Below are 55,422 nucleotides of genomic sequence, written 5' to 3'. Positions count from 1 at the left end.
TTTTCGGGCCAACCCACATCGCGTTCCTCGGCGGAAAGGGCGGGGCCCAGATCGGGGTTCAGGCGGCAGCGGATGGCGATATAGATGATGAACATCGTGGCCATCATCAGCCCCGGGATCGCGCCAGCCAGCCACAGCTGCCCCACTGGTTGCCGCGCAATCATCGCATAGAGCACCAGCACGACCGACGGCGGCACAAGGATGCCAAGGCTGGACCCCGCCTGAATGACCCCTGTCACCATCAGCTTGTCATAATTGCGTTTCAAAAGCTCGGGCAGCGCAATCGTGGCCCCAATCGCCATGCCCGCCACCGACAGGCCGTTCATGGCAGAGATCAGCACCATCAGCCCGATCGTCCCGATGGCCAGCCCGCCGCGCAAACCGCCCATCCACACGTGAAACATTTTATATAGATCGTCGGCAATTTTACTTTCCGACAGCACGTACCCCATGAAGATGAACATCGGCAGGGTCAGCAGCGGATACCAACGCATCAGCTTGATCGCGGCAGAGAACCCGATGTCATAGCCGCCGCGATCCCCCCAAAGAAACAGCGCCGCAATCACCGCGACAAAGCCGATGGCCCCGAACACGCGCTGTCCGGTCAGCAGCATCAGCATCATGGTCGAAAACATCAGGATGGCGATCAACTCATAGGGCATCGCGGGTCTCCTCTGCCGATTTGAGGAAAAGGATGTCCTTGAACAGTTCAGAGACAGCTTGAAGCAGCATCAGGGTGATGCCGATGCACATGGTCACTTTGACCGGCCACATATAGGGGCGCCACGCGGTCGGGCTGCGCTCCCCCCCGTATTTGAACGAATACATCGTGGATTCGATACCGCCCCATAGCAGGATCACCAGATATATCAGGAGGAAAAAGACGGTGATACAGTCCGTCCAAGCCTTCTTGCGCGGGGTCAATTCGGCATAGAACAGGTCCATCCGCACGTTCGCGCCCATCTGCAAAGCATAAGGCCCGCCAAGGATGTAGTAGCCCACCATCACGAACTGCGCCATTTCCAGCGTCCAGATCTGCGGCGAGGCGAATGTCTTGTTATAGGACGACCACAGCAGGATCCCCATGAGCACGAAAATCCCGTACATCATGATCCGGCCAAGGCCATAGTTAAAGCCGTCGACCACCCGGATATATCTGCGCATCGCGTTCATTCTGCGGCCTCGCTGTCGGGGATGGGAAAGGCTTGGGTCAGGCTTTCGGCCAGATGCCGCGCCATGGACTGCGCTTTTTCGGGTGTATCGATCAGATCATTGCGAATCTCGATCATCACGGCGGGCAGCGCCTGCGCGTCGCCATGTTTTTCAAGCGTATAGGTCACGCCATCCGTCGCGGCATAGGGTTCGTTCAACGCCGACGCATAGCGCCCCCGCGCCTGTTCAACCGCCAGCAAGGCCTGCGCGGCGGCGGGCTGCGCGTGGTAGAGAAAGCCGAGTTCAACCGCGCGGGTCGCCCCGTTATAGACAGGCGTAAAGCTGTGGATCGTGACCAGCACCGGTGCGGCTTTGGTGGGCTGCCAGCTTTCGCGAAGACGGGCGACCGCATCGTGAAATGGCGTATGCACCTGATCAAAACGCTGCTGCCGTCCGGCATCGTCCAAAGCGGCATTTCCGGGGATGTCATAAATCTCGCTGCGCGCCGGAATACAGTCCGGGGCCGCAAGCGGGCGGTTACAATCATAGACCAGACGGGAGATGTCACCGGCCACCAAAGGCGCGTCCAGAGCATCTGACAGCGCGTGCGCCACATCCAGCGCGCCGATGTCCCACGCGGCGTGCGAACAGCTTGCCGCAGGGGACAACCCCAACCCGTCCAGCGCATCGGGTATCCGGCGCGAGGCGTGTTCACACACCAACAGCCAGCCCCCCTGCCCCTGCGGGTTCACGATGTTTACGGCATTCCAGTCGGTATTGGTCACGGTGCCCCTATCGTCTTGTTGCCTCACAATCACTACAGAATTTTCTAGCCTGTCAAGATTTTTTCTGTAATCTTTGCTTCACACTGATCTGCGCTGTACCGAAAGGAACATGAGTTGCACAAAAAAGCACTGGTCCGCGATCTGCTGAAAGAAAAGCAGACCGAGCTAACGGCGGCAGAGCGTAAACTGTCGGCTGTTCTGCTGGACGACCAGTTGCTCACGGGGCTGCAATCCATCACACGGCTGGCCGAGCTGGCCGAAGTCTCATCGCCCACCATCATCCGGCTGGCGCGCAAGCTGGGGTTCGACGGTTTCTCGGATATGCAGGACGCCATCCGCGACGAAATCGGCGCACGGATGAAAAAGCCGCTGGCCAAGCTCGACACCCCCGGTGACAGCAGCGATCACGTGGTATCGCGCTTTATTCAGGCGGTATCGGGCAATGTAAACCGCACGCTTGAACGGCTTGATCTGGCTGAATTCGACGAGGTTGCGGCGCTGCTTTCCGATCCGTCGCACAGGCTCTATCTGCTGGGCGGGCGGATCACGCGGTCCAACGCGCATTACTTTTTCAACCACCTGCAGATCATCCGGCCGCAGGTCACCCTGCTCGATTCCTCCCCCAGTGCATGGCCGCAATCCTTGCTGGATATGGACGCGGGTTCAGTGTTGATCGTCTTTGACATCCGCCGCTACGAAAAAGAGCTGGAAAAGCTCGCCGATCTTGCGGTCAAGCAAGGCGCGACCATCGTGCTGTTCACCGATGCTTGGGGGTCGCCTATCGAAAAACACGCCCGCCACTGTTTCCGCGCCATGGTCGAGGTGCCGTCGAGCTGGGATTCAACGCTGGCGATTAACTTTCTGATCGAAGCGCTGGTCGCCGACGTGCAATCGCGCAGCTCCGACCAGAGTGCCGAAAGGATCGCGGCGCTGGAACAGATGATCGGCGAGTCACGCATTTTTCGCAGTAACTAAGCACCAGCCGCATCCCCGCACGCCGCCGCTGCGTCCTCCGTTCGTGGCACATCAGAGTTTGCGTTGAACGGCAACATCCCCTAATCGGAACGCGCACCGCGTCTGCGTCGTTTTGTAAAGGATCTGCCATGAAGACCCCGTATTATCTGATCGACAAATCTCGCCTTCAGGCAAACATGGAAAAGATCGCCTGGTTGCGCGAGGCATCCGGCGCGAAATCCTTGCTGGCGTTGAAATGCTTTGCCACATGGTCGGTCTTTGACTTCATGGCGCAGTATATGGATGGGTCCACTTCCTCCTCGCTCTATGAGGTCAAACTGGGGTACGAGAAATTCGGCGGCGAAACCCAAGCCTATTCAGTGGCCTACGACGATGACGAGATCGCCGAGGTGCTGGCCAATAGCGACAAGATCATCTTCAACTCCATCGGGCAGCTGGACCGTTTCGATGTGGCATCGGCAGGGCATACGCGCGGGCTGCGGGTGAACCCCGGTGTATCGACATCGGAATTCGATCTGGCCGACCCCGCCCGCCCCTTCAGCCGTTTGGGGGAACATGATCCGGCGCAGATCGCTGCCGTAGCCGATCGCATCACCGGGCTGATGTTCCACAACAACTGCGAGAATGACGATTTTGACCGTTTCGCTGACATGCTGACGTTGATCGAGGACCGCTTTGGCGACACGATCCACCGGATGGACTGGATCAGCCTTGGTGGTGGCATCCATTTTACCGGCGAAGACTACCCGCTGGACCGTCTGGCCGCGCGGTTGAAAACCCTGTCGGATACCTATGGCGTGCAGGTCTACCTCGAACCGGGCGAAGCCGCGATTACCGGTGCCGCCACGCTAGAGACGACCGTGCTCGACACGCTGCACAACGGCAAGAACCTTGCCATCGTCGACAGCTCCATCGAGGCGCATATGCTTGATTTGCTGATCTACCGCGAGCCCGCCAAAGTGGCCCCGAACACCGGCGACCACGACTGGATGATCTGCGGCAAATCCTGCCTTGCAGGCGACATCTTTGGCGAGTTCAAGTTCGACGCCCCGCTTAAACCCGGCGACCGCATTTCGTTTCAGGACGCTGCGGGCTATACTATGGTCAAGAAGAACTGGTTCAACGGCGTCAAGATGCCCGGCATCGCCATTCGTGAACTTGATGGAACGATCACATCGGTCCGGTCATTCGATTACGAGGATTTCAAATCCGCCCTCTCCTAACCCTTCTCTTACAAGAGGTGTACTGAATACATGAAACGTAACGTTCTTATCATCGGCGCCGGTGGCGTGGCTCAGGTCGTGGCGCATAAATGCGCGCAAAATAATGACGTGTTGGGCGATCTGCATATCGCCAGCCGCACCGTGTCAAAATGCGAAGCGATCATTGAAAGCGTGCATGCCAAAGGCGCGATGAAACAGGACGGCGTATTCAAGGCCCATGCGGTCGACGGGATGGACAGCGACGCGGTAGAGGCGCTGATCAACGACCTCGGCGTGCAAATTGTGATCAATGTCGGTTCGCCCTTCGTGAACATGACCGTGCTCGAAGCCTGCATCCGCACCGGTGTCGCCTATATCGACACGGCCATTCACGAAGATCCGACCAAAATCTGTGAAACACCACCGTGGTACGGCAACTACGAATGGAAACGCCGCGAGGATTGCGCCAAGGCCAACACCACCGCCATTCTGGGGGCAGGCTTCGATCCCGGTATGGTTAACGCCTTCGCCCGTTTCGCCGTGGACGAATTCATGGACGACGTGAAATCCATCGACATCGTCGACATCAACGCAGGCAATCACGGCAAGTATTTCTCGACCAACTTCGACCCCGAGATCAACTTCCGCGAATTCACCGGCACGGTCTACAGCTGGCAGGAAGGCGCGTGGCAAGAGAACAAGATGTTCGAGGTCGGCCGCGAATGGGATCTGCCCGTCGTTGGCAAGCAAAAGGCCTATATGTCCGGCCATGACGAGGTGCATTCGCTTGCCGCGAACTATCCGGAGGCCGACGTGCGCTTCTGGATGGGCTTTGGTGATCACTACATCAATGTCTTCACCGTGCTGCAGAACCTTGGCCTGCTGTCTGAACAGCCCGTTGTGACCGCCGAAGGGCTCGAGGTCGTGCCGCTGAAGGTGGTCAAAGCCGTGCTACCCGACCCATCGACCCTTGCCCCGAACTATACTGGCAAGACCTGCATTGGCGATCTGGTCAAAGGCACCAAGGACGGCAAGGATGTAGAGGTGTTTGTCTACAACGTCGCCGACCACAAGGACGCCTATAACGAGGTCGGCAGCCAGGGCATTTCCTATACCGCTGGCGTGCCCCCCGTGGCGATGGCGATGCTGATTGCCGATGGCACCTATGACACCGGCACGATGGTGAACGTCGAAGAGCTGGACCCAAAGCCGCTGTTCGCCCTGCTCGACACCATCGGTCTGCCGACCCGTGTCAAACTGGCGGATCAGGACACCGGCTGGGACGAGGCCATCGCCTAAGCCTGCCGCATGAGGCACCCACACCAACAACCCGCGCGCCCTTGCACCCGCGCGGGTTACCTCGCCCCCAGGGGCCATACCCCCATAAAACCAAACGATTAAACACAAACAGCCCAGCGCGCGATCATGCGTGCAGGGTGATCAATTATATTATGAACAAATGCGGACGGTTATGCCGCCAAGTTCAAAATCTAACGATGTTTGAAAGTGGCGGACCGAGGAGGATTCGAACCCCCGACCCCCTGATTCGTAGTCAGGTACTCTATCCAGCTGAGCTATCGGTCCGTTAAGGCGGGGTTTAGTTCTGGGCGCGGGGGTTTGCAACCCCTTCTTTTGCCTAACGTGAATTTTCTTCAAACAAATTAGAAAGACCCGTCGCCCTTGGGCAATGTCACAATGAAAACCGTGCCCGACGCGCTTGTCTCTGACAGTTTGAGCGTCCCACCGTGACCGCGCACCAGCTCTGCCGCGATGGCAAGGCCCAGACCGGAGCCCCCCTTGCGCGCACCGCCCTTGAACGCAGTAAACAGATGCTCCCGCGCCTTTGGGGGAAGGCCGGGGCCGTTGTCGCTGACGCGGATCACCCAGTCGCCGGCCTGTTCACTGGCAGCAACGATGATTTCGCCGGATTTACCCGTGGCGATGATCGCCTGTCGGGCGTTGCGCACAAGATTCGCCAAGACCCTGAACAAATGCTCCGGATCGGCGCGCACGTGCAAATCTTGCGGCACGTCGCAGGTGAACGTAAGGTCCGCCCCGTTGATCGCCAGCCGCTCGCTATCAACGACGTCATCGACGATGCGCAACAGTGGCGTGACCGTCAGCGTCGGACTTGGCTCTTCTGCGCGGCCAAAGGCCAGCGTGGATTCGCACAGGTGCACGGCGCGGGTGATTGAGCTGACCAGCTTGGGGGCCATGCGTTTGACCGTCGGATCCTCGGACATTTCGATCCGGTCGGTAAACAGTTGTGCCGATGTCAGTATGTTACGCAGATCGTGGCTGATCTTGCTCACCGCCTGCCCCAGCTGCGCCAGACGCTCTTTCTGGCGCAGGGCTTGGGTCAGTTCGGTTTCAAGCTTCATCAATGCTTCCTCGGCCTCGCGCACCTCTGTCACACCAGCAGAAGGCGAAATGATTCGTCGCGCATCCTCGGGGGCAAGAGCGTAGTTCTGCATATGCCCGACCACACCCTTGATCGGCTTAAGCAAAAACGCCCGCATGGTCAGAAACAGCAAAAACGCCGTGATCATCGAGATGGCGGCAGAAAGCACCAGAATGCGAATACCATAGTCGATCATGGCCGTCCGTAAGGAGCCCGCCTCCATCGTGATTTCGATCAGCAGGCCCGCATCCTGTACCGGGGCACCGATCACGCGGATCACCCCCGGCTCTGTTTCGGCGAGCTGATGGAACGCATCGCGAATCAACACCCATGCGGAGGCATCGCGCAGATCGTATGTCTCTTTGATCGTCTGCGACATCGGGGAGGACAGTGCCAATTGCCGTATGCGGTCCCGCCGCAGCACCACATTAAACACCTGCGCAGTGCGCAACAGCTCTGCCTCAAGCTCGGGGTCGATCATATCGCTTGCGAGCAGGGTCAGCGACGCAATCTGCGCCCTCTCTAGCCGGTTCATCATGTATTCTTCGCGAAACCGTGCGATAGAGGGCACAAAGATCAACACTTCTGCCAGCATCACAAAGATGGTGGTCAGAATAAGAAGCCTGCCAGAGAGGGATTTGAGCATAGGCGCGCGCTTTATGGGATGAACCGCTGCACCAGTCGAACGACAGTCTTGACCAAATCGCTTTCGAACAGACGCGGGCTGAAATACGCCCCCGCCGCACGTTTGTTGATTTCGCCGATGGTAGGGTAAGGTGCAACCATAGACGCAATCTGGCTCATTTTCATGTTATTTGCCAGCGCCAAAGCCCACAGGTTGATCAACTCTCCTGCTTGGTAACCGACGATGCTTGCGCCCACGGGGCACCCCTTGACCACCATGACCTTGATCAAACCTTTGGTTTTCCGCTCCGCGATGGCGCGATCATTGTGGTTATAGTGAAAGCGCACGACCTCCAGCTTGTCACCGTGTTTCTCTTTGGCTTGCGCCTCGGTCAGGCCGACTTGCGACAGTTCTGGGTCGGTGTAGGTGGCCCAAGGGATATGCGCCGTCTTCGCCTTGGCAGGCAGGGCGAACATCAGCGACCGGATCACGACGCCGCCGTGATAGCCCGCAACATGGGTAAATTGCATCCCGCCTGCGACGTCGCCAATGGCATAGACCTTGCGGTTGGTGGTGCGCAGGGAATCGTCAACCTTGATCCCGTTCTTGATCGGTTCGATCCCCGCCTTTTCCAGGTCCAGACGATCCGTATTTGCCTTGCGGCCGACGGCCACCAGAAGATGCGAGCCTTTGAACACGCGCCCGTCTTTTGCCTCCACCTCTATCGCCCCGACATCCCCGCGGATTTCAGCAGCTTGCGCGCCTTCTGCAATCTCGATGCCTTCGTCCTTGAGCGTTTGCAAAACGATGGCGGCAAGTTCGGGGTCGTCCTTTGAAAGCGCTTTATCTCCCTCGATCACGGTAACCTTGCACCCCATGCGTATATGGGCCTGCGCCATTTCCATCCCGATCGGCCCGCCACCGATGATCAGCAGATGCTCGGGCTTCTCGCGCAGATTGAACAACGTCTCGTTCGTCTCGTATGGCGTTTTATCCAGACCTGTAATCGGGGGCACCAGCGGCGATGATCCCGTCGCGATGACGATGCGCCGCGCCTTGATCACCGTATCTCCGGCCTGCACTTCGTCTTCGGAGATGAAGCGCCCGTACTCCCGGATCACGTTAACCCCGAAGCCTTCGAAGCGTTCCTGACTATCGACGGGCGCGATCTGCGCAATCACGTCCGCCACATGATCTTTTGCAGCGGCGTAATCCACCTCGCCCGCCGCATTGGCCACGCCATATTCCGCGCTGTGCCGCTGCCCATAGGCCGCTTTGCCCGTAGCAATCAGCGCCTTCGACGGCACGCAACCAAAGTTCAGGCAGTCGCCGCCCATCTTGTGCCCTTCAAGCAGCACAACATCCGCCCCCATTTGTGACGCCCCCGCCGCGACGGACAACCCGCCGGAGCCTGCGCCAATGATCAACAGGTCGGTTTTAATGCGGTTCATTTCAAAAGTTCCTTTTTGCCGGTGACAGCTTTCAACACGACGGGCAGCACCGACAAAGCGCAAAGCCCCAGAATAGGAAGCAGGATGTGAGGTTCGAATATAATGCCGAAGTCTGGCGTTTCACCCCGTGCAAAAACGGAACCCAGCCCAGCACCGATTGAGGTGAACACAAGCGACCCGGGAATGATCCCTAGAAAGGTAGAGATCACAAAGCGATAAAGAGGCACGCCCAGAAAGGCAGGAATAAGGTTCGCCACAAAGAAGGGCACCACGGGCACCAATCGTATGAAGAAAAGCATCGACCACTGGTTTTCGTCAATGCCCGCTTTGACCTTCCGCACAAGCCCCTCCGACGCGTCCATGCGCGCCTTCAATGTCTCTCCGAGACCCATACGCGCGGCAAGAAAGATCACGACCGCCCCCAGTGTCGCGCCGGTGACATTTGCCAGAACGCCGAACACTGTCCCGAATAGAAAACCGCCAGTGATTGTTGCCACACTCGCCCCTGGAAGGGAAAACCCCACAATCATGATATAAATGCCCAGAAAAACGAGGATCGTCAGCGCGTAGTGCTGGTCACGAAAAGCGATCAGCGCCTCGCGGTTGTCGCGCAGCGTCTCGAAGGTAAGGTAATCGCGCAGGGCGAAATAGCCGATCACCGCGACCGCCAAGATGGCCACAAAGGGCAAGTAGCGAAACCACGAAGGCTTTTCAGAGGCTTGTGCGGACATATTGTCGGGTCACTTTCAAAAGGGTATAAGTTGCTCCTTATTAGATGGGTCAAATATCGCCAGTCAGATAGGGTGCTCACGTGTGGTTGATGTGAAGGCGGCTTTTATGACGATGTCACGGCAATTCCCAAGAAAACTGTAACATTGCGCAGATAAGCTGGCTTAATTTGTTGCAAAGGCCGAAATAACGGCACCAAGGGTTTGACTTGCCCGTGCTGCAGCTTTAGGAGCAGGGCTTGAAATGACAGTGACGCGCCGAATCTGGTCGCGTGCTAAAGTATAAAGTGGAGTCGGAGCGATGAAACGCACCTATCAACCTTCAAACCTTGTGCGCAAACGGCGCCACGGTTTCCGCGCACGCATGGCAACCAAAGCGGGTCGCAAGATCATCAACGCGCGCCGTGCACAAGGCCGGAAGGAACTGAGCGCGTAATACGCGACCTCGGTTTCAAAAAGATATGACACCGTCGGAGGCACCTATGGATGGCAGCATCGCCACACCAGAGGAAACCCTTCCGGCGGTTTCTTTACGTGTGCAAACGCTCAAAAATCGCCCCGACTTTCAACGGGCGTCCCGCGCCCCTCGGGTCGCCATGCCCGGTTTCATCCTGCAGATGCGTAAACGCGCAGCGGGCGAAGCCGATGGCATACGGGTTGGGTTCACCTGCTCTAAAAAAGTGGGCAACGCCGTCGCGCGCAATCGGGCCAAACGACGTCTACGCGAAGTCGCACGCCTGACGCTCCCTCACGAGGGACGCGACGGTATGGATTATGTCCTCGTAGGTCGCAGCGATGCCACGGCTTCCCTCCCCTTTGACAAACTGCAGTCGGATTTCACCAAAGCCTTGGGGATCCTCCACGGCAAGCAACACTCTGGTTCAAAAAAGTGACCCCTTTGGCGCGCGTTTTGGCGCTGCCCGTGAAAGGGTATCGCCTCGTCTTCAGCCCCTGGGTTGGCCACAACTGCCGATACCACCCGACATGCAGCGCATATGCGCTGGAAGCACTTGCTAAACATGGCGGCATCAAGGGCGGCTGGCTCACCCTGCAGCGCATCGCTCGCTGCCACCCTTGGGGCGATAGCGGCATCGACAACGTACCGGACTAGCCCTTCCTCTTCACTCCTTTTCCCTACATCACCAATCGCCGCCATACACATGCACTGGCGCTTGATCGGCAAACCCAGTTGCACTAAGCCAAGCCCATGCTTGATCAACCCGAAGATATTCACCCGCTCTTCAACGGTGCCCCCCAAAGCACCGAGTTTCGCAAACTGCGCAAACGTCTTGTGCGACAAACGCGCGAGGCGATTGAGCAATACGGGATGATCGAACCCGGCGGCAAATGGCTGGTTTGCATGTCCGGGGGCAAAGATAGCTACACCCTGCTGGCCATCTTGCACGAGCTCCAATGGCGCGGTCTTCTGCCCGTCGAACTGGTCGCCTGCAACCTCGATCAAGGTCAGCCCAATTTCCCCGCCACGGTCTTGCCCGCGTTTCTTGAAAAGATGGGTGTCAAACACCGCATCGAATACCAAGATACCTATTCCATCGTCATGGATAAAATACCCGCGGGCCGCACATTCTGTGCGTTGTGCAGTAGGCTTCGTCGGGGGCACCTCTATCGCATCGCACGCGAAGAAGGATGTACCGCTGTTGTCCTAGGCCACCACCGTGATGATATTCTAGAGACGTTTTTCATGAACCTGTTTCATGGCGGGCGCTTGGCGACCATGCCGCCAAAACTCGTGAACGAAGAAGGCGATCTGTTCCTATACCGCCCCCTCGCCCATGTTGCGGAGGTCGATTGCGAAAAATTCTCTACTGCCATGAATTATCCAATCATTCCGTGTGATTTGTGCGGCTCGCAAGACGGTCTGCAACGCCAGCAGGTAAAATCGATTCTAGACGGCTGGGAGGCGAATAGCCCCGGACGCCGTCAGGTGATGTTCCGCGCGCTGATGAACGCACGCCCTTCGCATCTGTTGGATCCGAACCTGTTTGATTTTGCAGGACTCAGTCGAGACAAGTAAACCCTCGAAAAGCTGAGGGTTTAATTCAAATCCTTTAGATCAAAGGCAGAACATTAATCTTTTGGTCAGAGGCAAGGGCTATCGGTATGGCGGTAACACTGTCAGCCGAGGCTTCATTTGCAACACGATCTTAAACCCAATCTTTCGAGGCGCGGCACAACCCGCCGCCATCTACCCGCTGGTCTCTTGCTCTTGCTTGGGTTTGCGCTGTCCGTATTTTGGTTCGGCTGGCAGGGGTTGATTATCATCGGCTTTGTCGCCCCCCCTTTGCTGTATTTGGCTTCAGATAGCTGGCGTAATACACCATCAGAACCAACGCACCCGCGCCCCCTGGATAGGACGGCCACTGCCCGACCAAGCGGCGGCACCGATCCTACACCTCGGGAACCGAGGCAGCACGCTCGAACTCTATTTCAGCCTCAGATATCCACCCATTCCGGCATGATCACCGGATTTTCTGCAGTTCCGGCCTGCCACACCAGCATGAACACCGACATGACCGCGCCGGTCAGCACCTCGGAAATTGCAGAGGATGAAACCCTTTTCAGTCACTTCAGCAGTCTGACCCACGCGCTGCACAGGGCCAAAACCCTGCAACGAGCGCCTCACTTTCCTATTCTCATCACATGCAGCCTTTCTACCGAGCAAGTGGATGACGTGCAGCTGGCGGCAAAACTGGAATGGGAACTTGATCGTCTTGACGTCAAACCCGGTACTTTGCGACTAGCCCTACCGCAACACCTTTGCCAGCATACGCCTTCTCACCCACTGATTTCCACATGCCGTGACCTTCGCACACTAGGATGCAGTATCGCGCTTCACGGTTTTGGCAGCGGCCCACATTGCGTTGAGACCATTCAGAAATGCGGCGTTGACCTAGCTATTATCGACCCGTCTCTCACTAATGACGTTGATAACCACCCCAACCGTCGCCGCATCCTGTCAGCGGTAGTTGCGATGGCTCATGATTTAGGCGTCGAAACTCTGGCCTGTGATATACGAACCGCCGGAGAGCATAGCTTATTGTCTCAACTGGGCTGCGACCATGTTCAAGGCGACGGCATCGCGCCGCCCATGCAGATACACGAAGCGACCACTTGGATGCATACACATAGCCAAAAACTGACACGTCTGCCCGGTGTGGTAGGTGGCATTCGTTGATGTTTGGCTTCGGCAGATCAGTGTGCACCAAAGGGGAAAAGGCGAATCTACTTGACCTTTGGTGCCTTACTCTGTTGAACCCACGCTGATATTACAGGCATCAGGTGACGGTCACATGGACGATCAAAACAAGAATCTCATTTTCGCGACGGTTCTAAGTTTCATAGTCATCCTAGGATGGTTCGTGTTGTTTCCGCCTCCGGAAACCGAAACCGTCACTGACCCGGCTGCCACACAGCAAGTGACGGACGCGACCTCGACAGAAGCTGTTGTCCCTTCAAGTGCCGGCGCAGCCGACAATGTTACCGACGCGTCGGACGAAGCAACGGCAGCTCTCGAAGAAGCGCCGCGTATCCCCGTTGAAACGGCGCGCATTTCCGGCTCAATCTCGCTGCTAGGGGGGCGGGTCGATGACCTTCATTTGAAGGATTACAACACAACTATCGAAGACGATGCTCCCATCGTAAGCTTGCTATCACCTGCAGGCACACCCGACGCCTACTATGCGCTTTACGGCTGGGCTCCAGGTGCGGGGATTGCCCCTGAACAGGTTCCAGGACCAAACACCCTTTGGACACTTAGCCAAGGTGAAACGCTGTCAGTCGAAACCCCTGTCACGCTCACTTGGGATAACGAAGCCGGTCAGCTTTTCTCACGCACCATCTCAATCGACGAAAACTATATGTTCAAGATCGAACAGAAGGTTGAGAACACTTCCGAAAACTCGGTTTCACTTGCACCTTACGGGCTAATTGCACGCCACGGTATTCCAAGCGACGCGCAGAATTTCTTCATTCTTCACGAGGGTCTTGTCGCCATGAACAATGGTGAACTGCTTGAGACCGCTTGGGATGACATTCCCGAGCTGGATGTCGTGAACGGCGTGTCATCCAAACGTATTGACGGTGTAACCAACGGCTGGATCGGCTTCACCGGGCACTATTTCATGACCAACCTGATCCCGGATCCGGCACAGCCAACGCGCTTATCAGTCAAGTACCTGCCACGCACTGAGATTTTTCAAACCGAATCCGTGATGCCGACGCAAACTGTCGCAAGCGGGCAGACAGCAACGGTCACCACACAGTTGTTCGCCGGTGCCAAAGAATGGGAAATTTTGCGCGACTATGAGGCGCAAGGCGTGTACAAATTCATCGACTCCATCGATTGGGGCTGGTTCTTTTTCCTGACCAAACCGATCTTTTGGGTACTTCACCATCTAAACCTGCTGATCGGCAACATGGGTGTCGCGATCATCGGCCTGACGTTGCTGATCAAAGCTCTGCTCTTCCCACTTGCGTATAAATCCTACGTTTCGATGGCGAAGATGAAAGAGCTTCAGCCACAGATGGAGAAGCTGAAAAAGGATGCAGGCGACGACCGTCAAAAGCTTCAACAGGGCATGATGGAGCTATATAAACGCGAGAAAGTGAACCCAGCCGCCGGCTGTCTGCCGATTTTGATGCAGATCCCGATTTTCTTTTCCCTCTACAAAGTGATCTTCGTCACGTTGGAGCTGCGCCACGCACCCTTCTTTGGCCCGTTTCAGGATTTGAGCGCCCCAGACCCGACATCTATCTTCAACTTCTATGGACTGCTGCCATGGGCTGCGCCCGAAGCAGGGACCGTTCTTGCATTGGTCTTTATCGGGATCCTACCGCTGCTGCTGGGTATTTCGATGTTCCTGCAGCAGAAACTGAACCCGGCCCCTACGGACCCCACGCAGCAGATGATCTTTGCATGGATGCCATGGGTCTTTATGTTCATGCTTGGCGGTTTCGCATCTGGCCTCGTCGTCTACTGGATCGCAAACAACACGATTACCTTTACGCAGCAGTACCTGATCATGCGCAGCCAGGGCTATAAGCCTGATATCCTAGGGAATATTAAAGGCAGCATGAAATTCGGACGGAAGGGTGATCCGAAATAATGACAACGGTGACCCAGCTCTATCGCCACCCGCTCAAAAGCCACGGTCGCGAAGAGCTGGATCATACAGCGCCCTCCACGGGGCAGTCGATGCCGTGGAACCAGACCTGGGCGGTGGCGCATGGCGCGGCGCGTCTAGATGGGAACGAATGGTCGCATTGTGCAAATTTGAGCACCGGGTCAAAAGCACCATTTGGTTTGATACCGCAACACCATGGAGCGAGCTTGATTGGGTCGGGAACGACGTGTCACGTGGCGAAACTGTCCTACGTGTACGGGACCCCACCAAGCGGTGCCAAGCGACCACCGCGAATCGACACAACGGCGAGCGCGACATCGACATATTGCGCGTATTGAGCACTTGGGGTCACCAAGATTTCCGCGTATACGCTAAGGTCATTCACACAGGCTCCGTCGCACTTAGCGACCAGGTAAAGGTACTTTAACTCATGCAAGTCCAATTTAGCATCGCCGAAGAGCCTGATGCCTATGCAGCCGAAAAAGGCCGCATGCTATTTGCAGGCGAAACGCTGTTTGTGAAAGGCGTTGTCGCGATGGACGGCCTGCCACCCGCCGACCGGATGGAGGTGTGTTTCGCAGGGCGATCAAACGTTGGTAAATCGACTTTGATCAATGCCTTGACGGGCACAAAAGCGCTGGCAAGGGCGTCCAACACGCCGGGGCGCACGCAAGAGATCAACTATTTTACCGCGGCCGACGATCACTACCTCGTCGATTTGCCCGGGTATGGCTATGCAAACGCTCCTCTACCCGTCGTCGAAAAATGGCAACGGTTGCTGAAACAGTACCTTTCAGGTCGGCAAACGCTCCGCCGGGCGTTTGTGCTGATCGACGCGCGGCATGGCGTTAAGAAGGTCGATGACGAAATCATGTCCTTGCTGGATAGCTCAGCCGTGACTTTTCAATGTGTCCTCACGAAAGCCGACAAGGTTAAAGAAGCTGAGCGTCAGAAGGTTCTGGATCAGGTCCGCGGTGCGCTTGCCAAGCACCCAGCCGCCTACCCCGAAATCGTGGTTACGTCTTCTGAAAAGGGCTGGGGCATCCCTACGCTCCGTGCCATTATCGCGACGTTGGAGTGACGAGCACTTCGGCGTTTACCGAGGCAGAGAATGAGAAAACAAGACATGAATCGCGACTGGATCGCCACCGCACGCACCCTGAGCCAAGCGCTCCCCTACTTGCAGCGTTACGCTGACGCGACCGTTGTTATCAAGCTAGGCGGTCACGCCATGGGCAGCGACGATGCGATGGAAGAGTTCGCGCGCGACGTAGCACTTATGCGCCAGGTCGGCGTGAACCCCGTCATCATTCACGGCGGCGGCCCGATGATCAATGACATGCTCGGCCGGCTGAACATCAAGTCCGAATTCGTAAACGGCAAACGGGTGACCGACGCTGCCACGATGGAAATCGTTGAGATGGTTCTGTCGGGCCTTGTGAACGCCCGCATTGTGCAAGCGATCACGGCACAGGGTGGGCGTTGCGTCGGTGTGTCTGGCAAGGACAGCGGCCTTATTATCTGTGACCAAGAGGACCCAGAGCTGGGGTTGGTTGGCGCACCGACCGAAGTAAACCCCCGTTTGCTACGCGATCTAGCCGACAAAGGGATTATCCCGGTGATTGCGCCCCTTGGCATGGGCCGCAACGGCGAAACATTTAACATCAACGGCGATACTGCGGCGGGCGCGATTGCAGCTGCGCTGAAGGCAGACCGCTTGCTGCTGCTCACCGACGTTGCAGGCGTGAAGAATGCCGAAGGCGACGTACTGACGGAGCTAACAGCGAGCCAGATACGCGAGATGGTGGCAGACGGAACGATTGCCGGTGGTATGATACCCAAAACGCAAACTGCGCTTGATGCGATCGACGGTGGCGTGCGCGCAGCGGTGATTTTGGACGGGAGAGCCCCTAACGCCTGCTTGTTGGAGCTTTTCACCGAACATGGTGCAGGCAGCATTATCCGCGGCCAGTAACAACCACTTTATAAATTACTGCATATTGCACCCTCCCCTGTTTCCGGCTGTCTGAGCTTCTCGTTTATGCGGCCGATACATTAAGGAAACGTTGATGAGACGCCTTATTCTGATGCGCCATGCAAAAGCAGGTTGGCCGGCGGGGATCGCAACGGACTTTGACCGGCCTTTGGATGACAAAGGTCGGCAAGACGCACATGCAATCGGGCAATGGCTCGACGCCGAAGACTACAGACCTGATCTTGTGCTATGCTCTGCATCTCGGCGAACGTCGGAAACGCTCGAATTTTTGGAAATTCCCTCCGCTGTTAAACGAATCTTCACAGACCGTCTTTATCTAGCAGATACAGAACGGCTGATGGCGGCCATACAGGGCGCTGAAGGGTCCACAGTTTTAGTTCTTGCGCATAACCCCGGCGTGGCAGAGATGGCGCACCTCCTGCCCCGTGTGGGTGCCACAGCTCATCTTGCAGCCGGAACCCCACCGGGTGCGACAATGGTGATGTCATTCGAAGTGGACGACTGGAGGGGCGTGCACTGGCACAGCGGCGACGTACAGGCGTACATGACGCCACGGATACTTGCCCAATAGAAAAGGGCGGGGAAATCCCCGCCCTTGAAACTTAGTGGCCCAAAATTTGGCTGAGGAAGAGCTTGGTCCTCGGGCTTTGGGGGTTGTTGAAGAACTCCTCAGGTTCGTTCTGTTCGACGATCTGGCCTTCATCCATAAAGATGACGCGGTTTGCCACCTGACGGGCAAAGCCCATCTCGTGCGTCACGCAGAGCATCGTCATGCCTTCCTCAGCCAGTTCGACCATCGTGTCCAGGACCTCTTTGATCATCTCCGGGTCCAAGGCAGACGTTGGTTCGTCAAACAACATGATACGCGGACGCATACACAGGCTGCGCGCGATCGCCACGCGTTGCTGCTGACCACCAGAAAGCTGACCTGGGTACTTGTCCGCCTGATCCGGGATCTTAACCTTCTCAAGGAAATGCATCGCGATTTCTTCGGCTTCCTTCTTAGGTGTTTTTCGCACCCAGATCGGAGCAAGCGTGCAGTTTTCGAGGATCGTCAAGTGCGGGAAAAGGTTGAAGTGCTGGAAACACATCCCGACTTCGGAGCGGATCTTGTCGATGTTTTTAACGTCCGAAGACAGCACCGTACCGTCGACTTCGATCCGGCCTTTCTGGTGCTCTTCCAAGGCATTGATACAGCGGATCAGAGTTGACTTCCCCGAGCCCGACGGTCCGGCAATAACGATACGTTCACCACGGTAAACGGTCAGATCAATATCCCGCAGCACGTGAAACGTGCCGTACCACTTGTTCATGTTCTCGATGCTGATCGCGACCTCGTTCGAGACTTTCAGCGCTTGTGCTTGTTCAGCCATAATTACAGCCTTTCCTTAATGGTGGTCGGTCTGGAGTTGACGTTCCAGCCATTGTGAATATTGCGAGATGCCGTAGCAGACGACGAAGAAGAGCAAGGCGGCAAAGCCCCAAAGTTCCCAGTAAACGCCGTTCCAGTCAGTCGACGCTAGGATCGGCCCGCGGATCATCCCAACCAGGTCGAACATCGAAATAATCGACACCAGCGTAGTATCCTTGAACAGCCCGACGGCCACGTTAACGATTCCTGGGATCGAGATTTTCAAGGCTTGGGGCAAAATAATCAGGCGCATGGCCTGCGCATAATCTAGGCCCAAGCTGTCTGCAGCCTCGTATTGACCACGTGGCAAGGCTGCCAACCCGCCCCGGATCACCTCGGCGATATAGGCCGACGCGAACATGGTGATCATGATAATAACACGTAGGATCAGGTCGAAGTTTGTGCCCGGTGGCAGGAAGTAAGCCAGGACCACGTTGGCAACAAAAAGCAACGTAATCAGAGGCACCCCTCGGATAAACTCAATAAAAACAACGCAGATCAGTTTGATGATCGGCAAGCTCGATTGACGACCCAGCGCAAGCAGAATGCCCATCGGCAGGGACAAAGACACACAGATCACGCCCAAGATCATGTTGAGCATAAAGCCCCCCATGTTCCGCGAGGCGACCGGTTCCAGCGCGAGCACGCCCGATAGGCTTGGCGTAATGAAGCCGCAGATAAACCACGTCACGATGCCTGCGATGAGACCCGCAAAAAGTCCGCCTGCAAAGCTTGTCTTAACGATTCTGCTGTAGACCACATAGCCAACCACAACGGCCAGCAACGCCGACAATGGCACCAAAAGGGAACCGCCCCAGATCAACCAGAAGGCGATGAAAGGGTAGATGACGGTAAAAAGGATGAGCCCACGTGGCAGATTGCTAAACAGCACCGGTGACACGGCGACGAACAAGAGCACGAATGCAAATGTCGGGCGCCAATAGCCGTCCTGTGGATAGGCGATACCAAACAACAGCTGGTTCCAGCGTTCTGTCAGCACCGAGAAACAGCCAGCTTGGACGCCGTCCAATACTTCGCGACACTCGCGAATGTTGGATGTCGTCCAAACCCCGCCCAGCAACCAAGGAAGGAAGCCGGAAAGGATCAGGTAGATAACGTAAAGCGCTGCGAGCGTGAGAATGGTGTAAGGGATCGACGAAAACAGGCTTTCGCGGACCCATTTTACGGGCCCTTGCGCGGTTGGCGGGGGCGCGTGCTGTGGCAACATGGTGTCCCGCACATAAGGGACGGAGGCGGCGTGTGTATCTGACATCTTACCGCTCCTTCAAGCTGACAGAGTTGTTGTAAACGTTCATGATCGCAGAGATCGACAGCGAGATCGTGAGATAGAACAGCATCAGCAAAAGCACGCATTCGATCGCGCGGCCGGTTTGGTTCAATGTGATCCCCCCCAGTGTCGCAGTGATATCGGCATACCCGACGGCAATCGCGAGCGACGAGTTCTTGGTGATGTTGAGGTATTGCGAAATCAGCGGCGGAATGATCACACGCAACGCCTGCGGCAGAACCACAAGGTTCATGACCCGCTTCGGGCGCAAGCCCAGCGACGATGCAGCTTCGGTCTGCCCTTTTGAGATCGCCTGAATACCTGCACGCACGTTTTCGGCGATGAAGGCACCGGTGTATACGGACAAAGCCAACCACAATGCGATCAGCGGCGCGCCGATCTGCAGACCACCACGGAAGTTAAAGCCCTTAAGCTCGGGGTAATCCAATGCGATGGGGCTGCCCATGATGAAGAACATCACAATCGTCGGCACCAGCAAGATCGCGACAGTGGGCCATCCCATAGGCAGCAGCTTGCCCGTACGGAACAGAAGGCTAACCGCATACCGGCGATAGATAATCGCGGCGATGATCGACAGCACAAAGGTCGCAACCACGATCATAGACCCCGGGCCCCAAACCGGTGCGGGAATGTAGATGCCGCGGTTGGTGAAGGCGAAGGCGTCGAAAAGCATGCTCGACGTGGCATTGTCACCGCGGAACTTGTTGGGCGCGGGCAATACGGCCGTCATCAAGGTGTAGATCATCAGGATCCAGATCAGCACCGGAATATTCCGGAAAATCTCGACGTAGACCGACATCAGTTTGGACACGAGCCAGTTCTTGGACAGGCGCGCCACACCGGCGATCACACCCAGAATTGTCGCAGTGACACAGGCCAGAAACGCAACAAGAAGCGTGTTGATGATACCAACCATTGCGGCACGCAGGTTCGATGACTGACTGTTATAATCGATTAAGGATTGGTTGATATCGTAGCCGGCTGGCACGTTCAAAAACCCGTAAGAGATGTTCAATCCGGCCTCTGCCAGATTTCGTACCAGGTTAATGCCCAGAAACGACATCAATGCGATAAGCAGTATCAGCGCGATAAACTGGAAAGTGTAGGATCTATAGCGGGTGTCGTTAAGCAACATCGACAGCCGGAACGAGCCCTGTTGAGGGTCGGACATTGTCGTCATCAGATTTTCCCTGTGTGCCGGACCTGTTTTTCACGCACCATTCGGTGTCGCGGGCCGGGTTTTATTTTTGCGTCGTATAGGCGCAAAGGGCGCGGAATTGCTCCGCGCCCCTCGACGGATGTGTTTAGCGGAAAGGAGGCGCGTACATCAGGCCGCCGTCTGTCCACTGAGCGTTCAGGCCACGGGCCAGACCGATTGGTGTTTCTTCACCGATGTTCTTGGCAAAGATTTCGCCGTAGTTACCTTGCGACGCGATGGCTTTTTTCGCCCAGTCAGCTTCCAGACCCAGCATTTCACCCAAAGTACCTTCGGTGCCAAGCAGACGGGCAACTTCTGGGTTTGTGGTGTTTGTTGTCATCTCTTCGACGTTTGCCGATGTGACACCCAGCTCTTCAGCTGCGATCAGAGCGTAGAGAACCCAGCGGGTTACGTCGCCCCAGTCGTTGTCGCCATGGCGAACAAGCGGGCCCAGAGGCTCTTTGGAGATGATTTCGGGCAGGATGATGTGCTCACCTGGGTTTTCAAAGGTCGCGCGTGTCGCGGCCAGACCGGATGCGTCGGTAGTATAGGTGTCGCACGCACCGGCCAGATACTGCTGTTGGCCTTCGGCGTTTGTTTCAACAGGGACGGGCTCGTAGCTGATGTTGTTGTTGCGGAAGAAGTCCGCGAGGTTCAGCTCGGTCGTGGTGCCGGTTTGGATGCAGACAGTCGCGCCATCCAGATCCTTGGCAGAGGAAACGCCAAGTTCTTTCGGAACCATGAAGCCCTGACCGTCATAGTAGTTCACGCCGATGAAGTCGAACTTGAGGTCGACATCGCGGCTGAAGGTCCATGTGGTGTTACGTGCAAGGAAATCGATCTCGCCCGATGCCAGCGCGGTAAAGCGTGTTTTGCCGGTTGTGGGGATGAATTCGACAGCTGCGGGGTCGCCCAGTACAGCAGCGGCAACGGCGCGGCATACCGCCACGTCAAAGCCTTCCCATTCACCATTGGCGTTAGGGGCCGCAAAGCCAGCCAGACCGGTGGTAACGCCGCAGTTCAGCTTGCCGCGCGCTTTGACATCGTCAAGCGTGGACGCAGCAGCTGCGCCAGCCGCAAGGCCGGCTACTGTTAGCGCACCAAAAAATACGGATTTGTTCATTTTAACCTCTTCCTGATTTTCCGCCACGTTTTAGGGCGGTTCACCCGGCACCTTTTCGGACCGGAGATGTTTTGGCGGGGTTATCCCCGTCAGTGGAAGGGAGTTTGGGCGAATTTACGCCGGAACGTCAAGTCAGTGTGCTTAAAAAATGCCCTCAATCCTATGTATTGGGGTCACCGTGAAACCTATTCGGGCACGCTCAGGTCAAACATCAACTTAGCGTGTAAGAAACTAGTCTTTTTCACTGCGGCCAAGGCGTCTGCCTCGTCATCATTGCCCCACTGCTCGGCCTGCCAAACCTCGTCCAGACGGGAAATTTCCCAAATCGATTCCGCTTCCTTTGCGTCAAGCGCCGCCGCAAAGCCCAAGATTAGTGAGCCAGACAGGCTCACAAGGTCGTGGAAGGCAGCGAGTTGAAAGTTGCTTAACGCATGGGTGCGCGCCGACAGGCGTGCGACATCCGCAGGTGACTGGGGTTCGTGCATGATCCCCACTCGGGTCTGCAAGCTCACGCCCAAAGCCTCCCGGGCCCACTCCAGCGTGGGGTCCCATTGTTCGGCTTGCCGCGCGACCAGCTCAGCCGGGCTATCCGCGCGATAGCACAGCAAATCACAGTCGCCGTAGGCCGCCAACATATCCGCAACCTCGGCATGTTGCAGCGCAACCTTGTCGATCGCGGCATTGGCGGTTTTGGTAGCGGGCATGGTGTCGGGGTTGATCACCCCGTCCTGTGCCTGCCACTCAGCGGCGATTTTCTGCGCCATAGCGCGGGTTGGCACCACCAGCGCACGTTTGGCCGGCGTCTTGATCCCGCGCCCGTCAAGCTCGACAGTATAGCCACCCTCCGCCTCGACAACGGCCGCCTCTTTCCAGAAACGTTTCGCTTTCCAATCGCTCACCCCCAATCCTCCTCGAACGGGTCAGCAGGCACGTCGGAGGGTGCCCACTGGAACGTGTCCCAGGTGCGCGCCATATGGTCCGGCAGCGGGGCCGTGAGGTTCAGTCGCGCCTTGGTTACAGGGTGCTCCAGCGTCAGGGATCGCGCATGCAGGTGCAGCTTCTTAGAGATATCGCCCCCCAGTTGCGCGCCCCATCCGTCGCCCATGTTTTCCTGACCTGAACCGCCATATTTTCCATCTCCGACAATGGGATGCCCGATTTCAGCCATATGCGCACGCAGCTGGTGCGTCCGGCCCGTCACAGGGATCAGCGCCATCCAGCAGGTCCGCTTACCGGCTTGTGCGAGGGTCGCATAATCGGTGGTCGCGCGCTTGGCGCCTTCGGTTGTTTCCATGTCTTTCGGGTGGACGCAGTACATCTTTTCGCCCTCACCGCGGGCCCCGTGACCGAAGGCTTTGACCAGCCCGAATTTGATCGTCCCGTTGCGCGGATGCGGGACGCCCGCGACCGCAGCCCAGTAAATCTTGCGGGTTTCGCGATGGCGGAACGACGCTGTCAGCGCGGCGGCAATTGACCGTGTCCGCGCCATGATCAGCACGCCAGAGGTGTCTTTATCCAAGCGGTGCACAAGGCGCGGCTTTTCATCAAGCTCGAACATCAAAGCATCGGCAAGCGCGTCGACATGGCGGTCCGATTGACCAGACCCGCCCTGCACCGGCAGCCCCGGCGGTTTGTTCAGCGCGATGATGTGATCGTCGCGATAGATCACACAAGACCGGATAAACTTGGTATCCGCCTCTGATATCCGCGTGCGCTTGGGCGGCGGCGGAGCCTTTTCATCAGGCAGCGGCGGGATACGCACGGTCTGCCCGACCTCAAGCCGAGTAGAGGCTTTTACCCGCCCCCCATCAACTCGGATGTCACCTTTACGGCACATCTTTTCGATCAGCCCTTGGCCAATCAGCGGAAAGGTCCGTTTGAACCAACGGTCCAACCGTTGATCCCCGTCGCCTTCTTCTACGACCAGATGTTGAACCCGGCTCATGCAAATACCCCTCTGGCCACGAAAAGGCCCAGCATTAATCCTAGCACCGAAAGCCCGACGGACAGTGCCACATATATCCCTGCCGCCCCGATCTGGCCGCGCTCCATCAACGTGACCGTCTCGAGCGAGAAGGACGAGAACGTTGTAAAGCCGCCAAGCACGCCGGTCATCACGAACGGGCTGATCTGCGTCAGCCCTTTTTGTGCGGCACACACCACAAAGAGGCCCATCAAGAACGACCCGATGATGTTGACCGTCAGGACCGCGACCGGAAAATCCGACAGCCCGACCAGCCGCGTCACGGCGACACCAAACAGATACCGCAAGGAGGCACCGATCGCGCCGCCCATAGCGACAAGGGACAGGGTTGAAATCATCTGCGGTCTCTCACGGTTCACGCCCCGAATGTCAAGTTTTCCGCGTTGCCCGCAGCTTTTCGAAATAATCGACGCGTTTTTTCAGGTCACGTTCAAAGCCTCGTTCGACAGGTTGATAGAATTGCGGTCGCTCCATCCCGTCGGGAAAGTAGTTCTGGCCGGAAAACCCGTCTTCGGCATCATGGTCATAGGCATACCCCACGCCGTAGCCCTGTTCTTTCATCATCTTGGTGGGCGCGTTCATGATGTGCTTGGGTGGCAAAGAGGACCCGGTTTGCTTGGCCGCACGCCGCGCAGCCTTATAGGCCACGTAGGCCGCGTTCGACTTCGGGGCCAGCGCGAGATAGGTCAACGCCTGGGCAATCGCCAGTTCCCCTTCAGGCGAGCCGAGCCGCTCGTAGGTCTCCCACGATTGCAGGCAAACAGACTGCGCCTGCGGATCGGCAAGCCCGATATCCTCGACCGCCATGCGCGTGATCCGGCGCATCAGATACCGCGGGTCTTCGCCTCCCTCCAGCATCCGCGCCAGCCAGTACAGCGCCGCGTCAGGGTCAGAGCCGCGCACGGATTTATGCAGCGCTGAGATGAGGTTATAATGCGCGTCCCCCCCTTTATCGTATTGCGCCGCGCGCCGCATCAACCGCGCCGACAGGGCCTTGCCGTCCAGCTTGCCCTCGACCTTCCAAGCGGCGACTTGCTCTATCAGGTTGAGCAACGCACGCCCGTCGCCATCGGCCATCTCAAGCAGGTTTTCGCGCGCAGGCCCGTCCAGTGGCAGGCCACGACCCAGTTCCTTTTCGGCCCTTTGGGCCAGCCGTTCCAGATCAGACAGCGGCAAGCGCTCCAACACCAGAACCTGCGACCGGCTCAGCACAGCGGCGTTCAGCTCGAACGATGGATTCTCGGTCGTGGCCCCGACCAGCAGGATCGTTCCATCCTCCATATGAGGCAGGAAGCCGTCCTGCTGCGCCTTGTTAAAGCGGTGGATCTCGTCGACGAACAGCAGTGTCCCCTGCCCGTTCTGTCGCCGGATTTTCGCCGCATCAAAGACCTTGCGGAGCTCAGGCACACCGCTGAAAATCGCGCTGATCTGCACGAAATGCAGGTCCGTCTCATCTGCCAGCAGTCGCGCGATCGTCGTTTTGCCAACGCCGGGCGGCCCCCAGAAAATCAGCGACCCCAGCGACCCCGACTGCAGCATGACCGTCAGCGGCGCGTCCGGCCCCAACACTTGTGACTGGCCGATGACCTCGCCCAAGCTTCGCGGGCGCAGCCGGTCCGCCAACGGGCGGTGCCCGCTTTCCACAGCCGGCGCGTCCGATCCAAATAGGTCCGCCATCGCGCTAGACCCGGAATTGCAGCGACAGACGCTGCACGCCACGCTGCACCACCATCGACACCTGACGGCTGCCCGCCATCTGGTCGCTGACGTCCGACGGTGCTTGCACCTCGGCCCCGTTCACGGCCAAGATCACATCCCCCTGCCGCAACCCCACGCGCGCACCATAGGGCCCGGTATCCATCACCGCCACACCCGCTACCTCAAGCGGGAGGTTCAATTCAGCCATCACAGCAGGATTGATCCGCGCCAACGCCAACCCCGGTAGCAAGCTGCTTTCATCCAGCGTGAGCGCGGCACGCGATGGCTCTTCCGGTGCGGCGATCAACGCGACCTCAACCTCTTCCACCTTGCCATCGCGCAGCCGCGTGATCCGCGCTTGCGCCCCCATCCCGGCCACGCTCATGCGGTAGATCATCTCGGCGGGTGTATGTACCTCTTGCCCATCGACCGCTGTGATCACATCGCCGACAGCCACACCGGCCTTCAGAAACGGGCTGGCAGGGTGCATCCCAGACACGATGATCCCGCCAGGCCGGTCCAGCCCAAGCGGGCCCGCCATATCCGCGTCCACCGGCTGCCCGCTCATCCCCGCCCAAGGTCGGGTAAATTCAACGGCCCCGTCGCGCGCCTGCGCCATGAACGCCGCGATCAAATTGGCAGGTATCGCAAAGCCAATCCCGTTTGAACCGCCAGAGCGTGTCAAGATCGAGGTGTTGATCCCGATCAACCGCCCCTCTACATCGATCAACGCACCACCAGAGTTGCCCGGGTTGATCGGTGCATCCGTCTGGATGAAGTATCCCTGCCCGCCACCGTTCATCCCGCCAGACCGCGCAAGCCCTGAAACGATCCCGCTGCTCACCGTTTGCCCGACCCCAAAGGGGTTGCCGATGGCCAGCGTCAACTCTCCGACCTCGACGGTGTCGCTATCGCGCAAGGACAAAGGGGTAAGCCCGTCGACGTCATCGATTTTCAGGATAGCCAGATCGCTCTCTGCATCGCTCAGCAGCACACGGGCGGAAAACTCGCGACGGTCCGACAGGACGATCCGAATGTCCGTCGACATCCCGACCACATGATAATTCGACACGACGATCCCGTCCTCCGACAGAATCACGCCGGACCCGAGCGAGTTCTGAACCCGTGGGCGACCGGCGTCTGGCCGCCGGAAGAAACGTTCGAAGAAGGGATCAGCCTGCAGCGGCGTGCGGCTTTGCTCGACGATGGTGCGGGCGTAGATGTTCACCACGGCGGGCGCGGCCTCGCGGACCAGCGGCGCAAAGCTCAACTGGATCTGCGCGGCAGAGCTTGGCACAGTTTGCGCAGCGACGGGGAAACACAGAACGGTCAGCAGGATCAGAAGTATTCTCATGCCCCCAGATATGCGCAGCCATAGGCCCTTGCGCAACACCCGAGTTCCAAATGGATTTAAATCCTCGCCGAAGGCATAAAAGCAAAAAGCCCCTGCGGTGGCAGGGGCTTTCAGAATTCTTAACAAAAGCAGGTCGCTTTAGTCTTCGGCAACCTCATAGGCCGCTACGCGCGCCTTGTCGTTTGCACCCTTCGCGTCGCGGTCGCGATCTACGAATTCGATGATGGCCATAGGTGCCATGTCGCCATACCGGAAGCCCGCTTTCAGAACGCGGACATAGCCACCCTGACGGTCTTTGTAACGTGGGCCCAGGATGTCGAACAGTTTCGCAACATACTGGTCTTGCTTCAGCTTGCTTGCAGCCTGACGACGCGCGTGCAGGTCGCCGCGCTTTGCCAGTGTGATCATCTTTTCGATGATTGGCTTCAATTCTTTGGCTTTTGGCAATGTTGTTTTGATTTGCTCATGTTCGATGAGCGAGCCTGCCATGTTCGAGAACAACGCCTTGCGGTGCTCATGTGTACGGTTCAGGCGGCGGTAACCACGTGCGTGACGCATTTTCTAGTCTCCAATTTAATGCCCTCTACGGGCGGTTTTGCTTTGTCTGGTTGGCGTGCGTAGCGCCAACTCTCCTTGGGGCCGATGCCCGGTCGTATTGTCGGGCGGGGAAACCCCACCCGACAAATCTCTTAGAACGAATCCTCGAACTTTTTCGCGAGGTCTTCGATGTTGTCTGGTGGCCAGTCCTCGACGTCCATACCAAGGTGCAGGCCCATGCCCGACAGCACTTCCTTGATCTCGTTCAAGGACTTGCGGCCAAAGTTCGGCGTGCGCAGCATTTCGGCTTCGGTCTTCTGGATCAGATCGCCGATGTAGACGATGTTGTCGTTCTTCAGGCAGTTTGCCGAACGGACGGACAGTTCCAGCTCGTCTACTTTCTTCAGCAGCAGCGGGTTGAATTCCAGACCGTCGTCGTCGTCCTGACGCGATGCGGATTCAGGCTCGTCGAAGTTGACGAAGATACCCAGCTGATCCTGCAGAATACGCGCAGCAAAAGCCACGGCATCGTCAGGAGAGATGGAGCCGTCTGTTTCGACTTTCATCGTCAGCTTATCATAATCCAGCACCTGACCTTCGCGGGTCGGCTGCACGTCATAGGACACTTTCTTGACCGGCGAATAGATCGCGTCGATCGGGATAAGACCGATAGGCGCATCTTCTGGCTTGTTCTTGTCTGCCGCCACATAGCCCTTACCGGTGTTGACCGTCAGTTCCATGTAAACGTCAGCATTGTCATCCAGGTGGCAGATCACGTGATCGCGGTTCAGAATTTCGATACCAGCGCTTTCGGAGATGTCACCAGCTGTGACAACACCCGGCCCCTTGGCAGAGATCGACAGGCGCTTGGGCCCTTCGACTTCCATGCGCAGGGAAACGCCTTTGAGGTTCAGAACGATGTCGGTGACATCTTCGCGAACACCCGCAACGCTCGAAAATTCGTGCAAAACATTATCAATTTGTACAGATGTGATGGCGGCACCTTGCAGCGACGACATCAGAACGCGGCGCAGCGCGTTGCCCATTGTCAAACCAAAGCCACGCTCGAGCGGCTCGGCGATGACAGTAGCCTGACGTGCAGGGTCATTACCCGGCTTGACGTCCAACTGCTGTGGCTTGATCAATTCAGCCCAATTTTTGTGGATCATACGTCCCTCCATTCCTGTTCTGCGCCCCATGTCCAAATGGCGAAGAACTCCCGAGGTTTCAACAAAGCAGTAAGAGGCCGTGCGCAAAGGCGCGGCCCCTTTTGTAACTTATACTCTTAGACGCGGCGGCGTTTCGGAGGGCGGCAGCCGTTGTGCGCCATTGGGGTCACGTCACGGATCGATGTGATGTTGAACCCGGCAGCTGCCAGCGCGCGCAGGGCGCTTTCACGGCCGGAGCCGGGGCCTTGCACTTCGACTTCCAGCGTTTTCACGCCGTGGTCCTGGGCTTTTTTACCTGCATCTTCAGCAGCCATCTGAGCCGCGTAAGGTGTCGATTTACGCGACCCTTTAAAGCCCATGGTACCTGCGGAGGACCAGGAAATTGCGTTACCCTGAACGTCAGAGATCAGGATCTTTGTGTTGTTGAAGCTGGAGTTAACATGCGCCACACCTGCGGCGATGTTCTTGGAAACCTTACGCTTCGTCTTTGTCTTTTCGCGTGCCATTGATCAGACCCTCCCTTACTTCTTCTTACCGGCAATGGCCTTTGCAGGGCCTTTGCGCGTACGAGCGTTGGTGTGGGTACGCTGACCACGAACCGGCAGGTTACGACGGTGGCGCAGGCCACGGTAGCAACCAAGGTCCATCAGACGCTTGATGTTCATCTGCGTGTCGCGACGCAGGTCACCTTCGACGGTGTAGTTTTCGTCGATATACTCACGGATTTTCAGGATTTCAGCATCCGAAAGTTCGTTGATACGACGTGTGGAATCGATGCCAACAGCTTCGCAGATTGCAGCTGCGGAAGAGTTACCGATACCGGTGATATATGTGAGGGCGATTGGAACCCGCTTTGCAGTCGGGATGTTTACGCCGGCAATACGTGCCACGTGTGTGCTTCCTTTTCGTTGCGGGTCCGTCATGCCAGACCCTTTTTTCACAACGTGAAGCCCGAGGCGAATGTGCCGTCGGGCTCCAGCTGATCAGGTGTTCATGCGCAGGGCGTGATCGGTGCCCGTTGCAATTCGATTCTCTTACGAGATACGGCTGGTTATGAGGAATTGACCGGCGCGTCAACCCATAGCGGCGGTACGCCGTATGGATATCCCTTTCAATCCGAAAGCACCCCGCCCTGCCCCTTACAATAGCAAAACGGCGCGCTTCGAAAAGCGCGCCGTTGCCTGTCGATCGTAAGGTTGGATTAAGCGTCCAGAACCTTGGCGATGCTGTCCTGCACCTCCTTAATGTCCGCCAGACCGTCAACCCGCGTGAGCATGTTGTGGGCGTAGTAATAGCCCAACAGCGGCGAGGTCTTCTTGTAGTATTCCATCAAACGATTGCGGAGGCTTTCCTCGTTATCGTCTGCGCGGCGTTTAAAGTCAGACGCGCCGCATTTCTCGCATTTTCCGTCGGCGGGCTGAGGCTTGGTCACGTCGTGATAGACTTCGCCACAGTTGCCGCAGGTGGACCGACCGGAGATACGCGTAACCAGCGCTTCGTCATCCACGCCCAACTGGATCACGTGATCCAATGGCTTGCCTGTCGCTTCCAGCAGCTCACCAAGCGCGGTGGCCTGCGCCAGCGTGCGTGGGAAACCGTCAAAGATGAAACCGCCGTGGTCAGTGGTGTCTTCCAGCTTTTCGCGGATCAGGCCGATCACGATCTCGTCGGTCACCAGATCACCGCGCGCCATGACATCGGCAACCATGTTGCCCATCTCTGTCCCGCTGTCTTTGGCTTCACGCAGCATGTCACCGGTGGAAAGTTGCACCATATTGCGTGTCTCAACAAGATGACGCGCTTGTGTACCTTTACCCGCTCCGGGTGGTCCTAAGAGAATAATGTTCATCGACGTACCGGGCTCCGTTTTTTCCGTGGTTTGCCAGACTTACCGCGCAACTGGGAACGTTCAAGCAGACCTTCATACTGATGGGCAAGCAGATGGCTTTGTACCTGCTGGATCGTGTCCATGGTCACGGACACAACAATCAGCACCGACGTACCGCCAAAGTAGAACGGGATCGCAAACTGGCCACGCAGGATTTCGGGCAGAATACAAACCGCCGCGAGGTAAAGCGACCCGAGCACCAGAATGCGGTTCACAACATATTCCAGATACTCGGCGGTTTTCTTACCGGGACGGATACCGGGGACGAAACCGTTCTGGTTCTTCAGGTTGTCCGCAACCTCGTCAGGCTTGAAGCTGACGTTGAACGTGTAGAAGTATGCAAAGAAGACGATCATCGCGACAAAGAACAGCAGGTACAGCGGCTGGCCGGGGCCGAAGTTGGCCAGCAGAACCGACATCACCGGACCGGTAGAATTGCCCGAGAACGTGCTGATCGTGACCGGCAGCAGCAGCAAAGAGCTGGCAAAGATCGCAGGGATAACACCGGCGGGGTTCACCTTGACCGGCAGGTGCGAAGAACCGCCATCGTACATCTTTTGCCCAACCTGACGGCGCGGGTACTGGATGTGGATCTTGCGCAAGGCGCGTTCCATAAAGACGACGAACATGATCGTCGCGATAACCATAACCAGCACGCCAACGATAATCGCGGGGCTGATCGCACCAGAACGACCCGAAGAGAAGAACTGCGCAATCGCGGCAGGAACCTCGGCGATGATGCCAACAAAGATGATCAGCGAGATACCGTTACCGATGCCGCGTGCGGTGATCTGCTCACCCAGCCACATCAGGAACATCGTGCCACCGACCAGCGTGATCATACAAGCGATGCGGAAATACATGCCCGGATCAGCGGCGATATCGCCAGCCTCAAGGGAGACAGCCAGGCCATAGGCCTGGAGCGTCGCCAGAGCCACCGTACCGAAGCGGGTGTATTGGTTGATCTTCTTGCGCCCCTGCTCGCCCTCTTTCTTGAGCTGCTCAAGCGCGGGCACCATCGAGGTCATCAGCTGAACGATGATCGATGCAGAGATGTAGGGCATGATACCCAAGGCAAAGATCCCCATACGGCCAAGTGCGCCGCCGGTGAACATGGAAACCATGCCGCCGATGCCTTGACCCGCGCTTTCCATAAACTGGCGCAGGGCGGTGCCGTCGATCCCGGGAACCGGAATGAACGTGCCAAGGCGATAAACGATCAACAACCCCAGAGTGAATAGAATCCGGTTGCGCAGGTCTGTCGCCTTGCCCAACGCGGACCAACTGGTGTTGGCGGCCATGCTTTCGACGGCTGATACCATGATATAGGGCTCTTTCTTTGCAAAAACGCCGCCCAAGCCGTTTTCCGGCGGGCGGCATTTGGGAAAACTCGATTGACTATGTAAGCGGGACGCGTCCCGCTCACAAGGCAAAAGGTCGGGTTACGCGTCTGCGTTTGCCGCGGCAGGTGCTGTGACGGTCAGTTTGCCGCCCGCTTTTTCTACGGCTTCAACCGCGGATTTGGATGCACCGGATACCTGCAGTTCAACCTTGGCGTTGAAATCGCCTTTGGCCAGAACGCGGATACCGTCCAACTTGCGACGAACCAGACCGGAGGAAATCAGGGCGTCCTCGGTGATCGCAGCGGAGGCGTCGATCTTTTTGGCGTCGATGAATTTCTGGATCAGGCCCAGGTTTACAACGGCATAGGACTTCCGGTTTGGCTTGGTGAAGCCGCGCTTTGGAAGACGTTGGTACAAGGGCATTTGACCGCCTTCGTAACCGTTGATCGATACACCCGAACGGGATTTCTGACCTTTGATACCACGGCCACCCATTTTACCGGTGCCGGAACCAGGACCACGGCCTACGCGCTTGCGTTTCTTGGTGGCGCCTTCGTTGTCAGACAGTTCATGAAGTTTCATGTCGCTTCTCCTTTTGCCGGATGTGGCCCCCAGCGACGGGAGCGGCCAAACGCGGCGTTGCATGATTCTTGTGGCGGATTGGTGGCCACTGGGGGCGTATAGACGGGAGGCCTGAAGGTTTCAAGCCCTGCCCCAACTCCCAGGTGCCCGAGACAAATGAAAACGCCCCGTAGTTTCCCACGGGGCGTCGATACCGAGCAACAAGACCATTATAAAGTCTCTAGCTTTCTAGGAAAGCGTTCAGCCTTTTTCTTCGATGATCTCAACCATGTGAGAAATCTTGCGGATCATGCCGCGAACGGAAGGTGTGTCTTCCAGTTCACGCACACGGTGCATTTTGTTCAGACCCAGACCAATCAACGTAGCGCGCTGGTCGGCGGGGCGGCGGATTGGCGAGCCAACCTGCTTGATTACGATCGTCTTAGCCATGCTTATGCCTCCTCAGCGACTTGTGCGGACGATTCAACATTGTCCTCACGCTTGGGCAGAATGTCTGCAACTTTCTTGCCGCGACGCTGAGCAACAGCACGTGGCGAAGATTCTTTTTTCAGGCCGTCCATGGTGGCACGGATCATGTTGTAAGGGTTCTGGGTCCCGATGGACTTCGATACAACGTCCTTAACACCCAGCATTTCGAATACGGCACGCATTGGACCACCGGCGATGATCCCGGTACCTTCTGGTGCTGTGCGCATTACAACGCGACCGGCACCGTGACGGCCTTCCATGTCGTGGTGCAAAGTGCGGCCTTCGCGCAGCTGAACGCGGATCATTTGGCGCTTAGCTTGCTCGGTGGCTTTGCGAATGGCTTCTGGAACCTCTTTCGCTTTACCTTTGCCGAAGCCTACGCGGCCCTTTTGGTCGCCAACAACGACAAGTGCAGCGAAGCCAAAGCGCTTACCACCCTTAACGGTTTTGGAAACGCGGTTGATCGCCACTAGGCGGTCGGCGAATTCGGGTGTCTCGTCGCGTTGGTTGCGGCGGTTGCCACCCCGGTTGTCATCTCTTGCCATGCGGCATCATCCTTTTGGTGCTGCGCTTGCGCGCGTCATAGAGTCAATCCAAGTGGGCAAAGCCCCCGGATCATCGAGGCGGCGCGAGACCCGCGCCGCCTACGTTCGCTTAGATTTTCAGACCGCCTTCACGGGCTGCATCGGCCAAAGCTTTGATCTTGCCGTGGAACAGGAAACCGCCACGGTCAAAATATGCTTCGCTTACACCGGCCTTCTTGGCACGCTCGGCGATCGCCGAACCAACCTTGGTCGCTGCTTCGATGTTGTTCTTGCCAACAACGCCCAAGTCTTTTTCCATCGAGGACGCGGAAGCCAATGTGACCCCGTTTACGTCGTCGATCAGCTGGGCGCTGATGTTTTTGTTCGAGCGGTGAACGGAGAGGCGAAGACGCCCTGCGTTGACCCGGCGAAGTTTGTTCCGAACGCGCAGGCGGCGTTTCAGAAACAGTTGTCTTTTGCTGTTTGCCATCTGTGCGATCCTTACTTCTTCTTGCCTTCTTTGCGGAAGACGAACTCACCCTTATAGCGGATGCCTTTGCCCTTGTAGGGCTCGGGCTTGCGCCATGCGCGGATGTTCGCAGCGACCTGACCAACAAGCTGTTCGTCAATGCCTTCTACCACAATCTCGGTCTGTTTCGGTGCTGTGACTGTCACACCTTCGGGTGCCACATAGTCAACATCGTGGGACAGGCCCAGGTTCAGTTTCAGCGTGTTGCCGTTCATGGCAGCACGATAACCAACACCCTGGATCTCAAGCTCCTTTTTGAAGCCTTCGGTGACGCCGGCAACCAGGTTGCTTACCATTGTGCGGCTCATGCCCCACTGCTGGCGTGCGCGCTTGGATTTGCCGCGTGGTGTGATGGTGACCACGTTGTCTTCGACAGCCAATGTAACGTCGTCAGTTGCCTTGAAGGAACGTGTTCCCTTGGGGCCTTTGACTTCGATGGTCTGGCCGCTCACGGATGCTGTAACACCGCTTGGCAGGTCGACCGGTTTTTTACCAATACGAGACATTTTGCTCTCCTTAGAATACGGTGCAGAGCACTTCGCCGCCAACATTCTGGCTGCGTGCATTCTGATCCGACATCACACCCTTGGGGGTGGAGACAATCGACACACCAAGGCCCTGACGGACAACGGGAATGTCATTGACGCCCATGTAGACGCGGCGACCGGGCTTGGAAACCCGCTTCAGCTCGCGAATAACAGGTTCGCCCTCGTAGTACTTGAGGCTGATTTCAATCGCGGGGTGGCCATCGGCGCCCGTTTTTGCTTCGTAGCCACGGATGTAGCCTTCGTCTGCAAGCACGTCCAGAACCCATGCACGCAGCTTGGAAGCAGGTGTCATGACAGTGGATTTGCCGCGCAGCGAAGAGTTACGGATGCGTGTCAGCATATCTGCGATAGGATCGTTCATCTGATGCGCTCCTTACCAGCTCGACTTGACCATGCCGGGGATTTGGCCCGAAGAGCCAAGGTCCCGCAGCGCGATCCGCGAAATTTTCAGTTTACGGTAGTAAGCGTGTGGACGGCCTGTCAGCTGGCAGCGGTTGTGCAGACGCACAGCGCTGGAGTTGCGAGGCAGTTTTGCCAGCTTCAGGGAGGCGCGGAAACGCTCTTCCATCGGCTTGGATTCGTCGCTTACGATCTCTTTCAAGGCAGCGCGCTTGGCAGCGTACTTCTTGACCAGTGCTTCGCGCTTCTTTTCGCGCTCGATCATGGATTTCTTAGCCATATCTAAATCCTCCCCGCGCTTACGATGTGAAGGGCATGTTGAACGCTTTCAACAGTGCCTTCGCTTCAGCGTCGGTTTTCGCCGTGGTGGCGATCACGATGTCCATTCCCCAAGTCTCATCAACTTTATCAAAGTCGATTTCGGGGAACACGATGTGCTCTTTCAAGCCCATGGCGTAGTTGCCACGGCCGTCAAAGCTGTTGCCGTTGATGCCGCGGAAGTCGCGGATACGAGGCATTGCGATCGTGATCAGACGATCCAGGAATTCGTACATACGCTCGCCACGCAGGGTCACTTTCGCACCCAAAGGCATGTCTTCACGTACGCGGAAACCAGCGATGGATTTCTTGGCAACAGTTGTCAGCGCTTTTTGGCCGGCGATTGTTGTCAGGTCTTCCTGTGCGGATTTGGCTTTCTTGCTGTCACGAACAGCTTCTGCACCACAGCCGATGTTCAGAACGATCTTATCCAGACGCGGGATCTGCATTTCGTTCTTGTAGCCGAACTCTTCCTTCAGAGCAGCGCGGATTTTGTCCGCGTATTCGCCCTTCAGGCGGGGTGTGTATGTTGCGTTATCAAGCATCGATCACGTCCCCCGTGGTTTTTGCAAAGCGCACTTTCTTGTCGCCTTCGATTTTAAAGCCAACGCGGGTTGCTTTGCCGTTGGCATCAACCAGCGCCAGGTTGCTCAGGTCGATGGGCATCGCTTTGGGAATACGGCCGCCTTGCGACGTCTGGGACTGACGCGTGGCGCGGATTGCCATGTTGATACCATCTACGATTGCTTTGTTGGCCTTTGGGTCAACGGACGAGATGGAACCCGTCTTGCCCTTGTCCTTGCCAGCAAGCACGATGACTTTGTCACCTTTGCGAAGTTTAGCAGCCATTACAGCACCTCCGGCGCAAGCGAGATAATCTTCATGAAGTTTTTGGCGCGCAGCTCACGAACAACTGGCCCGAAGATACGTGTACCTACAGGTTCATTCGAGTTGTTCAGGATGACGGCGGCGTTACGATCGAAACGGATGGCTGTGCCATCTTCACGACGAACTTCCTTGGCAGTGCGAACGACGACGGCTTTACGCACGTCACCTTTTTTCACACGACCGCGAGGGATGGCTTCCTTGACCGACACGACAATGATGTCGCCGACGGATGCGTATTTACGCTTGGAACCACCCAATACCTTGATGCACTGAACACGGCGCGCGCCGCTGTTGTCAGCAACATCCAGGTTGGTCTGCATCTGGATCATTTGGTTTCTCCCGACCTTCTGGGGGGCGATGCGTGCCCTAACCCCAGGGTTTCGATTATATTGGTCCGCCCGAAATGGGCATCTCGCTCGTGCCTTTGGGCCTTGCCGCCCTCAGAGTCAAGGGAAACAAGGACCTCAGGCCCGAGCGAGCAGCACCTTAAGCCTCAGCGGCTTGCAGCACTTCCCAACGTTTGGTTTTCGACTTTGGTGCACATTCGATGATGCGAACAGCGTCGCCCACTTTGAATGTGTTGTTCTCATCGTGCGCCCGGTATTTTTTGGACTTACGGATGGTTTTCTTCAGAACCGGGTGCGTAAAGCGACGCTCTACGGAAACGGTTACTGTCTGTGCGTTGGCATCGCTTGTCACGGTGCCTGTCAGGATACGTTTGGGCATACTCTCAGGCTCCTATTATTCAGCAGATGCCGCGGCAGCGGCTTTCTGGTTCAGAACGGTTTTGACACGTGCGACGTCACGCTTAACGGTCTTCAAACGTGCGGAGTTTTCCAGCTGGCCTGTGGCTTGCTGGAAACGCAGGTTGAAGGATTCTTTTTTCAGGTTAACAAGCTCATCGCGGAGTTGATCCGGCGTCTTGTCGTGCAGTTCTTTGGCGTTCATCGCCTCTTCCTTTCGACATCACCAGTAGGCCCCTTATGGGTGACCATGATTCTGGTGGAGTTCATGTGAAAGGTTCCTCTACAGGCCCTACCCCTGTTTGGCAAGCAAGCTTTCTATAAAACCGTATCGCCACCCAGAACGGGCTGATATAGAACGGCCCTATGTCACAGATAGAATCCCTTTTCGTCACCCGTCTTTACCGCGCCGCCCTGTCCGAGCACGGTCAACCCGTTGATCCGGCCGAGCTGGAGGCCGCGTGCCTGTCCATCGCCGAGGATGACGAGGCCGGGCAGGAATGGTGCGAGGAACATGATTTCCCAGGCTACACCAGCTATGCGTCGCTCACCGATCTTCCGTGGCGGTTCCCGATCTTCAAGACGGTGAAGAAAGCGCTGGATAAACACGTCAAGGCTTTTGCAAAGGAACTGGCGTTTGATCTGGACGGGCGCAAGCTCAAACTTGAAGACCTCTGGATTAACATCCTACCCGAAGGCGGTATCCATACGGCGCATATCCATCCCCATTCTGTGATCTCCGGCACGACCTATGTGGCGATGCCCGAAGGCACGAGCGCGCTTAAGCTTGAAGATCCGCGGCTGCCGATGATGATGGCTGCCCCCGGTCGCAAGAAAGATGCCCCGCGGGAGCTGCGCCAGTTCGTCTATGCAGAACCTGTCGTCGGTGACGTGCTGCTTTGGGAAAGCTGGCTGCGGCACGAAGTGCCGATGAACATGTCCGAAGACGATCGCATCTCGGTCTCGTTCAACTACGCCTGGGGTTAACCACGTTTGGGCGGCGTTGCCTTGCGCGCCGCCTCTTGCTCTTTGATCGCGGCCTTTTCCTCTTTGGTCAGCTTATTGCCCCACAGATTATTGCTAAGCCCCAGATCATCCGGCATCGGCTTGGTCTTGCCCTTTTTGATCGTCCCCCCCTTCTCAAGAAACGCTTTGATCAGGTCTTCGTCGGTGGTGGGCTTGGGCACATGCTTCATGTCAGCTCCTATAGGCAGGTTAGCCCGAGCCTATGCGCCACGCCTTGCGCTGGCTAGACCCTGCCGCCGCTTATTCATCATGCATTAATGTTTCAAAAATCGCGGGCTGGATCACGTCACCGCGGGTTCAGCAGCTTGTGACTAGGATTGCATGTGTCCCGGTGCCATCTCGACCCCGTTACCGTAAACGATGCGCACATAAGGAAGCCCCACGTGGATACCCCAAACCAAAGCCCCCTGCCCGCCCTTGCCCTTGCCGGTCTGGTCGGCGAACTCACATTCGAGGCCTACGCATGGCTCGCCTCTCCCGTCTTGTTCGGCGTCAAGCTAGAACCCGCGAACCTGGTCATCGGGCTAAGCAAAAAGTTTTTGGGCCTCGACCTGACTTACGGCGCGGCCTTCGCCGTCCACTTCCTGATTGGCGCGTTAGGATTTGCAGCGGTGGTTTATCTGACCAAGCGGATTACACAGCTCGGCTATTTCGGCGCGGGTGCCCTGGCCGGAGTCATCTTGTGGTTTGTCGCCCAAGGCATTTTGGCACCGCTGATGGGGCGTAGCTTCATGATGGGTTTTGGCACCTACACGCAGTCATCCTTCGTGGGGCACGTGGGCATGACGATTGTCATCGCGATGGTCTGGCAAAAACTGGCACGCCGCCGCGCCAAGCTGTTTACCTAAACCCCGCACCGACCGACAAAAACAAAAGCCCCCGCTGATGTCTCAGCGGGGGCTTTTCTATTCATTCCTCCGACATGTGTCGAAGCGAAGGTCTTACCAATCTTCGCGTACAACGACGCGGGTTTTGATAGGCAGCTTCATCGCGGCTAGACGCAGAGCTTCTTGTGCAACGTCCTCGGCGACACCGTCGATTTCGAACATAACACGGCCTGGCTTGACCTTGCAGACCCAACGATCCACGGAACCTTTACCTTTACCCATACGAACTTCGATGGGCTTTGCGGTGACAGGAACATCCGGGAAAATACGGATCCAGACACGGCCTTGACGCTTCATGTGACGCGTCATGGCACGACGAGCAGCTTCGATCTGACGTGCAGTTACACGCTCGGGCTCGAGAGCCTTCAGACCGTAGGTGCCAAAGTTCAGGTCAGACCCGCCCTTTGCCACACCTTTGATACGGCCTTTGTGCTGCTTGCGGAATTTAGTACGCTTTGGTTGTAGCATCTTTCATTCCCCCTTAGCGACGACCGCCGGCACCGCGTGGTGCTGGGCCGTCTTGCATTTCTTGTGCCTTGCGGTCACGCGCAGCCGGGTCATGTTCCATGATCTCGCCTTTGAAGATCCAGGTTTTGATCCCGATGATGCCGTAAGCGGTCGACGCTTCAACATGCGCGTAATCGATGTCGGCACGCAGAGTGTGGAGCGGCACGCGGCCTTCACGGTACCATTCGGTACGCGCGATTTCTGCACCACCCAGACGACCAGCAACGTTCACACGGATACCCAGGGCACCCATACGCATGGCGTTCTGTACCGCACGCTTCATGGCGCGACGGAAAGAGACCCGGCGTTCCAGCTGCTGTGCGATGGATTCACCAACAAGGGCTGCGTCCAGCTCTGGCTTGCGCACTTCAACGATGTTGAGGTGCAGGTCAGATTTGGTGATCTTGGCGATTTTCTGACGCAGACCTTCGATGTCTGCACCTTTCTTGCCGATGATCACACCGGGGCGCGCTGTGTGGATCGTGACGCGGCACTTCTTGTGTGGGCGTTCGATGATCACACGGGCGATACCGGCCTGTGCACATTCTTTCTTGATGAAGTCACGGATGGCGAGGTCTTCGAGCAGAAGATCACCATAGTCCTTCGTATCGGCGTACCAGCGGCTGTCCCAGGTGCGGTTGACCTGAAGACGCATACCGATCGGATTTACTTTGTTACCCATCAGGCTTGCTCCTCAACTTGACGCACGACAATCGTGATTTCCGAAAACGGCTTGATGATCTTGCCGAAACGGCCACGCGCACGTGGACGACCACGCTTCATGATCAGGTTCTTGCCGACATATGCTTCGGCAACGACCAGTTCATCCACGTCAAGGTTGTGGTTGTTTTCACCGTTCGCGATGGCGGACTGAAGGCATTTCTTCACGTCCTGTGCGATCCGCTTTTTCGAGAAGGTCAGGTCCGTCAGGGCCTTGTCTACCTTCTTGCCACGGATCATCGCGGCGACGAGGTTCAGTTTCTGCGGGCTTGTGCGAAGCATGCGCAGTTTTGCACGGGCTTCGTTGTCAGCCACGCGGCGGGGATTTTTATCCTTGCTCATGGCTTATTTCCGCTTCGCTTTTTTGTCAGCTGCGTGACCATAATAGGTGCGAGTTGGCGAATACTCACCAAACTTCTGACCGATCATTTCTTCGCTGACGTTTACTGGGATATGCTTGTGACCGTTGTACACGCCGAACGTCAGGCCAACAAACTGTGGCAGGATCGTGGAACGGCGCGACCAGATTTTGATCACTTCGCTGCGACCGCTTTCGCGGGAGGCTTCGGCCTTCTTGAGGACATAAGAGTCAACAAAAGGACCTTTCCATACTGAACGAGACATCTATTAACGCCCCTTCTTCTTGGCGTGGCGCGAGCGTAGGATAAGCTTGCTGGACGCTTTGTTCTTGTTGCGGGTTTTTGCACCCTTTGTGGGCTTGCCCCAAGGCGTAACAGGGTGACGACCACCCGATGTACGGCCTTCACCACCACCGTGAGGGTGGTCGATCGGGTTCATAACAACACCACGTACCGAAGGGCGGATACCCTTGTGACGCATGCGGCCCGCTTTACCGTAGTTCTGGTTGGAGTTGTCAGGGTTGGACACGGCACCAACGGTGGCCATGCATTCCTGACGCACCAGACGCAGTTCGCCCGAGGACAAACGGATCTGAGCGTATCCACCATCACGGCCTACGAACTGTGCGTAGGTACCGGCGGCGCGTGCGATCTGGCCGCCTTTGCCTGGCTTCATTTCGATGTTGTGAACGATTGTACCGATTGGCATGCCCGAAAATGGCATAGCGTTCCCAGGCTTGATGTCGGCCTTGGCCGAGGAAATCACCTTGTCGCCAACAGCGATACGCTGTGGGGCCAGGATGTAAGCCTGTTCGCCGTCTTCGTACTGGATCAGTGCGATGAATGCGGTCCGGTTAGGGTCATATTCGATGCGAGCGACAACCGCGGACATGTCCAGCTTGTTGCGCTTGAAATCGACGATACGGTAAAGGCGCTTTGCCCCACCGCCTGTGCGACGCATTGTGATCCGTCCGGTGTTGTTCCGACCGCCAGATTTGGTCAAACCCTGTGTAAGGGATTTGACCGGGCGGCCTTTCCAAAGCTCCGAACGGTCGATCAGTACCAGCCCACGCTGGCCTGGCGTCGTCGGTTTGTACGACTTGAGTGCCATGTTCTCTGTCTTCCGTTTTGCTTGTCCCCGGCCCCGTCGTGATGGTGCCGAGATGGTTGTAGGGCCCCGAAGGTCCCCAATTTGAAATGCCAGACAAAGAACCCCTTTGCCCAACCTCGCGCGTGGCTAGAACTCACCTATGCGCAAAACGACACAGCCCCGGACGAATCCGGGGCACTGCCGATGGGGTCGTTTAGGGGAGGATCAGCCGAGGGTCAAGGGAGCGTTCGGGAATAGTCTCGAAAACCCGACGTAGGCCTACGCGGCGCCCGTCAGGACGCCATTGCCTTGACCTTGCGCGCGACGCTTTCAACCGACGGGTCGGCAGCCTTCGGCACAATACGGTAGACCGCATTCACAAAGCAGAACAGCGAAAACATCAGCAATCCGGCACAGAGCAGCCCAACCAGCACGCGCCCGTAGGCCTGCTGGTGCAACCACTCAAACGCCGCATCAATGCCGCCTGCACTCGACGCATTGGCACTTATCGCGGCATAGGCGATCAACCCACCGATGATCAGGACCACGACGCCCTGCGCAGCCACGCCGACACGCAATAGCGGGTTCCAATGCAGGGTAAAGTGGTTCGCTTCCAAATGCTCGCGATACGACTGCGACGCGGCCTTGTAGAAATAGTAGAACCCCGTGCCCATCGTCGCCAGACCGATCCCGCCCACGACCCACACGCCCGCTGTCGTTTGCAAAAACTGGTTCAGCAGCTCCTTGCTGCTAGAGCCAGACGACGCCACCCCCAGCACCGTCACAGCCAGTGCACCGATGGCGCCGTGGATCAGGCCGGTGACCAGCATCCCGAACCGCGCAACGATGCCCTTGGCCCCGCGGCCATATGCCTCAAGGTCCCAAAAGCTATCAACCGCGCGCCAGATCGCATAGGCGAACATGCCCGTGGCGATCGCGAAGATCACTGCAAACCCCGTCGCGCCGTCTAATGACTGCAGCGTCGACTTGGTGCCCTCGGCCTGACCACCAGATACAACGGACCAGAGCGACAGCCCGGCCACGGCAAGGTAAACCAATCCGCGCCCGGCATACCCCGTCCGCATGATCGGCACGGCCCAGGCAAAATCGTCGGGGTCATTATGAGACAGTATCTCTGATCGGGTGGACTGGACGGAGTTGGTCGACATAGTGGCACTATCCCTTCGGGCAAAGCCGGCCACCATTCAGCGGGGCCATTCCTTTGACGTGATGTGCAAGGTCAACGCGCCGTAGGTCGGCAGGTTCCCGCGCGACATGCGCAGCGGGTATCATCCAGGCACCACCGCCCTCAAAACGGAAAAGGCCCCCCGCCTTGCAGCGAGGGGCCCTTTAACTTTTACGTCCAGGCTGACTTACAGACCGGTGGATACGTCGATGGAGTTACCTTCTTCGAGCGTAACGTAAGCCTTTTTCACGTCTTTCCGGCGACCCATCTGGCCGCGGAAACGCTTTGCCTTGCCTTTGGTGATGGTCGTGTTCACGGCCTTCACCTTGACACCAAAGAGAGCTTCAACAGCTTCTTTGATCATTGGCTTGTTGCTGTCGATCGCAACTTCGAAAACGACTGCATTGTGCTCGGAAGCCATTGTCGCTTTTTCAGTGATGATCGGCTTGCGGATCACATCGTAATGTTCGTGCTTGGCGCTCATTTCAAACGGGCCTCCAGTGCTTCGATCCCCGCTTTGGTGATCACGAGAGTGTCACGCTTGAGGATGTCATAGACGTTTGCACCCATCGTCGGCAGGATATCCAGACCTTCGATGTTGCGCGCGGCTTGCAAGAAGTTCTCATTTACCGAGGCACCGTCGATGATCAACGCGCGTTTCCAGCCCAGGTTCTTAACCTGTTTGGCCAAAGCAGCTGTTTTCCCATCGGATGTGGCATCGTCGATGATGACCAGGTTGCCGGTTTTTGCCTTGGAAGACAAAGCGTGGCGCAGACCCAGTTTGCGGAACTTCTTGGTCAGGTCGTGGCCGTGGCTACGAGGGGTTGGCCCCTTGTAGATACCACCCGAACGGAAGATCGGTGCAGAACGTGCGCCGTGGCGTGCGCCGCCGGTGCCTTTCTGACGATAGATCTTCTTGGTCGAATAGCTGACCTCGGACCGTGTCTTGACCTTGTGCGTACCCTGCTGCGCGTTGTTACGCTGCCAGCGGACAACACGGTGCAGAATGTCGGCGCGTGGCTCAAGACCGAACAGGGCCTCGTCCAAGTCTACCGAACCGGCTGCGCCGCCGTCGAGTTTGATGACATCAAGTTTCATTCGTCACCTTCCTTCTTGTCCGACTCAATGGATGCTTCGGCTTCGGCAAGTGCGGCAGCTTCGGTCGCTGCTTGCTCTTCTGCCAAGCGTGCTGCTTCTGCTTCGGCCTCTGCAGCGGCTGCTGCGGCGGCTTCTTCAGCGGCTTTCGCGGCTTCGTCAGCGGCGGATTTCAAAGCGGCAGGCAGGATCGCGTCTGCTGGGAACGGCTTTTTCACCGCGTCCTTAACAGTCACCCAACCACCTTTGGAGCCTGGTACGGCGCCTTTGACCATGATCAGACCGCGTGCGCTGTCAGTTTTGACAACTTCGAGGTTCTGCGTGGTAACACGGGCAGCACCCATGTGACCGGCCATTTTCTTGCCTTTGAAAACCTTGCCTGGATCCTGACACTGACCTGTCGAACCATGCGAACGGTGAGAGATCGAAACACCGTGTGTCGCACGCAGACCGCCAAAGTTGTGGCGTTTCATCGCACCGGCAAAACCTTTACCGATGGAGGTGCCTGCAACGTCAACATACTGACCAGCAAAGTAGTGATCGGCGATGATTTCTTCGCCAACATTCAACATGGCTTCGGGGTCCACACGGAACTCCGCAACCTTACGCTTGGGTTCAACCTTTGCCGCAGCAAAGTGACCACGCATGGCCTGCGACGTCCGCTTGGCCTTGGCTGTACCTGCACCAAGCTGAACAGCTGTGTAGCCGTCCTTCTCGGGGGTACGCTGAGCCACAACCTGCAGTTTGTCGAGCTGAAGAACGGTCACAGGGATCTGCTTGCCGTCTTCCATGAACAAACGGGTCATGCCCATCTTTTTTGCAATAACGCCTGAGCGCAACATATTATTACCCTCCTACGCTTATGACTGCAGCTTGATCTCGACGTCCACACCAGCGGCCAGGTCGAGCTTCATCAGCGCGTCCACGGTCTGGGGGGTCGGATCAACGATATCCAGCAGACGCTTGTGCGTGCGGATTTCGAACTGGTCACGGGATTTCTTGTCAACGTGTGGGCCACGCAGAACTGTGAATTTTTCGATCTTGTTCGGAAGCGGGATTGGGCCGCGAACAGATGCACCGGTACGCTTGGCGGTGTTAACGATTTCCTGTGTGGACGCATCCAGCACGCGGTAATCGAACGCCTTCAAACGGATGCGGATATTTTGGCTTTGTGCCATATGTCATCATCCCTCATTGGGAGTAGAAACGAAGAGGAAGAGACGCCTCATCACGGCCCTTCATTGCGTTTTGTCGTAAATCAAACGGGGCGCGTAAAAACGCACCCCGCTGAGACTTGCGCTCTATAGGTCGAGTCGCGCCATGTGGCAAGGGGGGAAACCGAGGTTTCGCTCGAATCCGCCCAGTACGACCGGAATCAGCGGTCAATGCGGTAGTGTCACAGCCAGCACCGCCCGCCCCCAAGCCACGAAAAAGGCCGCCCCGATTGGGAGCGGCCTTCGTCTTGTTGCCGGTGCGCGGGGTGACCCGCGGGTTGGCTTACTCAGTGATTTTGGAAACCACGCCCGCGCCAACGGTACGACCGCCTTCGCGGATCGCGAAGCGCAGACCGTCTTCCATCGCGATGGGGGCGATCAGCTCCACGTCGAACTGCAGGTTGTCGCCAGGCATAACCATTTCAGTGCCTTCTGGCAGCTGAACGGTACCGGTGACGTCTGTGGTCCGGAAGTAGAACTGTGGACGGTAGTTCGCGAAGAACGGCGTGTGACGGCCACCCTCTTCCTTGGTGAGGATATAGGCTTCGGCTGTGAACTTGGTGTGCGGCTTGACCGAACCTGGCTTACACAGAACCTGACCACGCTCAACGCCTTCACGGTCGATACCGCGCAGCAGGGCGCCGATGTTGTCGCCAGCTTCCCCACGGTCCAGCAGTTTGCGGAACATTTCAACGCCGGTACATGTGGTTTTCTTGGTGTCGCGGATGCCAACGATTTCGATTTCGTCGCCAACGTTGATCACGCCACGCTCAACACGGCCGGTCACAACTGTACCACGACCGGAGATCGAGAAGACGTCTTCCACAGGCATCAGGAACGGCTGGTCAACAGCGCGCTCTGGTGTCGGGATGTAGTTGTCGACTTCTTCCATCAGCTTGCGGATGGAGTTCTCGCCGATGTTCTCGTCACGGCCTTCCATCGCCGCCAGAGCGGAACCTGGGATCACAGGGATGTCGTCGCCTGGGTAGTCGTAGGAAGACAGCAGTTCGCGGATTTCCATTTCAACCAGTTCCAGCAGCTCTTCATCGTCCACCTGGTCTACTTTGTTCATGTAGACAACCATGGCGGGAATGCCGACCTGACGGCCCAGCAGGATGTGCTCGCGGGTCTGTGGCATGGGGCCATCAGCTGCGTTCACAACCAGGATCGCGCCGTCCATCTGCGCCGCACCGGTGATCATGTTTTTCACATAGTCAGCGTGGCCTGGGCAGTCGACGTGGGCGTAGTGACGGCCTTCGGTCTCATACTCAACGTGTGCGGTCGAGATGGTGATGCCGCGTGCTTTTTCTTCGGGCGCGCCGTCAATCTGGTCATAGGCGCGGAAGTCGCCGAAGTACTTGGTGATCGCCGCGGTCAACGTGGTTTTGCCGTGGTCAACGTGACCAATGGTACCGATGTTAACGTGTGGTTTATTACGTTCAAACTTTGCCTTAGCCATGGTGGCCTCCTTGGTTTTCAAATTGGGCGGTGGGTTGAACACCCACCCTACGGTTTGGGTAGGGCGGGGTTATCCCCGCCGTCCCAGTTATTGCAACGCGCCAGTTACGCGAATTTCGCTTGGATCTCGTCAGAGATGTTCTGCGGAACAGGTTCGTAGTGCGAGAACTGCATGGTGAAGTTCGCACGACCCGACGACATCGAACGCAGCGTGTTGATGTAGCCGAACATGTTGGCCAGCGGCACCTGTGCGTCGATCGCGATTGCGTTCCCGCGTGTGTCCTGACCCTGAACCTGACCGCGACGCGATGTCAGATCGCCGATGATCCCGCCTGTGTAGTCCTCAGGAGTGATAACTTCGACTTTCATGATCGGTTCGAGCAGTTTCGCACCAGCTTTACGCATGCCTTCGCGCATACCCATACGGGCCGCGATTTCAAACGCCAGAACGCTGGAGTCAACGTCGTGGAATTTACCGTCGATCAGAGCAACCTTGAAGTCGATGACCGGGAAGCCTGCCAAAGGACCGGAGTCCATGACCGAGTTGATCCCTTTTTCGACGCCCGGGATGTATTCTTTCGGAACGGCACCACCAACGATGCGGCTTTCGAAGGAATAGCCTTCGCCTGGCTCGGTTGGCATCAGGATCATCTTCACCTCAGCGAACTGACCGGAACCACCGGACTGTTTCTTGTGGGTGTAGGTGATTTCTGCTTCGCGCGAGATGGTCTCGCGGTAGGCAACCTGAGGCGCACCGATGTTCGCTTCAACTTTGAATTCACGACGCAGACGGTCCACCAGAATGTCGAGGTGAAGTTCGCCCATGCCCTTCATGATGGTCTGACCGGATTCCAGATCCGTTTCAACGCGGAAGGAGGGATCTTCTGCAGCCAGACGCGCCAGACCGGTGGACATCTTCTCTTGGTCAGCCTTGGTTTTAGGCTCAACCGCGATTTCGATAACCGGATCTGGGAAGGTCATTGTTTCAAGAACAACAGGGTCGTTGACGGCGCAAAGCGTGTCACCGGTTGTTGTGTCTTTCAGACCTGCCAGCGCGATGATGTCGCCCGCGAACGCTTCTTGAATCTCTTCACGATCGTTGGAGTGCATCATCATCATACGACCGACGCGCTCTTTCTTACCTTTGGTGGAGTTCAAGAGCGTGTCGCCCTTGTTCAGCACACCGGAGTAGATGCGGGTAAAGGTCAGCGAGCCAACAAAGGGGTCGTTCATGATTTTGAACGCCAGACCGGAGAAGGCCATGTCGTCATCCGCACGGCGTGGGATGTTACGTGTCTCTGTCTCGTCGCCTGGTTTGAAGCCCATGTAGTCAACAACGTCCATCGGGGATGGCAGATAGTCGATAACAGCGTTCAACAGAGGCTGAACACCTTTGTTTTTGAACGCGGAGCCGCAGAGTACGGGGATGAACTTGATCGCCAGTGTCCCTTTACGGATCAGACCGCGCAGGGTGTCGACGTCAGGCTCTGCGCCGTCCATCAGGTAGTTTTCCATGGCTTCGTCATCCATCTCGACCGCAGTCTCGATCAGATGCGCGCGCCATTCGTCGGCCAGGTCTTTCAACTCGGCACGGATTTCGCGTTGTTCCCAGCTCGCGCCAAGATCTTCACCGGCCCAGACCCATTCTTTCATGGTGACCAGATCGATCATGCCTTCCAGCTCGGTTTCGGCACCGATCGGAATTTGGATCGGCGCAGGTGTCGCACCGGTACGGTCTTTGATCATCTTCACGCAGTTGAAGAAGTCAGCGCCGATTTTGTCCATTTTGTTGACGAAAACGATGCGCGGAACCTTGTAGCGGTCCGCTTGGCGCCAAACGGTTTCGGTCTGGGGCTCAACACCGGCGTTGGCGTCAAGAACAGCAACGGCGCCGTCAAGAACGGCCAGCGAACGTTCAACTTCGATGGTGAAGTCAACGTGGCCGGGGGTGTCGATGATGTTCATCCGGTACTTGGTGTCGGATGTCGCGTCGGCTGTTGGCTCTTCCTGGCGCTGCCAGAAAGTTGTCGTCGCAGCGGAGGTAATTGTAATACCGCGTTCCTGCTCCTGCTCCATCCAGTCCATCGTGGCGGCACCGTCGTGCACTTCGCCGATGTTGTGGGACTTACCAGTGTAAAACAGGATCCGTTCGGAGCAGGTTGTTTTGCCTGCGTCGATGTGGGCCATGATGCCGAAATTGCGGTAGCGTGAGAGCGGATAGTCGCGTGCCATTGGGCTGCTTCCTCGAATATATCTGAAACGGATAAATCGCGCCCCGGGGTGGGACGCGACGGGAACGGCTTATGCCGCCCGAATTACCAGCGGTAGTGGCTGAACGCTTTGTTCGCGTCGGCCATCTTGTGGGTGTCTTCGCGCTTCTTAACAGCAGTACCGCGCGATTGAACAGCGTCCAGAAGCTCACCGGCAAGGCGCTCTTCCATGGTGTTCTCGTTGCGGGCGCGGGACGCTTTGATCAACCAGCGGATCGCCAGTGCTTCGCGACGCTCGGGGCGCACTTCGACAGGAACCTGATAGGTGGCACCACCAACGCGGCGCGAACGCACTTCGACGGACGGCTTGATGTTGTCCAGCGCTTCGTGGAAGACTTCGATGGGCGCGCGTTTGATTTTGTCTTCAACACGGTTCATCGCGTTGTAAACGATACGCTCCGCAACCGACTTCTTACCGTCGATCATCAGGTTGTTCATGAATTTGGTGAGAACCAGATCACCGTACTTGGCGTCTGGCAGTACTTCGCGTTTTTCAGCGGCGTGACGACGTGACATTTAAAGCTCCTAATTGTCAGTTGCCGAGGCAGGTTTGGTCCAGTGCGTCTGGTGCATATTGCACCCCGATCGTCCGGCGCTCAGTCTTACTCGGCTCACTCCCTTACGGGAAAACATGGCGGGCGGCGGGATCCGGCATCGTGTATCTGCGATGCGCGCCCCCAAACCGACCCAAATTACTTTGGCTTCTTTGCACCATATTTGGAGCGACGCTGCTTACGGTCTTTAACGCCTTGCGTATCGAGAACACCGCGCAGGATGTGGTAGCGCACACCGGGAAGGTCTTTTACACGGCCGCCGCGGATCAGAACAACGGAGTGTTCTTGCAGGTTGTGCGATTCACCCGGGATGTAGCTGATGACTTCGAAACCGTTGGTCAGGCGCACTTTGGCAACCTTACGCATGGCCGAGTTCGGCTTCTTAGGTGTGGTAGTGTAAACACGTGTACAAACGCCGCGCTTTTGCGGGCATTCTTGCAGGTGCATGGATTTCGAACGTTTGATTTTAGGCTGGCGCGGTTTGCGGATCAGCTGTTGGATCGTTGGCATTCCGGTTTTATCCCCGTTTAGCTCACATAAGTGGTGCAGCGGGGCGGACCCCAGTGCGGTTTCAAATTCGGTCACTTCGCACGTCCACGAAGCCTATCTTTCGCCCTACACCACTGGCGCAAAGCAAAATCACCGCAGCGTTCCCGTACCGAGGAAAACGAAGCGGTGGGGTAACAGAGGATCGAGTCAGCAGTAGACCGGATCGTGACCACAGTAGATATGATGTCGGCAAAGCAGGGCGACCCCCGCATCCGAGATAAGGGGCGTATAGGCAGAGTCGTCCACGCTGTCAACAGCCCCCGCCCCCAAGCCGCCCATGGCACGCCAAACGGGTATTCCGCCTTGCAAGATACCCCGGCTACCGCGCATATTTATGCCACATTATTCGGACAGGGCGGATCACGATGCAGGTACTTGGGCTATGCCGCTTTTCCTATCCGGCGCTTGGCGGGTTTCAGGTCGGGCATGAAACCACCGCTGATCGTATCGCCTACCTTTATGATCCCGCGCGGCTTGAGGAAAGGTTCCGCCTGTTCGAAACCGTCGCCCTGCCCTGCCTGAGGGCGCAAACAGACCCCGATTTCGAAATGATCGTGCTGGTCGGCGATCGCTTTCCCCCTGTCCATCTGGAACGGCTCACGGCCCTGCTCGCCCCCCTGCCCCAAGCGCGGATTGTGGTAGAGCCGCCGCGCCCTCACCGCGAGGTGATGAAAGAGATTCTGAACAAGGCCCGTCACGCGCGCTCTGAACCCTGTGTGCAATTCCGCTTTGATGACGACGACGCGATTGCGGTCGATTTCGTGGCCAAGCTGCGTAAAGCTGTTGATGACGCCGCCCCGCTCCTGGTCCAGCACAAATCCGTCGCGCTTGACTGGAACAAGGGCTACGTGGCCGAGTTCGGCGCGGATGGTATCGCGGCGACCCCGTCGTTCCGGCCGTTCTACACCGCGGCCTTGGCAATGTTCGTGAACGCGGGGTGTCCGCTTACGATCATGAACTTTGCCCATGACAAGCTGCCCCGCTTCATGCCTGCGCTGAGCTTTCCCGACCCTGCAATGTATGTCCGCGGCCACAATGGATTTAACGATTCACGCCAAAAGAATGCACGGGCGGTCGACCTATCCCCCCTCAGCCCCGAGGAAGAGATCCTGTTCAAGGACCGCTTTGCCATCGACATCGACACTGTGCGCCGCGTCTTTGCCAAAGGTTAAAGCGGCGGCAACGGGCGGGTGGTGATGCGTTCGCGGTAGAGCGTGAACAGCCCCGTCGCAGCGACGATAGATGCCCCAGCGAGCGTTGACGGCACCGGCCAGTCGCCGAACACCAACCATCCGAGAATAAGCGCCCAGATCAGCCCCGTATAGCGGAACGGCGCGATGAACGATACGTCGCCCACCCGCATCGTCTGCACGCTGAAATAATACCCCATCAGCACAAAGACCGCGGCCGCCGTAATGGCGATCCAATGCGCGGAAGAGACCGGAGCCCACGGCGTGGTGAACTGCGCGAAGGTCGAAAACCCCGTCACGGCCAGCACAGCGGCGAAGGTCACGGTCATCGACGGCACCTCTTTCGACAGGCGGCGGGTGCTGAGGTCGCGCACGGTGACAAAGAACACCGCGATCAGCGCGTAGATCGACCAGATGTTGAATCCGTCCGTGCCCGGTTTGACGATCAGCATCACGCCGAAGAACCCCACAAGGATCGCAGAGAAGCGCCGCCAGCCGACCTTTTCGCGATAGACCAGCGCCGCGCCCAAAGTCACCGTCAGCGGCAGGGATTGCAGAATGGCGCTGAGGTTCGCCAAGGGCATATTGAACAAGGCGGTCACGAAGAAAAAGCTCGCCCCGACTTCGGCACCAGACCGGATTGCGACCAGTTTCCAATCGCGCCGGCTAAGACGCAGGTGCATCGGGCCGAGCCGCCCCCATAGCATCACGATCAACGAGATAGAGATCACACCGCGCAAGAACAGCAGCTGGAACAAGGGCACCGCCCCGCCGGTCGTCTTGGTCATCGTGTCGTTCAACACAAAGGCCGCCATGGAGCCCATCATGAAAAGTGCTCCGGCAAGGTTTGGCGACATCGGGTGGCTTTCCGTTTGTTAGGTTGGCTTATCATTGGCGCAAGCCGCAGTGGAAAACCAGCCCACCTGCGCAAATTTTCGACGCTATTTCATCCCCCCGCCCTACAACGAAAAACCCCCGCCGATCTCTCGGCGGGGGCTCTGTTCGTCAGCTATCAAGCCTAGGCTTAGCTGCGGCTTTCGTCGTCGCTGGGAACGTTGTCGAAGACATCGCCACCAACAACATCGTCGGCTGTAGGCTCGGGCGCGGCCAGACGTGCTGCGGCTTCGGCTTCTTCGCGACGGGCCTCGATGACCACGTTGTCACGATCTGTCGCAACCTTGCGCATCTGCTGCGTCGCACCACCGGTACCGGCTGGGATCAGACGGCCCACGATGACGTTCTCTTTCAGGCCAACCAGCTTGTCGCGCTTACCCTGAACCGATGCTTCGGTCAGAACACGTGTGGTTTCCTGGAAGGACGCCGCCGAGATGAAGCTGCGGGTTTGCAGCGACGCCTTGGTGATCCCCAGCAGGATCGGTTCACCCTGCGCAGGACGCCCGCCTTTGGACAGCGCTTTGGCACAGGCCTGGTCGAACTCTTGCTTGTCGACGTGTTCGCCTTTCAACAGGGTGGTATCACCGCTGTCCTGGACTTCCCACTTCTGCAACATCTGACGCACGATCACTTCGATATGCTTATCGTTGATCTTAACGCCCTGCAGACGATAAACATCCTGCACTTCGTCGATCATGTAGTCAGCCAGCGCTTCGACACCCATAATCGCGAGGATGTCATGCGGCGCAGGGTTGCCGTCCATGATGTAGTCGCCCTTCTGGACAAAGTCACCTTCCGCAACGGGAATGTGCTTACCCTTAGGTACCATGTATTCGACCTTGTGATCCGGATCCTCGGACGACTCGATCGAGATACGACGCTTGTTTTTGTAGTCCTTGCCGTAGCGGACGTACCCGTCGATCTCGGCGATGATCGCGTGGTCTTTGGGGCGACGTGCCTCGAAGAGTTCCGCAACACGTGGCAGACCACCGGTAATATCCTTGGTCTTGGCACCTTCACGCGGGATACGCGCGACGATGTCACCGGCCTTGATTTCAGTCTGGTCCTCAACGGACAGAATGGCATCAACGGACATTGGGTAGGTCACCGGGTTGCCCGCATCGTTGCGGACCGGCTCGCCATCGGCATCCACCAGAATGATTTCAGGCTTCAGCTCATTGCCTTTGGGTGCTGCACGCCAGTCGATCACGATCTTCTGTGTCATACCGGTTGCATCATCGGTTTCATCCTTGACCGCGATCCCCGACGTCAGGTCGACGAACTTGGTCATACCGGATTTCTCCGCGATGATCGGCAGCGTGTAGGGGTCCCATTCGAACAGCTTGTCGCCGCGCAGGATCGACTGACCCTCCTTGACGAACAGCTTGGTCCCGTAGCCAACCTTGTGGCTGGCACGCTCGTCGCCGTTATCATCGACGATGGCAAGCTTCATGTTCCGGCCCATTACCATGATCTCGCCTGCGGCGTTCTCAAGGGTTTGAGCGTTCTCGAACACAACCTTACCGGACTGCGATGCCTCGAGGAAGGACTGCTGGCCACCCTGCGCAACACCACCAATGTGGAATGTACGCATGGTCAGCTGCGTGCCGGGTTCACCGATCGACTGAGCAGCGATAATGCCGACAGCTTCACCTTGGTTCACCAGCGTACCGCGTGCAAGGTCACGACCATAGCACATGGCGCAGACGCCCTCTTCGGCCTCACAGGTCAGCGGGCTGCGGATCCGTGCGGATTGAACAGCCGCTTCATCGATGATGTCAGCCAGACGTTCGTCGATCACAGTCTGCGCAGGTACCAACACTTCGTCGGTCCCGGGGCGCAGGATGTCATCGGCCGCAACGCGACCCAACAGACGTTCCGCCAGCGAAGAGACGACCTCACCATCATTCACAGCCGCTTCGGCCGTAATCGCGGTTTCGGTGCCACAGTCATGCATACGAACGATACAATCCTGTGCCACGTCCACCAGACGACGGGTCAGGTAACCCGAGTTCGCTGTTTTCAAAGCGGTATCCGACAGACCCTTACGGGCACCGTGGGTGGAGTTAAAGTACTCCAGAACGGTCAGACCTTCTTTAAAGTTCGAGATAATCGGAGTCTCGATGATGTCGCCGTTCGGCTTTGCCATCAGACCGCGCATCCCGCCCAGCTGTTTCATCTGTGTGACCGAGCCACGCGCACCGGAGTGCGCCATCATGTAGACCGAATTCGGCTCCATCACCGCGCCGTCATCGTTGCGACGTTCGGCCGAAATGGCCCCCATCATCGCGTCGGTGACCTTGTCGTTACACTTGGACCAGGCGTCGACGACTTTGTTGTACTTTTCACCCTGAGTGATCAGGCCGTCCATGTACTGCTGTTCAAAGTCTTTAACCTGCTCGCGCGTTTCGTCCACCAAGGTCCACTTGGTTTCCGGGATCAGCATGTCGTCCTTGCCGAAGGAAATGCCGGCACGGAAAGCTTCACGGAAGCCCATGGTCATGATCTGGTCACAGAAGATAACGGATTCTTTCTGACCACAGTAGCGGTAGACCGTATCGATGACCTGCTGCACTTCTTTCTTACGCAGCAGACGGTTCACCAGATCGAACGGCGCTTTGGCGTTCAGCGGCAGCAGCGCGCCAAGGCGGATACGGCCCGGCGTGGTGTCGTAACGCTTCATCACCTCGTTGCCTTCGGCATCGATCTGTTTGATCCGCGCCTTGATCTTGGAGTGCAGGTGGATCGCACCGGCACCAAGCGCGTGCTCGACTTCCTCGACAGAGCCGAACACCATGCCTTCGCCCGGCATGCCTTCGCGTTCCAGGGTCGTGTAGTACAGACCCAAGATCATATCCTGCGACGGAACAATGATCGGCGCGCCGTTTGCAGGCGACAGAACGTTGTTCGTCGACATCATCAGGACGCGTGCTTCCAGCTGTGCTTCCAGCGAAAGCGGCACGTGCACAGCCATTTGGTCGCCGTCAAAGTCAGCGTTAAAGGCGGAACAGACCAGCGGGTGAAGCTGGATCGCTTTACCTTCGATCAGAACCGGCTCGAACGCCTGAATGCCCAAACGGTGCAAGGTAGGCGCACGGTTCAGCATGACAGGGTGTTCGCGGATCACTTCGTCGAGGATGTCCCACACTTCGGGACGCTCTTTTTCAACCAACTTCTTGGCTTGCTTCACAGTGGAAGACAGACCTTTGGCTTCAAGACGCGAGTAGATAAACGGCTTGAACAGCTCGAGCGCCATCTTCTTGGGCAGACCGCATTGGTGCAACTTCAATTCGGGGCCAGTCACAATGACCGAACGACCGGAGAAGTCGACGCGCTTACCCAAAAGGTTCTGACGGAAGCGACCTTGCTTACCTTTCAGCATGTCGGACAGCGACTTCAGCGGGCGCTTGTTGGCACCAGTGATGACGCGGCCGCGACGGCCGTTGTCGAACAAGGCATCGACGGATTCCTGCAACATCCGCTTTTCGTTGCGGACGATGATGTCAGGCGCGCGCAGTTCGATCAGACGCTTCAAGCGGTTGTTCCGGTTGATCACGCGGCGATACAGGTCGTTCAGATCCGACGTCGCGAAACGGCCACCGTCCAGCGGCACCAGCGGGCGCAGCTCTGGCGGGATCACCGGAATGACGGTCATGATCATCCACTCGGGCCGGTTGCCAGACTCGAGGAAGGATTCAACGACTTTCAGACGCTTGATGATCTTCTTGGGCTTCAGTTCGCCGGTCGCCTCTTTCAGATCGGCACGCAGCTGGTCCGCTTCGGCTTCCAGATCGATGGCGGCCAGCATTTCGCGGATCGCTTCGGCACCGATATTGGCGGTGAACGCGTCCATGCCATAGGCATCCTGCGCGTCCATATACTCTTCCTCGGTCATCATCTGACCATAGGTGAGATCCGTCAGACCGGGTTCGATCACAACGTAGTTTTCAA

Annotated in this window: 65 protein-coding genes and 1 tRNA gene (2 of these 66 only partly in view); 15 read left to right on the top strand and 51 right to left on the bottom strand. The window is 57.3% G+C overall.

Translation table 11 applies throughout. The features are described from left to right. The 3 genes in view from IV89_RS04700 to IV89_RS04690 are tightly spaced (each overlapping or abutting the next) and all read right to left on the bottom strand, a layout consistent with a single transcriptional unit that may run on beyond the window. On the bottom strand, positions 1-662 hold the 5' end (the start) of the coding sequence (locus tag IV89_RS04700) for a TRAP transporter large permease subunit (RefSeq protein ID WP_005849728.1). It extends 664 nt beyond the left edge of the window; only the first 662 of its 1,326 coding nucleotides appear in the window; its start codon is at positions 660-662; its stop codon lies beyond the left edge, outside the window. After that, positions 652-1,173, bottom strand: coding sequence for a TRAP transporter small permease subunit (locus tag IV89_RS04695; protein ID WP_005849730.1), 522 nt, complete (start codon positions 1,171-1,173; stop codon positions 652-654). Before IV89_RS04695 ends, IV89_RS04700 begins: the two co-directional genes overlap by 11 nt. Then, positions 1,170-1,937 (bottom strand): N-formylglutamate amidohydrolase, encoded by a 768-nt coding sequence (locus IV89_RS04690; protein WP_037944832.1) that lies wholly within the window; start codon positions 1,935-1,937, stop codon positions 1,170-1,172. Before IV89_RS04690 ends, IV89_RS04695 begins: the two co-directional genes overlap by 4 nt. 114 nt (positions 1,938-2,051) lie before the next feature. Here IV89_RS04690 and IV89_RS04685 point away from each other — a divergent pair, with 114 nt between their 5' ends. The 3 genes from IV89_RS04685 to IV89_RS04675 all read left to right on the top strand — a co-directional run bounded on the left by IV89_RS04685 (position 2,052) and on the right by IV89_RS04675 (position 5,413). Continuing rightward, positions 2,052-2,912 (top strand): MurR/RpiR family transcriptional regulator, encoded by an 861-nt coding sequence (locus IV89_RS04685; protein ID WP_009825273.1) that lies wholly within the window; start codon positions 2,052-2,054, stop codon positions 2,910-2,912. Between the two features lie 128 nt (positions 2,913-3,040). Continuing rightward, on the top strand, positions 3,041-4,135 hold the full coding sequence (locus IV89_RS04680; RefSeq protein WP_037944834.1) for a carboxynorspermidine decarboxylase: 1,095 nt from the start codon (positions 3,041-3,043) through the stop codon (positions 4,133-4,135). A gap of 30 nt (positions 4,136-4,165) precedes the next feature. Next, complete coding sequence (locus IV89_RS04675; RefSeq protein ID WP_037944836.1) at positions 4,166-5,413, top strand: saccharopine dehydrogenase family protein; 1,248 nt, start codon at positions 4,166-4,168, stop codon at positions 5,411-5,413. 208 nt (positions 5,414-5,621) lie between these two features. Here the strand turns inward: IV89_RS04675 and IV89_RS04670 are convergent. From IV89_RS04670 to IV89_RS04655, 4 genes are all read right to left on the bottom strand, one after another. Continuing rightward, positions 5,622-5,698 (bottom strand) — tRNA-Arg (locus IV89_RS04670). 77 nt (positions 5,699-5,775) lie between these two features. Further along, positions 5,776-7,161, bottom strand: a complete 1,386-nt coding sequence (locus tag IV89_RS04665; RefSeq protein WP_037944838.1) for a HAMP domain-containing sensor histidine kinase — start codon at positions 7,159-7,161, stop codon at positions 5,776-5,778. An 11-nt stretch (positions 7,162-7,172) separates the two neighbouring features. Beyond that, complete coding sequence (locus IV89_RS04660; protein ID WP_037944840.1) at positions 7,173-8,591, bottom strand: FAD-dependent oxidoreductase; 1,419 nt, start codon at positions 8,589-8,591, stop codon at positions 7,173-7,175. Then, positions 8,588-9,322 (bottom strand): TVP38/TMEM64 family protein, encoded by a 735-nt coding sequence (locus tag IV89_RS04655; protein WP_009825278.1) that lies wholly within the window; start codon positions 9,320-9,322, stop codon positions 8,588-8,590. The genes IV89_RS04660 and IV89_RS04655 overlap by 4 nt, the downstream gene beginning before the upstream one ends. Positions 9,323-9,620: 298 nt before the next feature. On the opposite strand from IV89_RS04655, the gene rpmH reads away from it, so the two are divergent. From rpmH to IV89_RS04605, 9 genes are all read left to right on the top strand, one after another. Then, positions 9,621-9,755 carry a 50S ribosomal protein L34 gene (gene rpmH, locus IV89_RS04650; RefSeq protein WP_005849748.1) on the top strand — a complete coding sequence of 45 codons (135 nt, stop codon included), beginning with the start codon at positions 9,621-9,623 and terminating at the stop codon, positions 9,753-9,755. A 46-nt stretch (positions 9,756-9,801) separates the two neighbouring features. Further along, positions 9,802-10,212, top strand: coding sequence for a ribonuclease P protein component (rnpA, locus tag IV89_RS04645; protein ID WP_037944845.1), 411 nt, complete (start codon positions 9,802-9,804; stop codon positions 10,210-10,212). Then, the gene (yidD, locus tag IV89_RS04640; RefSeq protein WP_037944847.1) at positions 10,209-10,430 is read left to right on the top strand and encodes a membrane protein insertion efficiency factor YidD; all 222 of its coding nucleotides are present in this window, start codon (positions 10,209-10,211) and stop codon (positions 10,428-10,430) included. Before rnpA ends, yidD begins: the two co-directional genes overlap by 4 nt. Before the next feature lie 96 nt (positions 10,431-10,526). Then, on the top strand, positions 10,527-11,354 hold the full coding sequence (ttcA, locus tag IV89_RS04635; RefSeq protein ID WP_037944849.1) for a tRNA 2-thiocytidine(32) synthetase TtcA: 828 nt from the start codon (positions 10,527-10,529) through the stop codon (positions 11,352-11,354). 117 nt (positions 11,355-11,471) lie between these two features. Continuing rightward, on the top strand, positions 11,472-12,515 hold the full coding sequence (locus tag IV89_RS04630; protein WP_340269390.1) for an EAL domain-containing protein: 1,044 nt from the start codon (positions 11,472-11,474) through the stop codon (positions 12,513-12,515). A 115-nt stretch (positions 12,516-12,630) separates the two neighbouring features. Then, positions 12,631-14,445, top strand: coding sequence for a membrane protein insertase YidC (gene yidC, locus IV89_RS04625; RefSeq protein WP_037944852.1), 1,815 nt, complete (start codon positions 12,631-12,633; stop codon positions 14,443-14,445). 448 nt (positions 14,446-14,893) lie between these two features. Further along, positions 14,894-15,544, top strand: coding sequence for a ribosome biogenesis GTP-binding protein YihA/YsxC (gene yihA / locus IV89_RS04615; RefSeq protein ID WP_037944854.1), 651 nt, complete (start codon positions 14,894-14,896; stop codon positions 15,542-15,544). Positions 15,545-15,574: 30 nt separating this feature from the next. After that, the gene (gene argB / locus IV89_RS04610; RefSeq protein WP_174226614.1) at positions 15,575-16,438 is read left to right on the top strand and encodes an acetylglutamate kinase; all 864 of its coding nucleotides are present in this window, start codon (positions 15,575-15,577) and stop codon (positions 16,436-16,438) included. Between the two features lie 94 nt (positions 16,439-16,532). Next, complete coding sequence (locus IV89_RS04605) at positions 16,533-17,030, top strand: histidine phosphatase family protein (protein WP_037944855.1); 498 nt, start codon at positions 16,533-16,535, stop codon at positions 17,028-17,030. 31 nt (positions 17,031-17,061) lie between these two features. On the opposite strand, the gene IV89_RS04600 is transcribed toward IV89_RS04605, so the two are convergent. From IV89_RS04600 to rpmC, 27 genes are all read right to left on the bottom strand, one after another. Then, positions 17,062-17,832 (bottom strand): amino acid ABC transporter ATP-binding protein, encoded by a 771-nt coding sequence (locus IV89_RS04600; RefSeq protein ID WP_005849767.1) that lies wholly within the window; start codon positions 17,830-17,832, stop codon positions 17,062-17,064. A 15-nt stretch (positions 17,833-17,847) separates the two neighbouring features. Then, positions 17,848-19,143 (bottom strand): amino acid ABC transporter permease, encoded by a 1,296-nt coding sequence (locus IV89_RS04595; RefSeq protein ID WP_037944856.1) that lies wholly within the window; start codon positions 19,141-19,143, stop codon positions 17,848-17,850. A gap of 1 nt (position 19,144) precedes the next feature. Then, positions 19,145-20,359 (bottom strand): ABC transporter permease subunit, encoded by a 1,215-nt coding sequence (locus IV89_RS04590; protein WP_037944857.1) that lies wholly within the window; start codon positions 20,357-20,359, stop codon positions 19,145-19,147. A gap of 124 nt (positions 20,360-20,483) precedes the next feature. After that, positions 20,484-21,500: an amino acid ABC transporter substrate-binding protein gene (locus tag IV89_RS04585; RefSeq protein ID WP_037944858.1), complete on the bottom strand. Its 1,017-nt coding sequence runs from the start codon at positions 21,498-21,500 to the stop codon at positions 20,484-20,486. A 185-nt stretch (positions 21,501-21,685) separates the two neighbouring features. Further along, on the bottom strand, positions 21,686-22,399 hold the full coding sequence (locus IV89_RS04580; protein WP_037944860.1) for an ATP12 family protein: 714 nt from the start codon (positions 22,397-22,399) through the stop codon (positions 21,686-21,688). After that, the gene (locus tag IV89_RS04575) at positions 22,396-23,445 is read right to left on the bottom strand and encodes an RluA family pseudouridine synthase (RefSeq protein ID WP_005849777.1); all 1,050 of its coding nucleotides are present in this window, start codon (positions 23,443-23,445) and stop codon (positions 22,396-22,398) included. The genes IV89_RS04580 and IV89_RS04575 overlap by 4 nt, the downstream gene beginning before the upstream one ends. After that, a complete protein-coding gene (gene crcB, locus IV89_RS04570; protein ID WP_037944862.1) occupies positions 23,442-23,822 on the bottom strand; it encodes a fluoride efflux transporter CrcB in 381 nt (126 codons plus the stop codon). Before crcB ends, IV89_RS04575 begins: the two co-directional genes overlap by 4 nt. A 31-nt stretch (positions 23,823-23,853) precedes the next feature. Beyond that, complete coding sequence (locus tag IV89_RS04565) at positions 23,854-25,161, bottom strand: replication-associated recombination protein A (protein WP_037944863.1); 1,308 nt, start codon at positions 25,159-25,161, stop codon at positions 23,854-23,856. A 4-nt stretch (positions 25,162-25,165) separates the two neighbouring features. Next, positions 25,166-26,536, bottom strand: coding sequence for a trypsin-like peptidase domain-containing protein (locus tag IV89_RS04560; protein WP_037944865.1), 1,371 nt, complete (start codon positions 26,534-26,536; stop codon positions 25,166-25,168). Positions 26,537-26,674: 138 nt separating this feature from the next. Continuing rightward, positions 26,675-27,094 carry a 50S ribosomal protein L17 gene (gene rplQ, locus IV89_RS04555; RefSeq protein ID WP_005849785.1) on the bottom strand — a complete coding sequence of 140 codons (420 nt, stop codon included), beginning with the start codon at positions 27,092-27,094 and terminating at the stop codon, positions 26,675-26,677. 131 nt (positions 27,095-27,225) lie between these two features. Further along, positions 27,226-28,242: a DNA-directed RNA polymerase subunit alpha gene (locus IV89_RS04550; RefSeq protein ID WP_005849787.1), complete on the bottom strand. Its 1,017-nt coding sequence runs from the start codon at positions 28,240-28,242 to the stop codon at positions 27,226-27,228. Between the two features lie 116 nt (positions 28,243-28,358). After that, positions 28,359-28,748, bottom strand: a complete 390-nt coding sequence (gene rpsK / locus IV89_RS04545) for a 30S ribosomal protein S11 (protein ID WP_005849789.1) — start codon at positions 28,746-28,748, stop codon at positions 28,359-28,361. Between the two features lie 15 nt (positions 28,749-28,763). Continuing rightward, complete coding sequence (gene rpsM, locus IV89_RS04540) at positions 28,764-29,132, bottom strand: 30S ribosomal protein S13 (RefSeq protein ID WP_005849790.1); 369 nt, start codon at positions 29,130-29,132, stop codon at positions 28,764-28,766. 311 nt (positions 29,133-29,443) lie between these two features. Further along, positions 29,444-30,091 carry an adenylate kinase gene (locus IV89_RS04535; RefSeq protein WP_037944866.1) on the bottom strand — a complete coding sequence of 216 codons (648 nt, stop codon included), beginning with the start codon at positions 30,089-30,091 and terminating at the stop codon, positions 29,444-29,446. Further along, positions 30,088-31,452, bottom strand: coding sequence for a preprotein translocase subunit SecY (secY, locus tag IV89_RS04530; RefSeq protein ID WP_037945112.1), 1,365 nt, complete (start codon positions 31,450-31,452; stop codon positions 30,088-30,090). The genes IV89_RS04535 and secY overlap by 4 nt, the downstream gene beginning before the upstream one ends. A gap of 120 nt (positions 31,453-31,572) precedes the next feature. Further along, positions 31,573-32,055, bottom strand: coding sequence for a 50S ribosomal protein L15 (rplO, locus tag IV89_RS04525; RefSeq protein ID WP_005849796.1), 483 nt, complete (start codon positions 32,053-32,055; stop codon positions 31,573-31,575). A 240-nt stretch (positions 32,056-32,295) separates the two neighbouring features. Next, the gene (rpmD, locus tag IV89_RS04520) at positions 32,296-32,484 is read right to left on the bottom strand and encodes a 50S ribosomal protein L30 (protein WP_005849797.1); all 189 of its coding nucleotides are present in this window, start codon (positions 32,482-32,484) and stop codon (positions 32,296-32,298) included. Between the two features lie 2 nt (positions 32,485-32,486). Then, a complete protein-coding gene (rpsE, locus tag IV89_RS04515) occupies positions 32,487-33,068 on the bottom strand; it encodes a 30S ribosomal protein S5 (protein WP_005849799.1) in 582 nt (193 codons plus the stop codon). A gap of 109 nt (positions 33,069-33,177) precedes the next feature. Next, complete coding sequence (gene rplR, locus IV89_RS04510) at positions 33,178-33,537, bottom strand: 50S ribosomal protein L18 (protein WP_005849801.1); 360 nt, start codon at positions 33,535-33,537, stop codon at positions 33,178-33,180. Between the two features lie 11 nt (positions 33,538-33,548). Further along, positions 33,549-34,082, bottom strand: coding sequence for a 50S ribosomal protein L6 (gene rplF / locus IV89_RS04505; RefSeq protein ID WP_005849804.1), 534 nt, complete (start codon positions 34,080-34,082; stop codon positions 33,549-33,551). A 10-nt stretch (positions 34,083-34,092) separates the two neighbouring features. After that, on the bottom strand, positions 34,093-34,485 hold the full coding sequence (gene rpsH / locus IV89_RS04500; protein ID WP_005849806.1) for a 30S ribosomal protein S8: 393 nt from the start codon (positions 34,483-34,485) through the stop codon (positions 34,093-34,095). Between the two features lie 12 nt (positions 34,486-34,497). Next, positions 34,498-34,803 (bottom strand): 30S ribosomal protein S14, encoded by a 306-nt coding sequence (gene rpsN, locus IV89_RS04495; protein WP_005849808.1) that lies wholly within the window; start codon positions 34,801-34,803, stop codon positions 34,498-34,500. A 19-nt stretch (positions 34,804-34,822) separates the two neighbouring features. Beyond that, complete coding sequence (gene rplE, locus IV89_RS04490) at positions 34,823-35,386, bottom strand: 50S ribosomal protein L5 (protein ID WP_005849810.1); 564 nt, start codon at positions 35,384-35,386, stop codon at positions 34,823-34,825. Beyond that, positions 35,379-35,690, bottom strand: a complete 312-nt coding sequence (gene rplX, locus IV89_RS04485; RefSeq protein WP_005849812.1) for a 50S ribosomal protein L24 — start codon at positions 35,688-35,690, stop codon at positions 35,379-35,381. Before rplX ends, rplE begins: the two co-directional genes overlap by 8 nt. Beyond that, entirely contained in the window at positions 35,690-36,058 is a 369-nt protein-coding gene (rplN, locus tag IV89_RS04480) for a 50S ribosomal protein L14 (protein ID WP_005849814.1), read from the bottom strand. The genes rplX and rplN overlap by 1 nt, the downstream gene beginning before the upstream one ends. Positions 36,059-36,215: 157 nt before the next feature. Beyond that, positions 36,216-36,455: a 30S ribosomal protein S17 gene (gene rpsQ / locus IV89_RS04475; RefSeq protein ID WP_005849816.1), complete on the bottom strand. Its 240-nt coding sequence runs from the start codon at positions 36,453-36,455 to the stop codon at positions 36,216-36,218. A gap of 15 nt (positions 36,456-36,470) precedes the next feature. Beyond that, on the bottom strand, positions 36,471-36,677 hold the full coding sequence (gene rpmC, locus IV89_RS04470) for a 50S ribosomal protein L29 (RefSeq protein WP_005849818.1): 207 nt from the start codon (positions 36,675-36,677) through the stop codon (positions 36,471-36,473). Positions 36,678-36,838: 161 nt separating this feature from the next. On the opposite strand from rpmC, the gene IV89_RS04465 reads away from it, so the two are divergent. Continuing rightward, positions 36,839-37,459: a TIGR02466 family protein gene (locus tag IV89_RS04465; RefSeq protein WP_009825297.1), complete on the top strand. Its 621-nt coding sequence runs from the start codon at positions 36,839-36,841 to the stop codon at positions 37,457-37,459. On the opposite strand, the gene IV89_RS04460 is transcribed toward IV89_RS04465, so the two are convergent. Beyond that, positions 37,456-37,668 carry a hypothetical protein gene (locus IV89_RS04460; RefSeq protein ID WP_037944868.1) on the bottom strand — a complete coding sequence of 71 codons (213 nt, stop codon included), beginning with the start codon at positions 37,666-37,668 and terminating at the stop codon, positions 37,456-37,458. The two genes, IV89_RS04465 and IV89_RS04460, sit on opposite strands and share 4 nt — an antisense overlap. A 213-nt stretch (positions 37,669-37,881) precedes the next feature. Here IV89_RS04460 and IV89_RS04455 point away from each other — a divergent pair, with 213 nt between their 5' ends. Then, entirely contained in the window at positions 37,882-38,346 is a 465-nt protein-coding gene (locus tag IV89_RS04455; protein WP_037944870.1) for a hypothetical protein, read from the top strand. Positions 38,347-38,439: 93 nt separating this feature from the next. Here the strand turns inward: IV89_RS04455 and rplP are convergent, their stop codons facing one another. The 14 genes from rplP to rpsL form a co-directional block, all read right to left on the bottom strand. Then, the gene (gene rplP, locus IV89_RS04450; RefSeq protein WP_005849828.1) at positions 38,440-38,853 is read right to left on the bottom strand and encodes a 50S ribosomal protein L16; all 414 of its coding nucleotides are present in this window, start codon (positions 38,851-38,853) and stop codon (positions 38,440-38,442) included. A gap of 13 nt (positions 38,854-38,866) precedes the next feature. After that, positions 38,867-39,574 carry a 30S ribosomal protein S3 gene (gene rpsC, locus IV89_RS04445; RefSeq protein ID WP_005849830.1) on the bottom strand — a complete coding sequence of 236 codons (708 nt, stop codon included), beginning with the start codon at positions 39,572-39,574 and terminating at the stop codon, positions 38,867-38,869. Then, positions 39,574-39,954, bottom strand: coding sequence for a 50S ribosomal protein L22 (rplV, locus tag IV89_RS04440; RefSeq protein ID WP_005849831.1), 381 nt, complete (start codon positions 39,952-39,954; stop codon positions 39,574-39,576). Before rplV ends, rpsC begins: the two co-directional genes overlap by 1 nt. Before the next feature lie 3 nt (positions 39,955-39,957). After that, positions 39,958-40,236: a 30S ribosomal protein S19 gene (gene rpsS / locus IV89_RS04435; protein WP_005849833.1), complete on the bottom strand. Its 279-nt coding sequence runs from the start codon at positions 40,234-40,236 to the stop codon at positions 39,958-39,960. 3 nt (positions 40,237-40,239) lie between these two features. Next, complete coding sequence (gene rplB / locus IV89_RS04430; protein WP_005849835.1) at positions 40,240-41,082, bottom strand: 50S ribosomal protein L2; 843 nt, start codon at positions 41,080-41,082, stop codon at positions 40,240-40,242. Positions 41,083-41,354: 272 nt separating this feature from the next. After that, on the bottom strand, positions 41,355-42,230 hold the full coding sequence (locus IV89_RS04425; RefSeq protein WP_037944872.1) for a DUF1206 domain-containing protein: 876 nt from the start codon (positions 42,228-42,230) through the stop codon (positions 41,355-41,357). A 204-nt stretch (positions 42,231-42,434) separates the two neighbouring features. Further along, entirely contained in the window at positions 42,435-42,731 is a 297-nt protein-coding gene (locus IV89_RS04420; protein WP_005849839.1) for a 50S ribosomal protein L23, read from the bottom strand. After that, positions 42,728-43,345 carry a 50S ribosomal protein L4 gene (rplD, locus tag IV89_RS04415; RefSeq protein ID WP_009825301.1) on the bottom strand — a complete coding sequence of 206 codons (618 nt, stop codon included), beginning with the start codon at positions 43,343-43,345 and terminating at the stop codon, positions 42,728-42,730. Before rplD ends, IV89_RS04420 begins: the two co-directional genes overlap by 4 nt. Then, positions 43,342-44,184: a 50S ribosomal protein L3 gene (gene rplC / locus IV89_RS04410; protein WP_005849843.1), complete on the bottom strand. Its 843-nt coding sequence runs from the start codon at positions 44,182-44,184 to the stop codon at positions 43,342-43,344. Before rplC ends, rplD begins: the two co-directional genes overlap by 4 nt. Positions 44,185-44,202: 18 nt before the next feature. Continuing rightward, positions 44,203-44,520, bottom strand: a complete 318-nt coding sequence (gene rpsJ / locus IV89_RS04405; protein WP_005849850.1) for a 30S ribosomal protein S10 — start codon at positions 44,518-44,520, stop codon at positions 44,203-44,205. 319 nt (positions 44,521-44,839) lie between these two features. Further along, a complete protein-coding gene (tuf, locus tag IV89_RS04400) occupies positions 44,840-46,015 on the bottom strand; it encodes an elongation factor Tu (RefSeq protein ID WP_005849852.1) in 1,176 nt (391 codons plus the stop codon). A gap of 104 nt (positions 46,016-46,119) precedes the next feature. After that, a complete protein-coding gene (gene fusA, locus IV89_RS04395) occupies positions 46,120-48,246 on the bottom strand; it encodes an elongation factor G (RefSeq protein WP_037941636.1) in 2,127 nt (708 codons plus the stop codon). An 83-nt stretch (positions 48,247-48,329) separates the two neighbouring features. Beyond that, a complete protein-coding gene (gene rpsG / locus IV89_RS04390) occupies positions 48,330-48,800 on the bottom strand; it encodes a 30S ribosomal protein S7 (protein WP_005849857.1) in 471 nt (156 codons plus the stop codon). A gap of 176 nt (positions 48,801-48,976) precedes the next feature. Then, positions 48,977-49,348, bottom strand: a complete 372-nt coding sequence (gene rpsL / locus IV89_RS04385) for a 30S ribosomal protein S12 (protein ID WP_005849863.1) — start codon at positions 49,346-49,348, stop codon at positions 48,977-48,979. Between the two features lie 404 nt (positions 49,349-49,752). On the opposite strand from rpsL, the gene IV89_RS04380 reads away from it, so the two are divergent. Then, positions 49,753-50,559: a putative rhamnosyl transferase gene (locus tag IV89_RS04380; RefSeq protein ID WP_037941635.1), complete on the top strand. Its 807-nt coding sequence runs from the start codon at positions 49,753-49,755 to the stop codon at positions 50,557-50,559. Here IV89_RS04380 and IV89_RS04375 read toward each other — a convergent pair. Then, positions 50,556-51,434, bottom strand: coding sequence for a DMT family transporter (locus IV89_RS04375; RefSeq protein WP_037941634.1), 879 nt, complete (start codon positions 51,432-51,434; stop codon positions 50,556-50,558). The two genes, IV89_RS04380 and IV89_RS04375, sit on opposite strands and share 4 nt — an antisense overlap. Positions 51,435-51,601: 167 nt before the next feature. Beyond that, on the bottom strand, positions 51,602-55,422 hold the 3' portion of the coding sequence (gene rpoC, locus IV89_RS04370; RefSeq protein ID WP_005849869.1) for a DNA-directed RNA polymerase subunit beta'. It continues 427 nt past the right edge of the window; the window shows 3,821 of its 4,248 coding nt (coding positions 428-4,248); its start codon lies off the right edge, out of view; it ends in the stop codon at positions 51,602-51,604.

It is taken from the genome of Sulfitobacter sp. CB2047 (assembly GCF_000735125.2).
Classification (GTDB): Bacteria; Pseudomonadota; Alphaproteobacteria; order Rhodobacterales; family Rhodobacteraceae; genus Sulfitobacter; species Sulfitobacter pontiacus.
The sequence above is the reverse complement of the archived record's forward strand: the minus strand, read 5'-3'. Positions and strand labels throughout refer to the sequence as shown.

Bases quoted from the DNA above. Each gene is read 5' to 3' on its own strand.
- IV89_RS04680 (WP_037944834.1), top strand. From the start codon at position 3,041: ATGAAGACCCCGTATTATCTGATCGACAAATCTCGCCTTCAGGCAAAC.
- rpsQ (WP_005849816.1), bottom strand. From the start codon at position 36,455: ATGCCCAAACGTATCCTGACAGGCACCGTGACAAGCGATGCCAACGCA.
- argB (WP_174226614.1), top strand. From the start codon at position 15,575: ATGAGAAAACAAGACATGAATCGCGACTGGATCGCCACCGCACGCACC.
- rpmC (WP_005849818.1), bottom strand. From the start codon at position 36,677: ATGAACGCCAAAGAACTGCACGACAAGACGCCGGATCAACTCCGCGAT.
- rnpA (WP_037944845.1), top strand. From the start codon at position 9,802: ATGGATGGCAGCATCGCCACACCAGAGGAAACCCTTCCGGCGGTTTCT.
- rpmH (WP_005849748.1), top strand. From the start codon at position 9,621: ATGAAACGCACCTATCAACCTTCAAACCTTGTGCGCAAACGGCGCCAC.
- IV89_RS04375 (WP_037941634.1), bottom strand. From the start codon at position 51,434: ATGTCGCCAAACCTTGCCGGAGCACTTTTCATGATGGGCTCCATGGCG.
- yihA (WP_037944854.1), top strand. From the start codon at position 14,894: ATGCAAGTCCAATTTAGCATCGCCGAAGAGCCTGATGCCTATGCAGCC.
- rplC (WP_005849843.1), bottom strand. From the start codon at position 44,184: ATGTTGCGCTCAGGCGTTATTGCAAAAAAGATGGGCATGACCCGTTTG.
- rplF (WP_005849804.1), bottom strand. From the start codon at position 34,082: ATGTCTCGTATTGGTAAAAAACCGGTCGACCTGCCAAGCGGTGTTACA.
- fusA (WP_037941636.1), bottom strand. From the start codon at position 48,246: ATGGCACGCGACTATCCGCTCTCACGCTACCGCAATTTCGGCATCATG.
- rpsC (WP_005849830.1), bottom strand. From the start codon at position 39,574: ATGGGTAACAAAGTAAATCCGATCGGTATGCGTCTTCAGGTCAACCGC.
- IV89_RS04535 (WP_037944866.1), bottom strand. From the start codon at position 30,091: ATGAACATTATTCTCTTAGGACCACCCGGAGCGGGTAAAGGTACACAA.
- rplQ (WP_005849785.1), bottom strand. From the start codon at position 27,094: ATGCGTCACGCACGTGGTTACCGCCGCCTGAACCGTACACATGAGCAC.
- rplB (WP_005849835.1), bottom strand. From the start codon at position 41,082: ATGGCACTCAAGTCGTACAAACCGACGACGCCAGGCCAGCGTGGGCTG.
- IV89_RS04665 (WP_037944838.1), bottom strand. From the start codon at position 7,161: ATGCTCAAATCCCTCTCTGGCAGGCTTCTTATTCTGACCACCATCTTT.
- rpsN (WP_005849808.1), bottom strand. From the start codon at position 34,803: ATGGCTAAGAAATCCATGATCGAGCGCGAAAAGAAGCGCGAAGCACTG.
- rplE (WP_005849810.1), bottom strand. From the start codon at position 35,386: ATGCTTGATAACGCAACATACACACCCCGCCTGAAGGGCGAATACGCG.
- IV89_RS04695 (WP_005849730.1), bottom strand. From the start codon at position 1,173: ATGAACGCGATGCGCAGATATATCCGGGTGGTCGACGGCTTTAACTAT.
- tuf (WP_005849852.1), bottom strand. From the start codon at position 46,015: ATGGCTAAGGCAAAGTTTGAACGTAATAAACCACACGTTAACATCGGT.
- IV89_RS04550 (WP_005849787.1), bottom strand. From the start codon at position 28,242: ATGATCCACAAAAATTGGGCTGAATTGATCAAGCCACAGCAGTTGGAC.
- IV89_RS04380 (WP_037941635.1), top strand. From the start codon at position 49,753: ATGCAGGTACTTGGGCTATGCCGCTTTTCCTATCCGGCGCTTGGCGGG.
- rplV (WP_005849831.1), bottom strand. From the start codon at position 39,954: ATGAGCAAGGATAAAAATCCCCGCCGCGTGGCTGACAACGAAGCCCGT.
- rpsH (WP_005849806.1), bottom strand. From the start codon at position 34,485: ATGAACGATCCTATCGCAGATATGCTGACACGCATCCGTAACTCTTCG.
- IV89_RS04420 (WP_005849839.1), bottom strand. From the start codon at position 42,731: ATGAGCGCCAAGCACGAACATTACGATGTGATCCGCAAGCCGATCATC.
- IV89_RS04460 (WP_037944868.1), bottom strand. From the start codon at position 37,668: ATGAAGCATGTGCCCAAGCCCACCACCGACGAAGACCTGATCAAAGCG.
- IV89_RS04600 (WP_005849767.1), bottom strand. From the start codon at position 17,832: ATGGCTGAACAAGCACAAGCGCTGAAAGTCTCGAACGAGGTCGCGATC.
- IV89_RS04660 (WP_037944840.1), bottom strand. From the start codon at position 8,591: ATGAACCGCATTAAAACCGACCTGTTGATCATTGGCGCAGGCTCCGGC.
- rplP (WP_005849828.1), bottom strand. From the start codon at position 38,853: ATGCTACAACCAAAGCGTACTAAATTCCGCAAGCAGCACAAAGGCCGT.
- rpmD (WP_005849797.1), bottom strand. From the start codon at position 32,484: ATGGCTAAGACGATCGTAATCAAGCAGGTTGGCTCGCCAATCCGCCGC.
- IV89_RS04585 (WP_037944858.1), bottom strand. From the start codon at position 21,500: ATGAACAAATCCGTATTTTTTGGTGCGCTAACAGTAGCCGGCCTTGCG.
- IV89_RS04605 (WP_037944855.1), top strand. From the start codon at position 16,533: ATGAGACGCCTTATTCTGATGCGCCATGCAAAAGCAGGTTGGCCGGCG.
- rpsJ (WP_005849850.1), bottom strand. From the start codon at position 44,520: ATGGCACAAAGCCAAAATATCCGCATCCGTTTGAAGGCGTTCGATTAC.
- rpsL (WP_005849863.1), bottom strand. From the start codon at position 49,348: ATGCCAACGATCCAACAGCTGATCCGCAAACCGCGCCAGCCTAAAATC.
- rplO (WP_005849796.1), bottom strand. From the start codon at position 32,055: ATGAAACTTCATGAACTGTCTGACAACGAAGGCGCCACCAAGAAACGC.
- rplN (WP_005849814.1), bottom strand. From the start codon at position 36,058: ATGATCCAGATGCAGACCAACCTGGATGTTGCTGACAACAGCGGCGCG.
- IV89_RS04565 (WP_037944863.1), bottom strand. From the start codon at position 25,161: ATGGCGGACCTATTTGGATCGGACGCGCCGGCTGTGGAAAGCGGGCAC.
- IV89_RS04595 (WP_037944856.1), bottom strand. From the start codon at position 19,143: ATGTCAGATACACACGCCGCCTCCGTCCCTTATGTGCGGGACACCATG.
- rpsE (WP_005849799.1), bottom strand. From the start codon at position 33,068: ATGGCAAGAGATGACAACCGGGGTGGCAACCGCCGCAACCAACGCGAC.
- rpsK (WP_005849789.1), bottom strand. From the start codon at position 28,748: ATGGCACGCGAAAAGACAAAGACGAAGCGTAAGGTTTCCAAGAACATC.
- rplR (WP_005849801.1), bottom strand. From the start codon at position 33,537: ATGGCAAACAGCAAAAGACAACTGTTTCTGAAACGCCGCCTGCGCGTT.
- IV89_RS04675 (WP_037944836.1), top strand. From the start codon at position 4,166: ATGAAACGTAACGTTCTTATCATCGGCGCCGGTGGCGTGGCTCAGGTC.
- IV89_RS04590 (WP_037944857.1), bottom strand. From the start codon at position 20,359: ATGACGACAATGTCCGACCCTCAACAGGGCTCGTTCCGGCTGTCGATG.
- rpsS (WP_005849833.1), bottom strand. From the start codon at position 40,236: ATGTCTCGTTCAGTATGGAAAGGTCCTTTTGTTGACTCTTATGTCCTC.
- yidC (WP_037944852.1), top strand. From the start codon at position 12,631: ATGGACGATCAAAACAAGAATCTCATTTTCGCGACGGTTCTAAGTTTC.
- IV89_RS04560 (WP_037944865.1), bottom strand. From the start codon at position 26,536: ATGAGAATACTTCTGATCCTGCTGACCGTTCTGTGTTTCCCCGTCGCT.
- IV89_RS04655 (WP_009825278.1), bottom strand. From the start codon at position 9,322: ATGTCCGCACAAGCCTCTGAAAAGCCTTCGTGGTTTCGCTACTTGCCC.
- rplD (WP_009825301.1), bottom strand. From the start codon at position 43,345: ATGAAACTTGATGTCATCAAACTCGACGGCGGCGCAGCCGGTTCGGTA.
- ttcA (WP_037944849.1), top strand. From the start codon at position 10,527: ATGCTTGATCAACCCGAAGATATTCACCCGCTCTTCAACGGTGCCCCC.
- secY (WP_037945112.1), bottom strand. From the start codon at position 31,452: ATGGTATCAGCCGTCGAAAGCATGGCCGCCAACACCAGTTGGTCCGCG.
- rplX (WP_005849812.1), bottom strand. From the start codon at position 35,690: ATGGCTGCTAAACTTCGCAAAGGTGACAAAGTCATCGTGCTTGCTGGC.
- IV89_RS04425 (WP_037944872.1), bottom strand. From the start codon at position 42,230: ATGTCGACCAACTCCGTCCAGTCCACCCGATCAGAGATACTGTCTCAT.
- rpsG (WP_005849857.1), bottom strand. From the start codon at position 48,800: ATGTCACGTCGTCACGCCGCTGAAAAACGCGAAGTACTGCCAGACGCC.
- IV89_RS04575 (WP_005849777.1), bottom strand. From the start codon at position 23,445: ATGAGCCGGGTTCAACATCTGGTCGTAGAAGAAGGCGACGGGGATCAA.
- IV89_RS04465 (WP_009825297.1), top strand. From the start codon at position 36,839: ATGTCACAGATAGAATCCCTTTTCGTCACCCGTCTTTACCGCGCCGCC.
- crcB (WP_037944862.1), bottom strand. From the start codon at position 23,822: ATGATTTCAACCCTGTCCCTTGTCGCTATGGGCGGCGCGATCGGTGCC.